This window comes from Methanomethylovorans sp. PtaU1.Bin093 (assembly GCF_002067275.1).
Taxonomy (GTDB): domain Archaea; phylum Halobacteriota; class Methanosarcinia; order Methanosarcinales; family Methanosarcinaceae; genus Methanomethylovorans.
Genome location: NZ_MVQX01000030.1, coordinates 1 through 52,932, shown reverse-complemented (window position 1 = coordinate 52,932; position 52,932 = coordinate 1). Strand labels below are relative to the sequence as shown.

The following is a 52,932-nucleotide window of genomic DNA, read 5'->3' as shown; positions in this document are numbered from 1 at the left end:
TGTTCTATGTTCAGAGCAAGTATCTCCCCAATACGTCCGCCTGTATCGTATAATAATGCGATTAACGCGGCATCGCGGGGATGAGGACAGGCTTTGAGCATTTTATCGAGTTCAGCTCTTGTTATAAGTTCATCATGTTCTTTCGTTTCCTCTTTCGGGATTGCTTTAACCCTTATGGTATCCCGTAGCCTTGTCCTGTCTTCAAGGGTGCCTGGTCCACATAACTCGCAATACTTCCGCATAGCCATCTTTAGGCTAAAAAGCGTATGCTTCTGCTCTTTCTTATCTGGTCCTGCTCCATACTTCCTAGTGATTGCGAAAACAATTTCTTCAACTGAGTCTACAGTCAGGTTCCTGAAATCAATGTCCGGCGATACCGTTCTCGCGGTTGTGATTATCCTATTCAGGTTGTGAAGATATGTATCCCTACTTGCTGGAGACAACTGTTCATTACTGAGCTTGATATAGAATTTTCTGAAAATATCAGAATCGGAGCCTCTGTCGGCAATCCAAGTGTCAAAGTTTTTTATTGCCATGTTCTATAGTATGGCCTAAGTTAAGATAAACATTTCTATGCTTTTTTTCTATAGTAATATCACATTATTTTCATACTCGTCTACCTCTTGTTGAAGCAAGACTATTTATCACTATGCGGGTAATTTTTATGAGTGATCCTGCATCAGATAAATTATCAAAGAGCATTACTACTAATATCTAAAAAAATATAATTTAGCCATATATAAACCTACGAACTAAACAATATAATCTTACACTTAAGTTTTTTTGTAGGATATATCTATAAAGGTGAACAATATATTAATTATAGATATATTTCTTAAAACGGAACGTGATCTCATGGTAGTTACACTTGGAGGGAACTTACTTCTTTACTTCCTAATAGTTTCAACGATTTCATTGTTATATCTTTTAATTATGGAACATAAGAAAAGAGAAGAATTAGAAAAAAAGATCCGACAGCTGAAAGAGTCCTTCACACATAAGGTAGATATATCGGATGTGGATTTTGAACAATTCAACACACTTCCAAATACCGACATACCTCCGCAAATAAAAAAGGAATTTGTTTCACTGTGTGACTATAGTAGATTTGCAACTATCCTTGATTGTGAACTCTCTGCAGCATACCACCTTAACTGTGGTATTGGATTTTACTGTGCAGGTTCACTTGAGGAAGCATCTCTTGAGTTCGATGAAGCATTAAAGATAGATTCTAACTATGCTAATGCATGGAATAACAAGGCTTTCACATTAGCTGAGATAAGTAACTATGCAGATGCATTAGAGAACTATTGTAAAGCACTGCAACTTGATCCCACACTTGCCCAGGCATGGAACGGGCAAGGAAAAGCTCTGTTGCAGCTCGGAAAATACTGGGACGCACTGGAAGCATTTGAGAAGGCCACTGAGATCAAGACTTCAATGGTCGATGCGTGGGAAGGCAAAGGCAAGGCCTGCATCAAAGTGGGTAAATATACTGAAGCACTGGAAGCTTTCGATAAAACACTTGAACTAAAACCAGATTTTGCACAGGCATGGTATGGCAAAGGTTTGGCTCATGAAACTCTTGGAAGTAACGAAGAGGCACTTGCAGAATATGACAAAGCACTTAAACTGGAGCCGCAGAATGCTGAAGCCTGGTACAGTAAGGCTACTGTTCTGTGGAAGTTGGGAAGGTTCCAGAAAGCTCTAGAAGCATTTGACAGGGCACTGGAGATACGTCCGGAAGATGCCAGGATATGGAATGATAAAGGAGCACTTTTCAATGAGCTTGGAATGTACGAGGAGGCTATTGAAGCTTTCACAAATGTGACAGATATAGAGCCGGATAATGCCAAGATCTGGTTCAATAAAGGAACCTTGCTGGAAAAGCTTGGAAGGAACGAAGAAGCTCTGCAAAGCCACATAAGGGCAACAGAGATCGAACCGAAGCTTACAGAGGCCTGGTATGAAAAAGGCAAGGTCTATGAAACTCTTGGACAGCAACAAAGTGCACTTGAAGCATTTACAAGGGCAACTGATCTTCAACCTGATAATGCTCAGGCTTGGTATAGCAGAGGCATACTCCTTCAAAAACTGGAAAGAGCGGAAGAGGCACTGGAAAGCTATGAAAAGGCACTGGACCATGAACCCGACATTACAGGAGCCTGGTATGGAAAAGCTGTTATCCTTGCTGAGCTTGGAAAACATGAAAAGGCACTTGCAGCATTTAAAAAGGTTACAGACTTAGACCCGGAAAATTTGCAAGCGTGGTATAACAGGGGCAAGATACTTGCGGAATCCGGGAAATACCTGGAAGCACTGGCAGCCTTGGAGAACGCAAGCTCAAATGATGACAACAAGGCAGGAATATGGTATTATAAGGGTATTGCTTACGAGGGCCTGGAAAAAAATGAAAAGGCATTGGAAGCATTTGCAAACACAACAGAACTTGAACCTGATAATGCACAGGCATGGTATAGATTGGGCAATGTTCATGAAAGGTTTGGAAAATGTGAAGAAGCACTGCATGATTATGAGAGATCTTTAAAGATCAATGCCAACCTTTTTGATGTCTGGGGAAGCAAAGGAAGAGCACTTTTAAAGCTAGGACAATATAGTGATTCACTTGATGCTTTTGAAAGAACTTTGGATCTAGACCCACAGCATGCAGATATCTGGTACAGCAAAGGAGAAGCACTTTCGAAGCTTGAAAGACATGAAGATGCACTTGAAGCATTTACAGAGGCTTCAAAGTTAGATCCAGAGAATGTACAGGCCTGGTACTACAAAGGAAAGATGCTTACAGAGCTTGGAAAGAATCAGGATGCAATAGAGGCTTTCGAGAAAGTTGTAAGGATAAGACCACAACACTCAGAAGCATGGTACAGCATGGGATTGATACGTATCAGTACTGGTAAACAGCATAAAGCTCTGGATTGTTTTTTAAAGGTCTTGGAGATCGATCCAAAAATTGGCCCGGCATGGTATAATAAGGGTGTCATCCTTGGAGATCAGGGCGATCATGAAGAAGCACTTATAGCTCTCAGAAAAGCCTCTGAACTTGAACCCGGAAATGCACAGTTCTTTAACAGGCTGGGAATGACACTTGCAGAACTTGGACAATATGAAGAGGCATTGCACAACTACCAGAAAGCTCTTGAAATTGACCCTGAGCTACCAAGAGGCTTATTCAATCAGGCTGTTGTATTTGCAGGAATGGGTAAATATGAAGAAGCAGTGGCAAGTTATCAGAAAATGGTGGTAAGTGAACCAGAATTTGCTCAGGCATGGTCTAACATGGGAAGTGCTTTTGCAGAGCTTGGAAGATACACAGAGGCTATGGGCAGTTACGATAAAGCATTGGAACTTAGACCAAATTGTGCAGAAGCGTGGTATAACAGGGCAACCACTCTATCCAAACTTGAGAAATATGATGACGCTTTGGAAAACTACCAAAGGGCATTGGATCTTGAACCAGAGATGGCAGATGCCTGGTGTGGAAAGGGGATAATTTATGAAAAGCTTGAAAGATATCAGCAGGCTCTTGAAGCATTTGAAAGAGCAAAAAGCCTTAAGCCCTCCTTTGCTGAAGCATGGAAAGGGACTGGTAGTACCCTTATAAAACTACAGAGATATGATGATGCTCTGAAAGCTCTGGAAAAGGCTTTAAAGATAAAGCCAGATTTCTCAGAGGCCTGGAATGGCAAATGTATGGCCCTCAACCATCTTGGAAATTACCAGAAGGCATTGGAAGCATTTGAAAAAGCTGTAGAGCTACACCCTGACTACGCAGATGCATGGAATAGCAGGGGTATGGTACTTTCAAATATGGGTAAATATGAAGAAGCTCTGAATTCTTACAAGAAGGCACTAGACCTTAAGCCTAACCATCCGGATACACTGTACAATATGGGTATGGTATTGAATAAGCTGGGTAAATACGGGGAATCTTTGGAGCATCACCAGAAAGCACTGGAACTCAAACCAGATTTTGCAGAAGCATGGCGTGAAAAAGGTGTTGCCCTTGAGAATATGGGCAAGCATGAAAAGAGTCTTGAAGCGCTGGAAAAATCGCTTGCTTTGAAACCTGATCTTGCTAAAACATGGCGCGATAAAGGAGTTACTCTTGCACATCTTGGAAAGTCTATTGAAGCTTTGGAAGCATTCGAAAAAGCTACAGAAATAAAACCCGATTATCCTGAAGCATGGAACAGCATTGGCATTTTGCTTGCTAACCTTGGAAGGCTCCAGGAGAGTCTTGAAGCTCTGGATAAGACCATCAAACTTAAGCCGGACAATCCGAGATCATGGAACACTAAAGGGGTAGTACTTTCAAGTCTTGGCAGGCACGAGGAAGCCATAAAGAACTTTGAGAAGGCGCTGGAATTAAAACCTGATTTCTTTGAAGCATGGTACAACAAAGGTATCGACCTGGGTAACCTTGGGAATTTCCAGGAATCTTTGGAGGCTTTTGACAAGGTGACCATGCTTAAAGGTGATCATGCAGAAGCATGGAACAGCAAGGGTGCTGCTCTTGCAAATCTTGGAAAGTTCGACGAAGCACTGGAAAATTACCAGAAAGCAATAGAACTGCAACCAAACTTTGCAGAAGTGTGGTACAATAAGGCATGTGCATATTCCCGTACTGGTAGGAATAAAGAAGCTATCAGGTCTCTTAAATATGCTGTCGAACTGGAAAAGTCCTACCTAGAATATGCGCTGAATGATAGTGATTTCGAAAATATAAGGAAGGAACCAGAATTCATGAAGATAATCGAAGACTAGATAGTTTTAACTTAAGTGTTAATTTCACTTCGCATCTTAATAGATCAAGCGAAGTGAATGCATAGCACTTAATTATTTTAACGTCCCGACCGAGATTTGAACTCGGGTCTAAGGCTCCGCAGGCCTCAAGGATATCCACTACCCTATCGGGACAACTGGTTTCATGTCTAATGTACTATTTAGATAAAAGTTTGTTGGTGGATTATTATCAAGTGAGATCAATAGTAAGTTGCAATTAAAAAAAGTTAAATCCTGACAAGCGAATTTAATGGATTATGTCGATGACCATAGGACTTGCAGGAAAACCCAACTCAGGAAAATCCACCTTTTTCAAAGCTTCCACTCTCGCAGATGTGGAAATAGCTAATTACCCATTTACAACCATCCACCCCAACAAAGGTGTCACATATGTAAGGGTCAAATGCCCTTGCATAGAGAAAGATCACAGATGTGGCAACTGTGTGGATGGTATACGCTATGTGCCTATTGAACTCATAGATGTTGCAGGCCTTGTACCCGATGCGCATATGGGCAAGGGTCTTGGAAACACTTTTCTTGATGATCTCAGGCAGGCTCAGGCCATCATACACGTAATAGATGCAGCAGGCTGTACAGATATAGAAGGAAATCCTGTCGATATCGGATGTCATGATCCTGTTGAAGACGTGCAGTTCCTCAACCATGAGATCACCATGTGGATGGTAGGTATACTCAAACGTAATTGGCAGAAATTATCCCGTAAGATGCAGGGAGAGAACCTGAAGATCGAAAGAGTACTGGCAGAACAGCTGGCAGGTACAGGAGTTGAGGAATCACAGGTAATTGAAGCACTTTTGATGACAAGACTTGATCATAACATTACCAAATGGACAGACAAAGAAATAATCGACCTGTGCGATAAGATAAGGGTGATCAGCAAGCCTATGATAATTGCAGCCAACAAAGCTGATATTGCACCTGCTCAGAACTTAGAGAAACTAAAAGCTGTTGGAGGGATCGTAGTGCCTACAAGCGCCGCTGCAGAACTTGCCCTTAGGTCTGCCTCAAAAGCAGGAGCTATCAATTACGACCTTGGAGACAAAGATTTTTCTATAATTTCCCAGGATCTCAGTCCTGCCCAACAGAAGGCACTTGAGAGCATACGAAATTTTCTGCATAAAATGCACAATACAGGCATTCAGGAATGCATCAACAAAGCCGTATTCGAACTGCTTGATCTGATAGTTGTATATCCTGTGGAAGATGAAGGTAAATGGACAGACAAACATGGAAAAATGCTGCCGGATGCATTCCTTATGAAAAGAGGGTCTAATGCCCATCAGCTTGCATACAAGGTACATTCGGATATAGGCGATAGGTTCCTGTATGCGGTGGATGCAAAGACGAAGATGAGACTGGGAGAAAAACATGAGCTTGAAAATGGTTCAGTGGTGAAGATCGTTTCGACAGCAAAATAACAGAAAAAGAAAATTATAAAAAAAGCTGGGTATATGAAATATAGGAGCATATTAAGTTCAGTGTATGAAAAGTATCTCCTCAGAGATCTTTCTCGCAACAATTACTCCATTCCTGAAAATCTCACCCTGGTAATATCAGAGAGTGATCTGCTTTACAAGAAGGGGATGGACAAGTTAGCAACATATATTCACTGGTGTCTGGAACTGCACATCAAGGTTATAAGTATATATGTGGATGTGCTGGACACTGAAGAGAAACTTCGGTCAGCAATGATGGCAAGTTTGCTGGACCCTCTTAGTTTGCTGATGGAGCAGCTTCCCAAAGAGATAGGGTTTGAGATATATAATGCTACGGGTGAATCTGTTAAGACAAGAAGCGGTCCGAAGCTTATGGTATATATGGCGATCGATTTTGGTGGACGCAGCGAGATCACAAAGGCTGTAAGGACCATACTTGAAGACGTAAAAATGAAAAAGATCTCTCCTGAACAAATTGACGAAAAGACCATAGAATCTCATCTCATGTTGAAACATGAACCTGACCTTGTTATAAGGGCCGGAGGCAAGCATCTGTCGGATTTCATGATATGGCAGTCTGTGTATTCAGAGCTGTTCTTCACGGATGTTAACTGGATAGGTTTCAGAAAAATAGATCTGCTAAGGATCCTCCGGGATTTCAGAAAAAGACAGAGAAGGTATGGAAAATGAATCATATCTTGAGATACATTCTCACAGCATTGTCCTCAAGATAATAGCCAGGAACTATTTCTTTTTCCTTGAAGCCATGTGCTTGGTAGAATTTCTGTCCTTCCAGGTTCTTTTCCCTGACCTCAAGAGTTATACACCCATATCCATAGCATCGGGCAATAGATATACAGGCTTTTAATAAAAATGAGCCAATGCCATATCTTCGGTGCTCCGGGTGCACTGCAATGCTGAGCAAATGAGCATTGTCCATAAATGTTCCAAGGATGGCATACCCCAGTATATTTTTTTTGTCTTCATATACGATAAAACCAGGATTTCCCAGATTTGCCCTGAAAAGAAAATCTGGCCAAGGTACCGGAAATGACATATCTTCTATAATAACTACTCCGGCTATGTCTTTTTCTTGTGCCTCACGTATAAGGTGCATCCTCGGTCTTTATGAGCAGTACAATATTTATACCTGGCATAAGAAGTGTTTGTGATGTATGGGGTAATAGTATGTACTAAATGCCGGATGCATGCACAGATCATAGAAGTTGGTACTTCCAGGACAGTGCAATGCCAGAGATGTGGTGCCAGGCTGGAGGTAAGAAAGCTACAATTGACCAGCACCTCTGAAAACCTTGACGAGGTTGTCAAGGCCCGTACTTTGATGCAGGCAAAGATACAGGCAAATGGACCTGTACACACGATCCATTCACAGAGTTTTCAGTGTAATATATCTCAGAACAACGATCCAACAGGCGGGATTTGTTTCGCTGCACCAAATAAGGGTCAGAAAGCTCGTAACAAAGACATTTCCAAGATCATACTTGAGGCTATTTCAGCCGGAGGGGAACTGGGCATAGACGAACTGGAAGAGAAATGTAAAGTATTGGATATTGATAGAAATGATCTCGAGAAAACAATTGCCAGGTTACTGGAAGCCGGCGATATATATTTTCCTGTAAAAGGGAAAGTAAAAAAAGTCTGATCTCACAACTTGTGCAGCACATCCTTAATTATACAAAAGCTTATTTAAAAAGAACACTTATATAAGATGCCCAAACGATGGACTTCTGAAAATACAGAACACTTTTGATCGGTTAGAACATGGCGGACATAACCCTCGATATAGTTGAGCTTTTGCTTACCACCCATATATTCAACAAATATTCGGAACTGGAAATAAGTGACCTTCCAAAAAATGTGAGGAAAAACTACTGGAACAGGGAAAAAAGAACAGTTCCCAGACCACTATCCGTTTCTAATTCGGATATCGAAAAACTCTTTGAGATAAAGGAACTCAAGGGAGAGATAAGGTCACTGCCTTTTATAGATGCAAATGAACGCGATTTTCGCATTCGCCTTACAGCGTTCGAGGTAGCTGCTGAATGGTTTGAAAAAAGGGAGGGGGCTCTTGAAAAGATTGCGCATAATCCCTGTCTGGCATATTACTATGAGAAAAAGAAGTTAGAAGGTGCAAATTACGCTGATGCCCGCAGCAAGATAAGACCTAAGGAAGTTGACAGGGAATGGATCGAGTCTCTGATAAATGCCATTGCTGCTGAGGAAGGGGGCGATGACATGCTTAAACTTGTCCACATTAAGGCCCCTGAAGATATTGTTCAGCCTTTGAAGGACCTTGTACTCACAAAGGAACAGGAATCTGAGGTCGAGAAGATCGTTAAGGCCATTCAATATAGGGATTATCTGAACAAGATTGGCCTGTACGACATCGGAAAGATCCTCATGGTGGGCCCACCGGGTACTGGCAAGACAAGTGTTGCAAGGGCAATGTCCGAACGTCTTGCAATTCCTTTTGTTGAGGTCAAGCTCTCCATGATCACTGATCAGTATCTCGGAGAAACTGCAAAGAACATAGACAGAGTGTTCGCTCTTGCTAAAAGGTTGAACCCTTGCATCCTTTTTATTGATGAATTTGATTTTGTTGCCAAGACAAGAACCTCTGATGAACATGCAGCTTTGAAGAGAGCTGTGAATACTTTGCTCAAAGCAATTGATGACATAAGTCTCACAAGGGACGGAGTATTGCTCATGGCAGCCACGAACCATCCAAGGATGCTGGATTCTGCAGCCTGGAGAAGATTTGATGAGATCATGAACTTCCCGTTGCCAGACGAGGAAATGAGAATACGTATCCTTGATATAATCACAAAACCCATCCCTGGTGTATTTGATAACTCTGAGATTGCAGCTCTCACCGAAGGATACAGCGGATCCGATCTGAGGATGGTCATAAGGGAAAGTGTGCTCACCGCCCTTATAGAGGAAAGGACTGAGCTAACACAGCAGGATATGCTCAATGCAGTTGATGCGTTCAATGAAAGGGCCGTTATGAAAACAGATGAATATTCCGATCAGGTCTAATACGCATGAAGATCACTCTTCTGGGAACAGGTGATGCTCCAGGCACTCCTGTAATAGGATGCACATGTCCAGCCTGTACTGATGCTCAAAACGGTGGGCGCAGCAGGAGAACAAGATCTTCTATCCTCGTTGAGTCGGAAAAAGGAAAGGTGCTTGTGGATACAGGTCCGGACCTACGTTCTCAGCTGCTTGGTAATAGTGTCCGGCATGTTGATGGTGTGATATGGACGCATACGCATTATGATCATTTTGCAGGTTTTGCTGAGTTCCACAGAGTACAGTACAATGTGGATGTATATGGAATAAAAGAGACTCTGGATTACATATTGGAATATCTGCACTACATGCACCCCCGACGTCACGAAGTGAAAATGTACACTCCTTTTTTGCTGATAGGCCTGGAATTCACACTCTTCGAAGTGATGCATCCGCCAGCTAAAAGACCTGTCGGGGTAATAATAAAAGAAGGTCAGAAAAAAGTGGTTATCACAGGAGATACACAACGCAACATCTCTGCCAGGAGCCTTGAGCTAATAGTTAACCCTGATATTCTCATCGCCGATGCAATAGTACCGCCAACTGTAGAAGTAAAAAAACATATGAATTCTGAAGAGGCACTAGACCTTGCCAGAGAGATTAGAGCAAAAAAAGTTGTTTTTACTCACCTGAGCCACTATTTTGCACCACATGAGATAGCCTCCAGAGAATTACCTCTGGGATTCGATGGAATGGAAATAAACATATAGTCATGTCAGAAACATTGAACTATGTCTGTGGCTTTTTTCCCTTCGCTCCGGCTTCGATCTCTTCACGCAGTTTTCTTAATCTTCTTCTTTTTTTGAGGTAATCTGCGATCACTATCAAAGCAAGAGAACTCAATATCACTCCGGCAACAAGTAGATGGCCTGGTGCCGAATCCTTGTAGAACTTCACTGCTATGAGCTTTATTGTATTGGGAGGTGTTTGGACCTCAGTCTTGAACAGGGTCTCGAACATGCCTACTACAGAACTTTTCTCTGTACCCATATTATACCATACCAGATTCATCCGCCCTTTGTTATCATAATATATGTCTTGTGGGTCTGGTCTTGCCCTGCCTACTAATGAATTTCCTGTAGTATAACCTTCTGGCAGTACTATACGAACTACTGATGGTGCCTGAGAAATGTGGAGGAAATTCTGGCCGGTGGGCACAGCCATTGTATATGCCACATAACCTCTTATGGGTTCACTGAAGTTGAGGTAGATATGTTTCTGTCCCTTTATCACTTTTTCAGAGATCGTATAGTTTAAAGATGATACTTTTTGCTCTGTTGAATAGTTCTGAAAAATATCGATAGAAGAACTGGTATTATTAGCATAATCAGCTATGACCACTATGTTTGACAGTATTTCAGCATCCGTTCTTGTGATGTCCTCCAGAGGCATGATATCCAATAATGACTCATTATCGATCATGTTTACAACTTTTGCACTGGAATTTGTAGACAGATAGAAAGTGCTTGTCCTTGCAAAACTGCCATTGAGCTGACTTCCGTTGAGAAACACGTCAAACTCATACATCGAGGAATCAGGTGGCTCGGATACTTTTTCCAAAGGCACCAATTCGTCTATGCATCCTGATAGGGTAACTACTGCCAGGAAGCAGGCAATGAGCAGGATATATCTATTCATCGTATACCAAATATCATATTATTAATTCAATATATCGCTTTCAACAATTTATCATACGATCAGTTTTTTCTTCATGAGATTCATGGACAATACAAAAAAAAGCAACGATGCCATAAATATCCATAACAGGCTTGAGAGCAGGGACAATTCTAAAGAACCATAAGCAAGGGACCGTATGACCCTCACGATATGGGTGAGTGGTAAGAAGGCAAAGGCAAAGTATTGTATGGGTTCAGGCAGCACTTCCAGAGGAAAGAATGTTCCGCTGAACAGGAACATTGGAGTGATGAACAACAAGGCCGGGTATTCAAGAACCATAATGTTTGGTGTCAATGCCGTAAAGCACATGCCTATACAGGCAAAGAGCAAGCCTGCTAAAAACGCAAAGGGAATAATTAGCAGAGCATACTTCAGATCTATCAACCCAAAAGCTGCGATCACAGGTACCATCACCAAGGCATTTATAGCACTACGAGTGGCTCCCCAGAACAATTCTCCAGCGATCACATCCTCAATAATGAGAGGAGTAGCTATAATGGCATCGAACGTCTTTTGGTAATACATTCTTACATAAGAACTATAGGTACACTCGAAGAAAGAAGCGTACATCACAGACACTGCTATAAGGGCGGGAGCTATAAATTGTGCATAGGACACGCCACCGATGTCATCTACGAATGTTCCTAGCCCGAATCCCATGGCCAGCAGGTATAGTATGGGTTCGAGAAAAGGTGGCAGGAAATTAAGTTTAATGTTCTTCATGAAAACATCCTTGTTCCTTAGCCAGACCTTTAAGAGCCTTCTGTCAAGTTCCGGGATCTGGAAGTATTGCAAATAGGACATAATTACTCCCTAAGTTTTCTGCCTGTGAGTTTAAGGAACACGTCTTCAAGTGTGGCTTTTCTGGTGGTGATCTTATCCAGAGAGCACTCCATGCTGAGCTGGTCCGTAATATGCATGGGGTCATTTGTATATATCACTATGATATCTCCCATTATCTCATAGCTTGATCCACTTTTTTGTAGGCATTCCACAACTTCAGGGTGGTTATCAACTTCCACCACACCAGTGCCAATATGATCCTTTATTATCTGCCCAGGCTCACCCTCTACGACTATTTCCCCATGATCCATTAATATAAGCCTGTCACATAATTTTTCCGCTTCATCCAGATAATGGGTTGTAAGCACAATGGTAACACCTCTTTTTTTGAGAGACCGCAATTTATCCCATATAAGATGCCTGGCCTGGGGATCAAGGCCTACAGTAGGTTCATCAAGCACTATAAGCCGAGGGTTGTTCAGGAGGGCCCGTGCAAGCACAAGACGGCGTTTCATGCCCCCTGAAAGGGATTCTGACATGACGTTCTTTTTGTCCACAAGCTGCACGAAATCAAGAAGTTCTGCTATACGTTTATCTGCTTCTTTAGAAGGGATGTCAAAATATCGGGAATAGTTCCTGAGATTCTCGTACACAGTAAAATCAGGGTCCAGATTGTTCTCCTGGGGAACAACACCCATGTCTTTTTTAATTTCACGTGGATGCGCAGATGCATCCATCCCAAAGACCTCAAGCTTACCAGATGTTTTAGGTGAAACGCACTGAACCATTTTCATAGTGGTGGTCTTTCCTGCGCCGTTAGGACCAAGGAAGCCGAACATTTCCCCTTCTTCCACATAAAAACTTACGCCATCAACTGCCGTGAGTTCACCGTATCTCTTTACAAGACCCTCTGCTTTGATAATAAGATTTCTGGTCACCACATTGATATAAGGCGAGAAATGGGTTCTTATGCTTTTCGATGGGTTGATACATTACGAAAAGTTTATGTCAGAAGCTTTCCTCCTTATCATAGGGAGATTATATGGCACAGCTACAGAACATAATACGGACAGCGCAAGAAAAAAGGTCTTTTCAGACCCTGCTTAAAGCCGCAGAGGTGCTGGGACTGATAGAGAAATACAGCAATACAGGTCCTTTTACTGTATTCGCACCAGTGGAATCGGCTTTCGAGGTGATACCTGAAGAGGTCATAGAGGAAGCCTTTGCTGACATTCCATATTTGACGGGGATCATAGACTATCATATCGTTGAAGGCAAATACATGTTGAAGGATCTCCAGAACATTGATTCCCTCAGGACCATAGGTGGGAAAGAACTGAGAATTAAACACAATGGTGGTATTGTGGTCGATACTGCCAACATAACAGAGCCGGATATTGAATGCAGCAATGGTGTCATCCATGCTATAAGTGAGATCCTCGTACCCTGAAGCCTATCAACTGAATATGTTCTTCAGGTCCTCTGTACAAAGTTTGACGTCAAATTCCTTCAGTCTGAAGAATTTTTTTGCACGCAGATCGTTCTCTTCAAGCCGCAGATCGCTTTCCACAAAACCTGCTTTTTCAAGGCGTTTGAGATGAAGGTCCACTACCTGCCTCGAGAGGTTCAGATCTTTGGCAAGCTCATAGATGTATCTCTCCTTTTCGGAAAGCATGTATAATAATTGTATTCTTACCGGATGGGCGAGGGCCTCGCCGATGTGTACTATTTGTTCAAGCGATCGGGTCATCTGCAGACCATCTCTGAGCCAGCTATTGTGCTGTTCTAATAGTGAAAGAATATACCGTAGTGCATTCTAAAAATTAGATCTCGTTCAGTTTGTTCCTTATTTCCTCCACGACCTTTTTGATCTCTTCCACATCCTTTTCCACTTTTACAAGCCTCTCATTGTTACCTGAGCCTGCAAAATTGGACTTGCTAAGCAGTATGACCACTACTCCTACAATGAGAAGTATGACCAATAACTGGATAATGAAACCAAAGATGCCGCCATACATACTACCATAATATCCCATCATACCGTCAATTTCACCCCATATATGTGTTCTTAAAGAAGCTACTTTTTAATAATTGAACAGATGGCTTTCTTCGGATTTAAAGAGCACTTCATATTGTTAAAAAATGGGTATGGATTTAATATCTCCACATACCCATCATGCCATGTCCCCTGACCTGCCTGTATTGCCCGGGAGCATACTGTGAAGCAAAGAAATCAGGAATAACTTCACCTGTATATGCATCGATACGTCCTTGCCTGGCAGTGTCATCTACAGTATAATAGACTACCCACCATCGACCCATTTGGTAAATGTCATTTTCTGTAACATCCTCTGAGATCTGCTCCTTGGCTATCATAAGAGCTTCTTCTGCGGTCTTTACTGTAAGTTCCTGACCTACATAAGCAGCGCAGTAACCCGGACCATATCCATTGCCTCCTGTGCCCCAGTTGCAAAAAGCTCCAGCATAACCTGAAGCACGCTGCACAAGAGGAGTCTCGGCGCTTACCATGACAGTTGCAGCCAACCCTGTAAGGAGTGCTATTGCAAGTATTGCTATTGTTTTGCGTTTCATAATAATACCTCTGTAAGTTAATTTAGATATATGTAGTGGTTATACTACATATAGTGTTTTTCTAAGATATATACTTGTTGATGGCATTCACACTTGCGCATTGAAACGCCACAAAAAGGCAGTAGATATTGTGCAATGACAGTAAAAACACTAATTCGACAGGTCTCCTGGAAATGGAGGGGTTCTACAGAAACTTATTTTCATAGTTCTAAGTGCAAAGAAAAATCAACATCATCTAACTAATTTGGTCTGCTAAACCAAATAAACTACCTATAATTTGGTCTACTAGGCCAAATAGGAAAAAATCCAATCTTTAGTGATGACACAAAGATGAATTGCAGAAAATGATTGCCAAACCTATTTGAAAATGGCTACTGCGAAAAAAGAGGTGTAAGGATTCACCTCTTCGATCTGTTTTACTATCTTTATTCCTCATCTTCCACGAACATCCGCGCCAGCAAGCCCAGATGGTCCTCGTGGAATGGGTCGAGTTCTTTGCGTTGCAGCACCTCGAACTCCACTCCAAAGTCGCTTTCCAGCTTTTTGACCTCGTCCTTGAATATCTTCTTGGGACTGGCTACAGTGTCGATGCTGCGGGATTTGATGGAAAGCATCAGATGACCATTATCTTCTAAGAAATATTTGGAATTGAGAGCGGCTATCTCAGCCTGGTTGGGCTGGGCTACGTCCTGGAAGATAACATCCACCGTTTCCACGATATGAGCATAGGAACGGGGCTTGTTGGCATCCGCAAGTATGGGGATGATGTTGGGGCGCTGGTCGCACAGCTTGATAAGGTCGCGCATGGTGCGCGGGGAGAACTCCACAGCATACACCAGGCCATCGGTCAGGATATCCGAGACGTGGCTCACTGTCGTACCTGATGCAGCCCCCAGGTACAGTACGTGGGAATCATATTCGATGGGAATGTCAAAGCCTTTGAGCACCATAGCACCAAGCTTACTTCTGTGGGGGTCCCACTGGCGGTATTCCACGCCATCCACGTCCATAAGCCTCTCACCGTACACGCTATGGCCGGGATAGAGGTTATGCGTGGCCAGTATCTTCCTGTCGTCAGTGACCACCTCAAAGATACCGTCCGACAACTGTTCAATGCTCATGCAGGTCTGCCTCCCGATCTGTCAACTGTGTTCTTGCTGCCTTTGTTCATGCCACCCTTTTTCTGACCACCGCGCTTTTTGACTGGCCTGCCGCCTGCCCTGCCCGGACCCGGCTGGGTGACCTTCGTGGACTGTTTCTTAGGAGGCTCAGGATGAGCTTTCCTGATGGATTCTACTTTACGCTCAAGTTTTTCCTTGATCGAAGGGTCAAGTTTCCCGCCATAGGCATCCATGCGCACCGCCAGACTGATCTTTGATGCCAGTGCCCTGGCCATCTTGCCCCTTTGCCACCACGGTGAACCCTTGATGAGAGGATGGTTGAAGATCACACCATGTTTTGGGGACGGGGCGCGGGACCTCAGGTGCTTGAACAGGGCATTGCTGGCACCTATGACCTGCACGGTGCTTGAGGGAAAGGCCGCAAGCTTCTCCAGTCCTCCGGCAAGGCTGATAAGCCTCGCACCAAGGGGCGCACCTGCTATGTTTGTAAGATTGGGAGCCACTGCACCCATATTATTCATAATGTACCGTTCAAGACGTTTGCGGGCATCGTATATCCCGCACAGGCTGGCCGCAAAGTTGCGTAAAAGGTCCTCGTCCACCAGCGACAGTTCCGCACCCATGGAACTGCTGGCCCTTACGAACATATCATGGTCCTCTGGCACATTTTCACGGGAGCCGAACCTGGCCACGAACCTCGCCATGGGCTCTGCCGTAAGCTCAAGTTCCGGGAAATATATGCCATACCACTCAGTAAGCCTTTCAGAAAGCTCATTTGCTGCCTTATCAATGTCATCCATGGCCTCCACTGCCTGGATGATGCGCTTGTCATCGGTATCTGTCATGGATATCTGACGCTTGGCTGCCCTTATGCACACTTCCCGAAGCAGCACGTCATAATCCTCTTCAAGTTCAACAAAACCACAACCAATAGCCAGTTCCCTCAGATCCAGGCCATGTGCGGGCAACTCCTCATTTCCTACTGCAAGCAACATGTGCTCAGCAAGCATTTCTGGATCTTTTTCCACTAGGCAGCATTTCTCAGCGTTCCCATCTTCAGAAATGACCAGTGTGCCGAACCATGTAACTGCCTTCAAATCATTCCTCCCAAATAGAAGCACCGGTATTGTTGGCTCTGGTAATAATCACTTTGCCCCCGATGGTGCTGTCCAGGAAAGCCTGTGCATCTTCTTTCAGATAAGTTGCATCCTCTGGATTGTCAGTGAAAGCGTACACAACAGGCCCGAAAGAGCTCATGCCTGCCCCATAAGCACCACTGTCCTGCAAAAGCTCTATCAGGTCCCTGACGGCCTGATGCTGTAACCGTATTTCCCTCTGCTTGAAACCCAGGGTCTGCAGACGGTTGGTGGCCTGGCCAAAACCCTCAATGTCCTTTTCCACGATGGCAGGCATCATTTTCATGAGCACTATATGGGCTACTGCCTGCACCTCATGCAACGGGATAGGACATTCCTTCCTGAATATATCCACTTCCTGAGCATCATGAGCCCCTATGTGCATGTCCTCACCCGGCAAAGCCAGCACAATTTCCCAATCCGGAAAGTCCTCCCTGAAAAGCACGGGTCCCGGAGGTGTTTTACTTGCTGAGGACGGTGAGAAAGAACCCTTGTCTGAGAACTTATGCCCGCCATCAACTATGAAACCGCCTTTTTCAAAAGACGCGACCCCAATACCAGAAGTTCCACCACGCTCCACAGCAATGGCCATGTCCCGCACACTAAGACCCAGTCCATACAGCCTGTTCACCGCAGCTGCGACTGAAAGTGCTGCCTGGGTCCCGGAACCGCAGCCCACATGAGGAGGCATATCTTCTTCGATGGTCACCCTCACACCCTGACCCTCTGGAAGCAGGACCCTGGCTGCTGCCTTCATGCGCTGTGCAAGCAAAGAATGCCCAATGATCTCTATATCATCAGCGATCTCCGCTGAGATCATCACGTGGGGATGATCAATAGATATCCCTACTCCACCGTCCACTCTGCCAAGCTCGGCATTCATGTCTATAAGACCCATGTGAATTCTGGAAGGGGACTTTACTCTGATCATTCAGGTCTTAATCATCACTGCATGTTATTAAACTTTGACACTTGGGTCTCGATACAGCCCATATAAAGTGTTCATCTGTAGGTACGTACCAGTAACCAGCCCGTTCTGAGCACACCCCGATCAAGTGCAAAACGCAGGAATGTGGGAATGAACCTGTAGATACGCACCCTCACATCAGCCATCAATTCGAGGTCCAGCACTTTATCGTCGAACCTGGGTTCCAGAAAATAAGAAAAGGTCTGCCAGTAATGATGCAGGGACCCAAATGCTCCAAAAAGAAAACCGCACAATACTCCTGTATCTGCAGGATCCGGAAACCCAAAAGCGACATCACATCTGCCGCATCTCAATCTGAGATTACGAATTGTGCCTTGGAAAAGCCTTAAAAGAGGTTTCTTAACATCATAGAATATCTTAATAAGATCCTTAGCCTTCAGTTCTTTTTTCTTCTTTTCGGTTTTTGATTCTTTTGTGATATTGTCCTTAGAAACTTTGTCCGCATCCTTTACAGTGCCAGGTTCTGAGTTTTCCATTTTTTCCTTTTTACCAGCACCCTTCTTTTCCTTTGAAACAGAACCTCTGGACTCATCCGGATAGAATACCTTGGAATAGGACAGAAATAGCCATTTGACCACTATCCTTCCGGAAATGTCCCGATCCTTTTTCTTCAGGTCCACTATCAGATCTATAGCACAGAAAAGTACAAGCAACGCCAGCAATATGATCACGAGCGCTGCTACCTGTACAACCTGTATTGCAGTTAACATAGTATGCCCGAACAAAGAAAGGATGCCAAAGTACAGGGATCAATAGATATATGATTCTGTGATCTCTATCTGGTTTACTGTTCTTCTACCTCGATTTCAACAGATCCTTCACTTTCATCAGCTGCATCTGAATCATTGTTGTCTTTTCCCTTGTCCTTTTTTCCCTTCATGGTCTTGATCTTCTCGATCAGACCCGGAACTGATTCAAGAAGGACACCAATATCAGATTTTCCGGAAATAGACATCAAACGGGTTTCTTCCTTGGATATGACTATAAAAGCCACAGGCTCTATCTTTGCGCCTGCTGCGCCGCCACCACCAAAACCTTCTTCATTGTCTTTGCTCTTACCCTCTCCACCGCCTGTACCGAAACCAAAGGACACTTTGGTCACAGGAATGATTGTCGTATCACCAATTGTTACGGCATCTCCAACCACTGTCTTGGTGCTTACAAGTCTTTCAAGTTCAGTGGAAACTTCTTTCATCAGGTCTTCAAGTCCCATTGTATACACTCCTGTAAATTTTGAAAATTACGTTTTATAAGTTTATGACCCATACATGATATAAATTATCCTGAGATCTTCGTTATGAATTATCCTGGAAGAAGTTCATCAAGGAGAACTTCACTTTTTCCGGTTGAACATCTACAAACTCCTCCCTCTCATCAGGAGGAAAGATCTCAAAAACAGCGAACTTTCCATATCTTTGACGCGAATCTGTGAGGAAGCGTCCGTCAAGCAATATCCTCACTCCATGATCCATAGGAGAACGCACGACCCTGCCCATGGCCTGTCGTATCTTACGGATCGTAGGTATCTGCACCGCATAGTCCCATCCGGCTCCGGCCCCGTAGGAATGGTCATAAGCTGACTCCACGGCATTCATCCTGTCATTGAGGGCCGGATAACCGACACCTACGATAATAACAGTTCTGCCCCTGCCATCCCGGAAATCCACCCCTTCGCTCAACGTACCCCAGAGATATGAGAAAAGCACACCTTTTCCTCCTTTCTCCCCAAGTTCAAAGAAAGCTTCTCTCACTTCATGGGAAGACACCCCGGCCTCATCCAGGAACACAGGCACGTTCAGTTTGTCACCAAGTTTTGAATAGTATCTTCTGGCTTCAGCTGCACTCTGGAAAAAGATGATTACATTGCCTCTCGAATTTTCGATGGAATCTACCAGTACTTGCTCCACAGCCTCCAGAGCATGAGGGTCGTCCCTGCTTCTTGCAAATAAAGGAGGAACATCTACAGCTATGGTAAGACGTCTTTCAGGGGGAAATGATGTCATGTATGAAAGCTCGCACGTTTCCCGCTTTATACCCAGGGTAGCCTTCACCATATCAAAGGGCCTCAGTGTGGCGGACATAAGAATGACTGAGAACACAGAAGCAAAAAGGGGTTCTGTTACATTGCTGGGAATACAGGTGAAGAGCTCCAGACGCCCATAGATCTGATCGTTTGGGTCCCTGCGCACATTCATGATGGGATAGTATCTATAATCGTTAGACAGTACGAGATAAGAGGATAGGAAATCTGCAGCATGGCGAATATGTGACCTTTTCAGTACTTTACTTAAGCCTTTCTTATATTGTTCTTTGTACTCCTCGTCAAGTGTTTGTCCGAACTCACTTGCCTCGGAGAGCACAAGCTGTATGGCAGCCTCATCCTTAAAACCAAGTTCCAGGGCCTGCCTCATGAACCTGCCCCTTATCAAGTCATTACGCTCATAGGGATCACTGATGCGCATATCATACCAGAGCCGGCCCACCCTTTCCCTTTCACCGAACTTGAACCTGTTGTTGTATGTTTCCCTTATGATTTCATTTAATATTTTGAACAATTCAACTGCACGGCTTTCAGGCATCTGGTCCTGATCGGCTTCTATCTCTGAGATGGCTTTTTCAATGGTATGCTCGGTGATGGTCATTGATGAATGTGAACGTGCTGCAGATTCCAGGTTATGTGCTTCGTCAAAGATCACTATAACATCCTGGGGCTCCTTATCCAGCCAGGTAAGCAATGTTGCAAATATCTCGGCACTCAGTACATGGTGAAAATTACAAATAATGAGATCTGCATACTTTAATTCCCTTTTCAACAGTTCATAGCCACACATACCTCTTTTTGTGGCGTACTCGTTAATCTCCTCAGGAGTGCGCACATCAGCGAAAAGCCACTGCCTGAACACCTCACTTTCAAAGCGCAGTACCTCATAAAGATCATTGCATGCCCTCTCCCTTATACCACGAGCCTTTTGTTCACCTGCCTCTATTTCGTTGAACAATGCATCTCTTAAAGCTATGAGCGCCGGATCCTTGGAGCGTTTGTAGTTTTCTGATGCAGACTTAAGCTCCTTTTTCTTCAGATCAAGTTCCTTTTCCAGTTCTATCAGCTCAAAGGTATTGTCCCTTTTGATCCGGCATTCCTCATAGTCTACTTCATGGGGGCACATGGCAGCCTTACCCTTTACCACCGCCACCTTGACATCATTTCCCTGCTTTATCTCCCTTGCCTCGTTGATGAACTGCACCATCTGCTGGTGGACGTTAGTTGCAATGATCACAGTTTTCTGCAGCTGCTTACCTACATTGAGTGCAGGGGCAAGAGAACTGAGGGTCTTGCCAGTACCGCATGCTCCCTCGAAAAGTATGATCTCCTTTCTTAGAAGTGCAGAATATATCTTTTCCATAGCATCCTGTTGGTTAGGATAACAGTGTTCCTTGGGGAAATAGCGTAAGTATCCTCTCTGTCCGCTCATCGCACTACCTTATACCTTTCTGTACTAATAATTTGGGTTATCTCTTCTTTGCAGCCATGACTTTTGCATCACAGCTTGAGATCAGCCTGTTGGATGGACTTTCTATGATCTTCACGATAATTTCTGTTCCCTTCTTCAAACCGAAGTTGTTTGAAGTATTGGTGATGCTTCCGACTTGCACACTTACAGTTGAATTGTGACCCAGACCATCGTCACCGTTAAGAACGATCACTTCTCCTGCAGACCAATAACCATCTGCTATACAGGAGTTCCTTTTGGCGTAATGTGTTTCTTTTCCTGTGGAACATAGATCAAGGTATGTTACCTGCACATCTCCATTGACAATTCTTCCTCCATGCGCCACCACCCCGGTATAACTGCTACCCTGTCCAATAATAACTATCCTTATGTTTTCAAGGGGTAGGGGATCACCTCCATTATGTGCCAGTGTTATGAGATTTTCCTTGTATCTGACCTCATTCGGTATGCCGCCCTCTATTAATTCTAGTTCCACATCTGCTGTTAACCCCTTTTTTAAAGGGTTAGGTACTCCGGCAAGTGAGACAGCAGTGATTCCTATAAGCAACATTGTAATAGCCAGCATCAGCAAAGTCCCTACTACAGGACTTATTCCCTGGTCTGTGAACCGGACTTGCATAAAGTAGGGAAAAGATCGTTTTTGGCCCATACCTCGAATTACAGAATACTAAATATATAAATTATTCTAAAATAGTTAAACACTAACTGTTACTACGTCGAAGGTATTGTTCTTAATATTTTAGGGTTCTTTTGAACTAACATTCAAATGGAGGATTTATTGAGGCTATTTCTAACTGTAAGCAGTCAATAATACCTCCCCCATAAAAAGTACATCTTAATAATTGATTAATTACGCAAATCAGGACCTATTTAACTCTAATACACAAATAAAGTATTAAGAATCCTTTAATGGCCACCTATTGATATACAGGCTATTGTTACTGTTTTTTTAAACATCCAAGTCAAAATAAATAAAGGATGAATATACCACTAAAAGAGAAATAAGACAATATTTGAGAGTAAAATGAAAATTAACCTTGTTTTGTGATGTACATTTGAAGGGAGAATATGGATTGGTACTAAGATAGAGAAAATAAGTTATATTAATCCTAAAAATGAGTTCTACTTTCAAAGGGCCCTAAATATTTACCGAAATAGATTTCGAAAAGTGCATCTCTGCTTAATTTCAAGATATAATTAGAAATAACTGGGAGTTGCTTGAACTTTAAAAGGAACATCAATACAAAAATAAAAGCATAAGGTTGAATAAAGCAACCTCTCATTTAAAAAGATTCGTTATAACAATTCTCTCTATTTGATCCTGATCATCCCCTTTGGTCTGACCACAAGTAGTGCATCATCACTTATGCTCTGGTTATTCCATAAATGAGCTGTAACATAAGCGTTCCCCGCAGTAGCACTTGAGAAATTCAATTTATCTGCACCACTCACATCATACATGACAATAGGATTCTCGTAATTATTGAAGAAACCAAGATTAGTATAAATGATCACAGTAGCTACGGCAGGGTCACCGGTCTTGGCATCCTTTACAGACAGTTCCAGCTCAGAGGGCTCATTTATTAAAAGCATGGATTTATCAGCGATCAAAGAGATACTTATTGGAGAGGATGTTATGCCTCCTGAGTTACCTGAAATAAAACCACCTGCTCCAGCTGGCACGGATACTGTAACATTCGTACCGTTCAGGTCAATATAGTTAATATTGGACTGTGGCATGATGAGAGGAACATAACCTGAACCTTGTAAGATCATCTGATACCAGATTCCCCATTTTTCACCTGGACTTAGGTTCGGAAGCTGCCATGTAAGGACTGACCTGTCATTCAGAGTTGTAATAACTGGTTCTGCATTACCTTGCTTTGGAGGTTTGGGAATAACAAAAGAACTTCTGTTACCTACTGTATTGTTACTGCTTCCAGAAATGTATGTGGCCTTTGCCAATGTGTATGGTGTTCTATAATTACGAGGTATGTGAATATTCAAAACTGGCCCATTAGCTGCAAAGTCTGTGATCTGGTCGGCAATACCCTTGAAAATATTCTCCAGGACACTGGAATTTGGTGCAAAATAATACTCTCCACCTGTAAGACCTGCGATCTCAGAAAGCACAGGATCTACATCAGACTCATTATTCCCAAATCCAACCGTATAGATCACAGTGTTCTTCTCCTTAGCTTTTAGAGCCTCCAGCATAAGAGAATGATAACCTGCATTATCAATACCGTCGGTCATGATAACTATTGTTGAATTGCCGTCTATAGGGTAAAGTTCTTCGTTAGCCTCGCAGAGTCCTTCATCTATGGCGGTCAGCCCATCAGCTGTCATGGTATCAATAGCATTGTTCAGATGTGAAAGCGAATCATTTTGAAGAGTAGATATAACACTTGCTCTCCATTCTGTCCATGTGACTGGTGTACTCTCTATTGAAGAATCCTGAACAGTGAAATCAAGATCAAAACACTCATAGGAATATGATGAACTTGTTTCCACTTCAGATGCAATGCTCCATCTGGTTCCATCCCATTTTTGTATGTTAATATCACTGGCACCATCGGAGGTCATGAGGAACATCTCATTTGACAGAGGATCAGGTGTCAATTGTACCCACCTGGTATAACCACTGCCCTGAAGGTCAAATGCTGATGCCTCAGAGCTCCATGCACCGTCCCATATCCTGTATTTGGGAACTGTACTTGGATCTCCCCACACAACCATACCTCTGCCACTTTGCTGTTCAAAGGCAACATCCACACTCCTTCTGCTATATTCAGATACGGATGTTTCAACTCTCATACGTGAAGACCACGTAACACCATTCCAGACAGCTACATAGACATCAGAAGCTGAATCCTCCATAGCCATGATAATATTATTGGAATTGGGATCTGCTGCCATTTTTATCCAGTAAACGCCACTTGAGCCATAGGAGTACAAAGTATTTTCACTGCTCCATGAGTTGCCGTTCCAGATACGATACTTCACTGTGTCAGTGGTTCCATCTGCCCAGACTACAAATGCACGGCCTGTTTGCTGCTCATAGATAACATCAAAGCACTGGTATTCGTAACTCTCTGCATTGTTAGTTATTGATATACCATTACCCCAGCTGTTTCCGTTCCATACCTGAGCCCGCATGTCCAGAGTATCATCTAGCGTTACAAGTATCATCTCGTCTGAAAGCGGATCAGAAGCCATTTTTACCCAACCCACATCTTCAGCACCTGCTGTGATGGCATTTGCAGCACCTGCAGAAGACCATGAAGCTCCGTTCCACGTTCTGTACCTTGGAATGCCATCATCGATATTCATATCCATATATGCTATCAAAGCATCTCCAGATGCCTGTTCATATGCAATATCAAAACCTCTTCTTTCTGCAGAGTCGGCATTCGCTGAAAATTCCCTAACTGATCCCCAGGCAGTACCGTCCCATACCTGTACATTGATATCTCTCTGGTCGTCTAATGTTCCCATGATCATTTCTGGTTTATTTGGTGAAGGTGCAGTTACGATAAAGTTCGGTCTGCCACCAACATAATTTGCCGATTGCTCATCAGACCACTTCTGTTCATTCCATTTCCTATATTTAGGTGTTCCACCTCCTCCGGTACTGTCATAATACGTGGCTATCACAGTCCTGAGATCTTTACTTGATACAGAAACATCAAATGCCGTATCGTTCTGAGTTCCGGAATATTTGCTCACCTCAATATGGTATGTATTCCCAGCGTAAAGAGGAGAGCTTACGCTGCAGAAATGTGTGGTACTGTTCGATGAAGCCAGCAGGTCAATGCCCTCATAAAGAGCCAGGCCAAGTTTGCTGCTATCATTCCAGCTCAAATTGAAATAATAGTTAGCATCATCATCCACAGTGAAATAGCCCACCCAAGTACTGTCGTTTCTTACGTAGCTTGCCTGAGAGCCATTATTTGTTACGGAATCGAAACTGTAGAGCACCAGACCGGCATTGTCTCCTCTGCTTTCATCAAAACTTGATATAAAAGAGTGAGATGCTATCTTTGTTGCACTTTTTTTGTCGATGTATGTCCTGATCCTGAAATTTTCTGTGCCAGTACCGGAACCTTGTACACGGACAGTCCAGTTACCTGTGAGAACGGAATCTGCATCGTAATCAGGGTAAGTATATGACAATGGAGATGTCCATATGTATTCGGAAGATGTGGCGGTGGAATTGGGATAATAGCCTATGGTATTGTAACCCATGCCATGTCTAGTACCATCTGGAGCAATAAGCTCCAGATCTAGATCTTTAATATTATTGGTCCAATCAAGCTGGACCTTCAGATCATTGATGGTCCTGTTTACTGAGAATGTATCGGTGAATACACTGCTACCAGTTACACTACCTTGTGCTGTATAGTCATAAGGAGTGAAACCCTCAGTGCCGTATTCAATATCAGTGATGTCATAATCACATATATCCTGAGCTATTGAATCATATACCTTTTTCAGATCAGAGCTTGTTGGTGCATTGTAATATCTGCCATCTGTTTCAAATGCTATCTTTTGCAATAACGGCTCATCAAGGTTTGTTCCAAGGCCTATCGTATAAACTGTTATACCGTTCACTTTTGATAATGAAATAGCATTAGTACACTCCTGGTCGGAACCAGCATTACACACACCATCTGTGAGAAGCACTATGACCTTTCTTGTATCGGCTCTGCCGGTTACGAGGAGATTGTTAGCTGCAGCCATCGCATCACCTATGGCTGTCATTCCACTGGGGTTCAATGCAGTTATTGCAGTTTTGAGACTAGTCTTATTGTCATAGGAATTCATCAAAGTCAGGGGTCTGTCGGTCGAAGCAGAACTTGAAAATGAGACAAGTCCAACGTTTGAGTTGGACACCAGATTATCCAGGAAATCTTTTGCAGCATTTTTTACATTTGTCATTGGTTGGGGTGGATTTAATCCGTCGTCTCTCATACTGCCTGAACGGTCGAGAACAAGCACCACATCCATTGGTGTACCTGCATAATAGTCCGGGTCCATACTACCCGAACGGTCCAACACAAGTACGGCATTTGCAGCCGGTCTTGTGATCTGAAGATCACCTTCGATGGATACAACAGTAGTAACATTGACAATATCACCGGATTTCAGAGATTCAGGTTCCACATTGATGGATGTACTTAGAAAAGGTACGTCTTTGACTGTGATTGGAATGAACGAGGTCACATTACCTGATGTGGCAACAATAGTAGTATTTCCTGGAACATTACTACAGAAGAACTGCAAAGTCACTTTACCAATATCATTGGTAGTTGCGTTTATGGTCGTGGCATTGACACCACTCATCGAAAGGTTACCCAGTGTAGCGTTAGTACTGCTGACAGTAATGTTTATTCCGGGCAAGGCATGTCCCCATTGATCTATTGCAACCACTTTGATCTGGCTTTCATGATTGCCGTTCAAACCCCTTGCAAGCAGAGTTTCGTGTGAAGCGTAGATATTAAGAGTTAAGTTAGAACCTGGTATAAACTCCAATATTGTGGAATTAGTGATATTAGTATAGCCGCTGGCATTTCTGTAGATAGCATTGATACTGACATTTTCTACGAAAGGAGTAGGGCCTACCTGAGTGCTTGCTTTTCCCTGTTGATTTAGAGGAACTATTGTAGAACTGTTGCCACTATAGAAAACAACCTGTTCTTTGATCGGGAACCCTTTAGGAATAATTGGATTGAGGAACTGATCAGCAGCCTGAGCTGTAAGCCTGTATATATCTTCGTTGTTAGCATAAGCAGATGTAGGGGAAGTGGTAAGGAAAAGATTGTCGACCACATCTGCAAGCCCTGTTATTGTGACATAACCACCCACAGAAGTATTGTCAACTGTAATGCTGATGATGTTCTCGCCTGCTCTTTTATCTGTTCTGAATGAAGTGAAAGCAAGCCCATCAATTCCAGTAATGTAAGTAAGGTTACTGAAAAGAAGGGAATTATATTCATTTGGACTGTTATATGGGGTCTGTGCTGGGGGTGTTGCATTAAATAGGACAACGGAATTATTTACAGGATTGTCAAAAGTATCATAAACGCGTACAGTAATGCTCGAAGTAGTGTTGACAGTATATTCATCATTATACCATAAACCTATCCTAGAGGGTGCAGCTGGCTGAACTTCAATATCCTTTGAGATACTTACACCCCCACACGATGCAAAAATGTTGATATTACCTGCAATAGTAGAATTTATTTTCAAAGTTATGTTTTTGTCATCTGTTACTGAATTTCTGAGGATAATATCGGTACTGTTGGCCTCTATATGAGTCAATGTATGAGATGTTCTCATAATCCCAGTTTCATGGATAACATTGCCGAAAACATCTTCAAGAGTGATGTTCAAGGTAAGGGTAGCAGTGTCATTGACGTTCCCGAACTGATCCAGCATGCAGATTGTAATATTGTTAATGTTGCCTGCAGTGACCGGGTTACTTGATTCGGTTATCATTATACTTTGGGGACTCAGAGGAGAAAAAGTTATGTTCGTAATAGCAGAAGCACTTCCTACGCTTGCATTAACTGTTGCAATGCCCGACTCTGTTGTTGTAAGAAATATCCGACCATACCCGGATGCATTGGTTAATGTTGAGGCTGAGTTCAGGTTGCCAAGACCCGTTATGAAATTCACAAGCACATTGTTCAAAGGTGTGGAGTTATCTGTGACCTTGACTGTTACACTCACATTATCTCCTGCACTGTTCTGGACATGTAAAGGGTACAACTCTATGGTTAAAGCCATGGCAGACATACTTAATGAAAGAAGCATCAGGAATAGGATCATTAATCTTGTTTGAGCTCGCATTGCAAAACCTCAGGCACATTAACATTTCGGCAACATTGGGTATTTTCAATTAACAATACACTCAAGTTTCCTCATGAACATGTATATAAATGAAATGAACATTAAATTCTTATTTTTATTGTTATTAAATTTTGTAATGCCTGCAGTCAAAAAAAATCTAATAAGTTTAGAGTATATACTGTTCGAAAAATAAGTTTTCAGAACAATAAATGCTTTAGGTTCATAGGATGACCCACATGGACCGTGAAATCAAAATCATCTTTACAGACGGTTGTAGATAACGATCATCCATGAATCCTCAGGTGAGTGAAGCTGAAAGATCATTCCTCGTCACATGCAGGTATGTAATAGCCCCAGGCATGCCTTCATAATACAATGTCAGGCTTGACTCATCATAGTCCACAGGGTCAGACTTTCCCGGACTGTTCAGGCTGAACTTCACAGTCCCATCCATTGTGATGAGCTTCATGTAATGCTGGGTGATGTTGTATAACGAAGTCTGATCCCCACTATGGAAATCTACATTTGGTGGCAGGCTGATGGCACTTGTATCATTCCATGAAAAGTCTTTAGCTCTATCATACTTCATTTTAAAGTTCTTATCCAGCAAATCCACGATGGCTTGCTGATCCTGCTTGGTACCTGTTACAGGGAAAATATTGACACCATCCCATTTTTCGATATATGAAGCTGCTGCAGTATCCTGATATGTCACAGTAAGCTGAAGCTGGTTCGCTCCTCCTTTCTTTGCCAAGGAATATATCAGGGTCTTAGTGCCCGATGTCGCAGATATCTGGTAATTCGTAGGATTCAGGCCCTGGGAAGCCCTGGCGCCAAGATCAAAAGAGAAATTGTACATAGGCGCAGAACGGGAAACATTAAGTGCTCCTACCTTAAAGTTGTGGGTAAGCACCGATTTGCCCATAGGCGGCATGACCTCAAGTTCCACCACTGCTGTGCTGTTGGGTCCATCCACAGTGGCGCTTGTATATGCAAGCGTGTTAGCGTAGTCAGCCCACGCATTATAAAAATCACTTTTAATGTATATGAGAACCTTATCGGACTTGACAGGATTGGTCATCCTGTTGTCTGTGATAGGGTCTGGATATAAAACTGTGGGCATGTTATTGGAACCCACCGTTATCCCTACATCAGTATCCCCACTGATACTTGTGTTTCCATTGATGCACATTATTGGCAAAGTCAGTGTCTCACCATTATAGTTGAACTCGGGAGGCGAGATCATAACAGCTTTCCCTGTAGGATATTTTGACCAGACACCTCCACCTTCGTATGCTACTACACGGTCATCGTTCTTGAAGATGATACTGCCCATGGAAGCATTGAACATAGTGAAGTTCGTTTCGGTCTCAAAACCTTCCCAGGATCCCCATTTATAGCGTTGCTGGCTGAAACTATCATACCAGGGAGCATCAATGTCAGCCAAAACCACCTTTATCTCACTGTTACTGTATGACTCGCTTTCTCCCTTGACTTCCAGCGTGCCTCCCATGAGAGATAGAGATGTGGTCTGTATAGGCGACTCTCCCAGAGCTACCTTGCTAGCCCTTGAGTCAAATACCGTGAAAGCCTGTTCTGCTTTCTGTGCTTTTGCCATATCCTGCATATCGTTGATAGTAGGTGTACCGTATAGAAGGATAGCACCTACAGAAAGAGTAGTGAGCATAAGGATGATCACTACCCCCACCACTGAAGATTCGGCTTTTTGACACTTGATGACCACGTTTTTCCCTGTCATATTATCTCCTTTCATTGAATTGTAACCCTCATGGGTGAGGAAACTATTACCACGTCTATGTTGTCCGGGAGGTATTGCTTCGATGCAGACACAGTACCATTTAACACATCGTATTCAGTTACTTGCATACCCATTGTTTCATTTAGAAATCGTCCCCAACCATCGTAATATTCACTTCCAATGGTGATGTTGACCATTGATACATTCTCATACCTGTGCACAGAAGGCAGTCCTCCATCGCATACAACCCTGACAAGCCCTGTTCCTGAAACACTTGAAGAACCGGACAGCATAACCACAGGTATCATTAATAGATCCTCAGCAACTGCAAAATTGGGCTTCGAGATCATCACCACTTTTTCCCTTTCATACTTTGCCCAGGCCCCGGTGTTCTCATATCCGATAGATCGCTCTTTGTAACGATTTTCTATTACTCTCAACTGTCTGTCAAAAGACTTTGTATCAACTACGTGGGTGGAAGAATTCCATACCTTCATCTCCACAATGATGGAACTGGTACCTGAAACAGCTGCAGTGCTTTCATGCAGCTTTATTTCCACTGACTGAGAAGGTGAGCTGCCGAACGCAACCTTGTTGATATTTGATGTCAGTACAGTAAAGCTTTGCTTTATGTTCTCTGTATGTTGCGCTTCCTGCATATGTTCCACCAAAGGAAAACCGGCAGTACCTATGATAGCTATGGCAAGTAGCATGATGCCCATGGTTATACTGAAATCAACCACTTCTGAAACAGCTTCTTCAGCATCCTTTAAACTTTTTTGGGTATCTTTGAGGGCCATGTCACCTGACCTCCAGAGTCCTGTACACAGGATCATATACAATATAGTGTCTTCCAGCTTCACTGAAGATGGTACTTTCAATGACCCTCATGTTTTTAGTACTGTAGGGTACCATTACCTTAGTTTCGGCCTTGTCTCTGGATCGCAGCAATATCTCATGGCTGCTGTTAACTATGCTTACAGAATAATGTTCTCCTGCTATCCGATCAGGAAGATCGAGATCATATTCCAGCACCCCGATGTATGCTCCTGAATTGTCCATAACAGCTACAAGAGAATCTATGCTGGAGATCTGCATCGAAATGTCATTTCCATGGATCTCGAACTCACTTCTCATAACAGTCTGTTCTGCCCTGTCCATAAGCATGTAGAAAGCAGTAAGTACGGTGACAAGTGCCACAACACTGATAACAAAAGTAAGGATGAAACCAATAGAAATAGAAACAGCAGCCTCATCTTTAAGGAGTTTCATTTTCTGCCTCCGGGAACAGGGATAGGATATGAAATGAATATTTCTTTATCAGAAGATACTACAGTAATATTAGCAATCACTACTGCATGCCTTGAGATAGTAAACGGCTGACCATCAACAAGATTTCCTGAAATAGTGAATATACCTTCACCTGCTGTGCCATTGACGACATTTATCTGATACTCGTGGGAAGATGTAAGATCATTGAAACGGAAATTAAAGTAGCTGGTCCCGTTCGTCCCATCACGGATGTTGTTCCCTGTGATATTCAGATAAGTGTATCCTGAAGAAGTTGCAGTATCCAGTGTGGAATTGGTGTCCATAACACTCACGTGCACATTGCCTCCAGAATTGTGGATGTCCATAGCCCAGAGCATGTTGCTACCCATTTCGACAGCTTCAATGCGCAAACAACCCGAATTATTAGAAAGAGTACTGGCATCTGGTATTTCCATTATGAAAGCATCTGTCAGGTTCACATTCCTTACCAATGTCCAGTTAGCCACACCATCTGCCATGCCATTCTTTGAAAAATGGGCATTTATAAGCGTACTATTTTCTATGTTCAGGCTTGTTCCAGAAAAAGCGAACATCTTAACTAATTGATCTTCGTATGATGAAAGAAAATTTTCGAATACGTTGCTATCAAAAGTACCGGATTTTTTTGCACTTATATAGGCATCCTCATAAGCATGTGAAGTTAGGGCAAGCACATTTCCCATCTCAGAAGAACTGGTCTCAGTGCTGGAATCAGAGGCCATGTTGCTTGCATATATGACATTATTGAGCATAACAGTGAATACAACGATGCCCACACCTATAGCAAAGCCAGCGATGAGTAATATCTGTGCTGAATCATCATCCAGTCTCATTATGTTTTCTCCTTGATCACATTCTCCAGAGGGTAAGCTTCACATCCACTATGTTATAGAAATCAGAAGATGGATCCGAGTCAGGTATACCAGTGTTCGCCATAAAGGAGATCGGATCAGATAAATCGAAGTCGGAAAGCAATACTTTCCTGGAAACAGAAACTGCGTTGTCGGAAGGATCACCATTGTAGATATAAGCTTTCCCCTGGGGTAGTCCAGAGCGGTCGATGTATATAAATAAAACATTATGTGCTATCCCTCGGGGTACAGCTATCTCTTTAAGTATCCTCGAAGTGGAACTGTTCAAAAGATTAGAGTTCTTAGTATTGACTGAACAATATGCTGTACCGTTCCAGGAAAATTCCTGGCCGTTCCATGAGATAATGTCCTGCTTAAGAGATGAGGCATGTGCAGAAGAGGTATGGTCCAGCACATTAAGCATGTCCTGCCCTATTGTTTGCATCTGGGCTTCAATGTGGGCATTTGCCGTAGAGGATGTAAGTGGAGTAAGAGACGTGGCCTGCACAGTGAACACAATTACTGAAACCATTATCATAGTGGCAGTGACTGCTTCCAGTGTGTGTATCTGCCCTAAAGAATCTTTTTTCAGATTAAAGTTGATACTCACTCTAGTCATCTCACCACACCCTGAATGACATTATGGCAGTATGTGTGTTACCGCTACTGTCCTCTACTAAAACTATTCTTTTAGTCTGTCCTATGCTTCCCACATCCGGAAGACGTTTCCCGGCATATGAGACAACTTTTGTGCCATTCTCCAGGGAAACGTTAAGATCATAGATGAAAAACGTACCACTGATCCCAAGCGAGTTTTGAGTGCTTGTGTAATTTGTATCCAATTGTGTGAAGAAATCATCCATGAGACTACTGTTAACCATGTTGGGCGTCTGTGGATCACCCGCACTTATCTGATCTTCTACCACAGTTTTTGCTACTCTATCTGCTATAATGGTCACCTCATCCGAACTTGATTCAAATGGTGTGAAAAGTCCTGTGGCATACTGGAACACAAATACGAGAGCTAGCAGGAATATCGTAATACCTACCAGATAATCCAATGTTATCTGCCCACTTTCATTCATTTGATAGAATATATTTTTGTAAATATATAAATATAACATTCTCACTATTTCGCTCCAGTATACAGAGTCTACATTTCGCAATATTAAAATGTTGTAGAGGCATAGTATGACACAGATGGACCGAGAGATCAAAATAATCCATACTGCAGACACTCATATAGGATACCGGCAATACCACAGTGATGTACGCAGAAAGGATTTCCTGCAGGCATTTTCAACGGTTATCGATGATGCAATTAAAATGAAAGTAGATGCTGTGGTACATGCAGGTGACCTTTTCGATTCAAGGACCCCTTCCCTGGAAGATATCCTGGACACAATGAAATTGTTCTCCCGGCTCAAAGGAGCAGATATACCTCTTCTGGCCATTGTAGGCAATCATGAAAGCAAGCAGAGTACACAGTGGCTTGACCTTTTTGAAAGCATGGGACTTGCAATAAGATTAGGGACTATTCCTTATACGATCGAAGACGTGGCCTTTTTTGGGATTGACAGTGTTCCCCGGTCCAAGATACCACTGTTCGATTTTTCGGTCTTTGAAGAGCCTCTGGACTCTTCATATAATGTACTTGTAATGCATCAGCTCATGAGTCCCATTACTATTGGTGAGTGGGACTGTGCTTCAGTGATAGGATCTATGCCCTTCCATGTGGACGTGATGCTACTGGGAGATTATCACAAGTATGAGAAGACCACTGTAGGAGATACGTGGGTAACATACTGTGGCAGCACTGAACGCAATAGTCTTGCAGAAAAAGAGGATCGTTCGTACAACATAATTACGATGTCTGGAAATGGTATCGATATCAGCAGACGGACTATTCGTACACGGGAATTCTTGAGGATACCAGTGACGATAAGGGATCCTGCGAAGATATACGAGGACATATTGTCTGCCGTGAAAGAACATGAAGTGGAAGGAAAAGTGGTGTTCGTAGAGATAATCGGCGATGATGACAGTGTGTCGATCTCCTATGCTGAGATAGAAGAGATGCTACTTTCACGTAATGTACTCGTTCCGGGGGTGAGGGACCTGAGGAAAGTCACTGAAGATCTTCTTGGACAATCTGTCCCCATTTCCTTCTATGATCCGGACGAGGCGATAAAAGACGAGATCAAAAAAATGAATCTTTCAGAGGGGGGCCTGCTAATGGACGAGATCGTCAGAGACCTATCCCTTCCCAAAACAAAGGTTAGCGATGAGGCAGAAAACCGTCTTAGTACTCTTCTGGAGATAATGGACTTTTCAAAACCAATACCATTAGCATGTGTTCAAGAAAAAATATCGCTACTAGTGTCTGAAACAGAGAACGAGGCAACTCATTCTTTACCCCCTGAAATAACTATAATAGAGACTGAAAGATCTGAGATCAACAGTGCCGAGGGCAAGGTCCCTGAACCAGAAAAAGAGCCAGATATAGTTGCAACAGAAACAGAGAACGAAAAGCATCCAGAAAAGAAACAAAAGGCATCTGCTCATGCAAAACCAAAACAGTACAATCTGGGTGATTACCTTTGATGCTTAAATACCTGAAAGTGGAGAATATCCGCAGTTACCAAGACCTTGATATTCATTTTAAAAATGGGGTTACTGTTATTTCAGGGGTCAATGGCAGTGGTAAGTCCAGCCTGCTGGAAGCTTGCTTCACAGGCCTTTTTGGAAGCAGGACATTGACAAAAGATTTCACTATCACCGATATTGTGCGAAAGGGAGCCACAAAGGCATCTATTTTATTGGAATTTGAGCAGAACGGTAACGTTTACTCTATGGAACAGGTATTTCGTAATGATCCTGAATCTGGGAGAGCTTCCAATACCCGTTCAGTGCTGAAGGTCAACGGGCAGATATTCACAGACCAGGCAAAACGCACTTACGATAGCATTCTTTCGCTCCTTAGAATGGATGAAGAAGCTTTCAGGAACTGCGTGTACATAAGGCAGGGCGAGATAGATGTACTTATTAATGCAAAACCTGCTGACAGGCAGAAGATGATAGATGACCTTCTGCAGATCGGAAAGCTTGAAGATTACAGAGAACGTGCCGGAAGTGCCAGGATAGGAGTGGGAAGGCATCAGCGGGATACAGAAAGGCAGATAAAGGAAGTAAAGAACGAAACAGCAGAGATCGAAAGTAAGGACCCTGTTGGCAGCTTGAACCGCTTGCTGACCGAAGCCTCACAGATCAAGGAACATCATGCTGATGTCATTAAAAAAAGAGATAAAGCAAGGTCAGGCATCGATGAGTTGCGTTCAAAGCTTGGAGAATATGAACAACTTACACTTCAAAAAAAGTCGATCAGCGCCCAGATACTGGCTTGTAATAGCAAGAAAACAGAAGCATTTGAGAGTATTAGCAACAGTACTTCTTCAATCCAATCTCTACGCTCACGTATAAATGAACTCGAACAAAGTGTTTTCAGTATCAAGGCACAAATGGAATGGGATGGAGAAGTAGAGCAAATGCTTGTGCATGCTGAAAAGCAGGAGCTTGTAGAACGAAAAAAGCTGAACGATGCCGAGCAAAAAAAAGCCTTGCATGCGCAAAACATTGAAAATGCACATAGGACTTTACAGCAGCTTTCCAGCCAGATAAAAGATATGGATCTCTCTCTTAAAAGCAACCTGAAGAAGAAGGAAGATGTGGCTGCACAAATTGAAAAATTAAAAGTTTCACTTGAAGATGCACAAGCGGAAAAATTACACATGGCAGGAGAAATAGAGTCCCTTGGTTTTACTCCTAAGAAATTATCAGGACTTGAAGACATAATAGAACTCGTACAAACCCAACAAAAGAGTTTGCACGGAGACAAAATGAAATTGTTCGCCCGAAAAGAGGAGATCAACAAGCGCATAAAGAAAAGTAAACAACTTATGGACCAAGGCAAGTGCCCCACCTGTGGCCAGGATCTGCATGGTTCTGCAATGCATGAAACGATCCGATCTGATGAGGAACAGTTGGCTTCTTTGGAAAATGAACTGGCTGCCATCACTAAGAAAGAAGAGGAATTTGGCCTGAAGATGGAACAACTAAAGCAGGTAAAAGCAGTTTCCAAGAAGATGGAGGATTGTGATAATCGTATCAGGTCGTCTAATGAGATAATAGATATGTCTGAGAAAATGCTTCAAGACCATGCTTCGAGAATAGATGATGACAGCAAGAGATCAAATGAAGCTGTTTCCCATAAACAAGAAATAGAAGCAACAGTTGCACAACTGAAGGAACAGGAACAGTTGCTGCTGGAATCGGTATCTGTTTCTTTTAAAAAGCATGCTGAAGCTCTGGAAAAGCTCGATCTTGCAAAAAAAGCACAACAAAAGTTTATAGAAAGTGGATCTAAGTTAAAGGATATAGAGAAGCTGGAAGAGAGGATACACAGTGAACAGGAAAAGATTGGACTGCTGGAACAGCAGATCAAGGATGGAAAACAACGGTTATCAGAGATCGACAAAAGGATGGGAGGGATAGATGCAGGATCACTTAGATCTTTGTTGCAGCAGTATGAAGAAGCTCTCGGGAATATCGAAGACGATATCAGGAAGCTGGAAGAGAGAAAGACTGAAGTGATGAAGCAAACAGGAATGGCAGAAAAGGAAATAGAAAGGCTTTCCCGCCTGCAACAGGAGTTGCGCTCCCTTCAGCACAGATCAGATTTTCTTGCTGCAGTGTACAGGGATGCAGAAGAACTTGAGAGTATGTACATGCGCATCAGAGCAGAGCTTCGCTCCCGCAATGTAGGTGCTCTTGATGCTCTTATAAATGAGATATTCGGATTCATGTATTCGAACAACGCATATTCTCATGTGCAGCTCGATCCTGATTACAACCTGACAATCTTCGGAAAGGATGGCACTCCTCTGGAACCAAAGTTACTTAGTGGTGGAGAAAGAGCGATCTTCAATCTGGTATTGCGATGTGCCATCTACAGATTATTGTCCATGGCAATGAACGGGCCCGCACAGGGTTCAACCCTGCCTCCTTTGATAATGGATGAACCGACTGTATTCCTTGACAGGGGACATGTGCAACAGCTCATCAGGCTCATAGACCGCATGAGAGATTTCGGCGTGGTCCAGATAATTATTGTTTCACATGATGAAGCACTTATAGATTCTGCAGATCACTTGTTCTATGTGGAAAAAGATCCGATCACAAATACTTCCTCAATAACAGCGCGCTAAGCGAGAGTATTTATAAGCATATTTATATAAAATGAACCATAAGTTATATTATACTTTTGTCATATAATTCGCCACAGAAGGGATAGAATGGTCTTGCGAGGTATCACATGAATGGTGAGAATAGGGATTTCATCATTGAAAGGCTTGAAAGGCAACTAAGGGAAAAAGAAACGGAGATAGATGAGATCAAAAGGTCTCTCAGGGACTCCATCCTGACAGAGCTTCGTAGTGAATTCAAAAATGATCTTGATATCAATAATCGCCTTTCAAGAGTTGAGAACAGGATCCAGGAACTGGCCAATAATCTCAATGGTGCTATGGATGAATTGTTAGATCAGAAATCATTGATCCGCTCATTTAAAAAGTCGGCACTTGAAAGGAGAGAACAGGATAGTTCAACATCGGTGCAACCTTCTGCCCCTGCTGCTATAAGAGAAACAACAGTAGCAAGAGAGACAGAGACGAGGTTATTAAGGGATGAAAAAAAGAAGACTGTGCCACAACCTGAAGTTCCCAGGCCCCCTCAGTCACCTGCGAAACCTCCATCCTTTTCTATCAGGCCCAATGACCTGCCGCGGGGACCGATCGGACAGACAGCATCAATGAACCAGCGCTTTTACATAAGGGATGCACAACCAGAACCTGCCCCAATGAAAAAACCTGAAGCTGAAGAAAAAAAGACTGAATATATCATAGCAGAAAGTGATGATGCACGCAGTTTCAGAAGGAAAGAGAAGAACATTCCCCCAGCTACCAGTGGTGAGTTCATCGTTGCCAGAGATAATGTTTCCAGGAAGAGGTCAGAGACGGACTACGAAAGCGTAGAGACACGTGATGATGAAGATGCGGTCGTAACTGTCACCCGCAGGAAATGACCACCTTTCAGAGAAAGGATTTAAACACAGAGGATCCACGTGTACATAAAGGAAATCGAGTTCATTAACTTCAAGTCCTTCGGGAAAAAAGTGAAGATACCGTTCTATGATGATTTCACCACGATATCAGGCCCAAATGGCAGTGGTAAATCCAATATAATTGACGGCATACTTTTTGTGCTGGGCCTTTCCAGTTCACGCACTCTTAGGGCTGAGAAGCTTACAGACCTTATATATAATGGTGATAAGGCCAAAAAACCTGATTTCGCACAGGTGACCATCAAATTCGATAACACAGACAGAGAGATGCCTGTGGATACTGATGAAGTTGCCATCACCAGAAAAATAAGGGAAACTGATACCGGATATTACAGTTATTTCTACTTCAATGGCAAAGCTGTGAGCCTTGCAGATGTGCATAATTATCTTGCAAAGGCCAGGGTGACACCTGAAGGCTATAATGTAGTAATGCAGGGTGACGTAACCCGCATAATCACCATGACTCCCGTTGAAAGACGCAAGATCATCGATGAGATAGCAGGAGTTGCCGAGTTCGACAACAAAAAGGAAAGAGCTCTCAGCGAGCTTGAGATCGTTCGGGAAAGGGTTGAAAGGGTCGACATCATACTTGAGGAAGTTGCTGCTCAGCTCGAAAAACTTAAAGGGGAAAGAGACCAGGCACTCAAATACCAGGCATTGAAAGAAGAAAAAATAAAATTTGAGGGCTTCATGCTCCTTGCAAGGCTCAAGGATGCTAAGAAGGAGCTTGTATCAATTGATGCTGACATGGGATCACGCAGATCTTCCATGAAAGAGCTGGAAACCACCCTTGAAGAAAGACGCCTGCGGATGGAAGAACTGGAAAAGTCACTTGAAGAGCTCACTCTCCAGATACAGCGCATGGGAGAAGATGAGCAGATCCAGATAAAGAAAGATATAGAATCTACGCGCGGTGAGATCTCACGGTGTAAGGACAGTATAGAGCTTGCAGACAGGGAACTGGAAGATGTGGATTCCAGAAGGAGGAAAGCCTTTGTAGAGATAGATGAGATCAAAGGCAAGGTATCTGACCTGGATGCAAAAATAAACGAAGAAAAAGCACGTCTTGAAGGTATCAGGGCAGAACATTCGGAAAAGCGGACTCAGAGGATGATACTGCAGAGCCGGATATCCGATGTGGATGCAAAGTTTGCCAAGACACGGGATGAACTTACACAGCTTAAGAACGGTCTTGAGAACACTAGAAATGAGAAAAATGAGCTCATGCGCCAGGAAGACAGGCTATTGGATGCCCTGAGGCGCAAATCGGCTGAGGTAAGGGATATTGAGAGCGAGATGGAGGATGCCCGTTCAAAGGCTGCTTCTTCAGACAGTGATATCGGTTCTGTGAAATATGATATTGAGAAGCTCAATGAGAAAATAAGTTCGCTCACAAAGGATATAGACGACCTTGAAAGCAACCGCTCCCAGCTCAAAGGAGTGGTAAAAGATATCGAAGAATCACTGCGTAAATACCAGGATGACTATGCCCGTATCGAGGCCAGGGTAAGAGCCGCCGAGGACCACAGCAAATATTCTAAAGCTGTAGACATGATAATCAATGAAAGGAAGCATCATGGGCTCCCCGGAATATATGGTACCATCGCTGAGCTTGGAAGTGTGGACCAGAAATATGCAACTGCCCTTGGCATAGCTGCCGGCGGAAAGATGCAGGCAGTAGTAGTGGACACTGATGAAGATGCTGCCAGAGCTATAGACTTCCTCAAACGCAGACAGGCTGGCAGGGCTACGTTCCTTCCTCTTAACAAAATGGAAGAGCGAAGACCTTACAAAGATCTCAGCGACAGGAATGGGGTCATCGGCTATGCGATAGACCTTGTGGACTTCGAACCGAGGTTCGAGTCTGCCTTCTGGTATGTTTTCAGGGACACTCTTGTGGTAGATACATTACAGAATGCCCGCAGGCTTATGGGTGGTCTGAGAATGGTAACTCTGGAGGGGGAGCTAATAGAGAAGAGCGGTGCTATGGTCGGAGGTTCGGCGCAGAGTTCCGGACTGTCCTTCGCCGCCTCAGAAAAAGATAAACTGATCAAAGTCGCAGAGAAGATCACTGAATTCGATTCAAGACGCAGTGCAGCTATCAAAAAACTGGATGCTGTGGAAGGCCATATTGCTTATGTGAACAGGGAGATAAATGAGCATGACAAAGAGATCTCCCGTAAAGAAATGCAGCTAGAGGAGATCGCTAACAGAGGAGAGCGTCTGGCGCAGGTGCTGGCAGCAAAGAATGCTGAACTTGCCGAGATCGAAGAAACTCGCAAGCAACTGAGAACAGAGATGGAGGCTGTAACTGCTCAGAAAAAAGAAAAGGATGAACATGCTGGTTCACTTGAAGAGAAGATCTCTGAACTGGAAGGTGAGCTTGCAGGGTCTGAGGTGCCTGAACTGAACAGACAGGCAGAGAGCATTGATGAAGAGATGAGGCGTCTGGAAGGGCGTACCCGTGACATTGAAGCACAGATCAATGCCCTTAACCTTGACAGGGAATATGCTACTGGCAGGATAGAGGAGAACAGAGAGATCATAAAGTCCCTGGATGAAAAGAAAACAAATCACAAGCAACGTGTGGATGAGCTTGCATTAAAGATCAAGGAACTTGAGGTAGTGCTCACCCAGAAGCAGGCTCGTGAATCAGAGCTTGTTAATGAGCTAAAGGACATGCAACAGCAGCGTCTTGGTATGCAGAACGAGTATGGTCTTTCCAGGAAACAGTTCGAGTCCTCAAGGACAAGGTTCGAGGAAGGTAACAGACAACTGATGGCTATGGAAGCCACTCAGGCGGCTCTTGTGGAACAGATAACAGAAATGACAGCAGAAATGACACAAAGAGGCATCGAGGAAACAGATGATGTTCCAGGCTCCGAGGCTGTACGTACCAGGATAGCCTCCATTGAGAAGGCAATGGAACGTCTGGAGCCTGTCAACATGAGGGCTATAGATGAGTTCAATGAAGTAGAGGCAAGGCTGGAAGATCTCAGGTCAAGAAGGGACACTTTGTTCAATGAAAGGGAACAGATCTTGGAGAGGATCAAGCAATATGAAGTCCTTAAAAAAGGTGCCTTTATGGAAACATATAACGGGATAAATACTGCTTTCCACGAGATATTCAATGAACTTTCAGATGGTATTGGAGAACTTGTGCTGGACGATCCTGAGGATCCTTTTAGCGGCGGTCTTACTTTGAGGGCCCAACCCAAAGAAAAAACCTTGCAACGCCTTGAAGCTATGTCAGGCGGTGAGAAGAGCCTTACTGCATTGTCATTTGTGTTCGCTATTCAGAAATACAGGCCAGCACCATTCTATGCTTTTGATGAGATCGATATGTTCCTGGATGGAGCCAATGCTGCCAGAGTGGCTGAAAGGGTCAGAAAGTCTGTGGAAAATGCCCAGTTCATTGTTGTTTCCCTGAGAAAACCAATGATAGAAGCAGCTTCAAGAACTATAGGTGTTGCAATGCAGGAGAACAACATTACAAGCATAACGGGTGTGAAGTTCAGATGAGTAGTATTATAGAGGAAATTGAGACAATAACTGTAGTCGAACCTCTTTCAGAAAGCTATACTTTGCTGCCAGGGACCATAGACCCTGAATTCCTGGAAACACTGCGCACTCTGGGAGTCGATGAGAACCTGCTTGAGTTTTCTGATGATGTAATGAACGAGCCCGTAGAGATATTGGTAAATCTCGCCAAAAATGGAGAGATCGATCCATGGGATATTGATATTGTCAGTGTTACCGACAAATTCCTGGCACGTATAGAAGACATACAGATGATGGACCTGCGCATCTCAGGGAGGACACTGCTTTATGCTTCCATACTCTTGCGTATGAAGTCTAACTGGGTAGATATGGATGAACCGGAAGAACCTGATATATTCGACGACAGCATGGACTTCTTTGAAGTTGATGATTATCCGGTACCGAAGCTGCCTGTGAGAAGGATTGCCACAAGACCTGTGACGCTGCAGGAACTTATAGCTGAACTGAAGAAAGCTGAAAGAGTGGAACACAGGAAAAAGGAAAAGAAACTGCTCCGCAAACTTGAAGAAAGGGTTGCTGTAACCACTGATGAGGTTCTGGGCATAGCCCATGAAGAAGATATCCTAGGACGCGTTTCCAGACTTTACCATGTGCTTGATCCTGTTTTTGAAGAACACGGATCTGTTGTGTTCTCAGAATTGATGGGTGAAGAAAGGTCAGAGAATATAATGACCTATGTTTCCCTGCTTTTCCTTGCTACTGAGAAGAAAATATGGCTTCAGCAGGATGAGCTGTTTGGAGAGCTTTTCATCTATCCCTCACATATTTCTGATGATAGTCCCAGCGAGGTTATGACAGGGAATGAATGAGAAGGAAACTATTGAAGCAGCACTTTTTGCTGCCGGTGGGGCACTGGATGCCCAGACCCTGGGAAAGATCATAGGCAAGCCTGCAAACAAAGCTGTTGCAGTAGTTGGAACACTCATGAAAGAATACTCAGCGAGGGAATCCGGCATAGAGATAATAGACCTGGGACAGCGTTATGTTATGCAGGTAAAACCCATGTTCACAGACCTTGTAAGACCAGTAGCTCCCAAGGAACTGAGCGCACCTATGTTGCGCACCCTTGCAATGATAGCATATCATCAGCCTGTTGTGCAATCTGACCTGGTGGATATGAGGGGGAACACAGTGTATGATCACATAAGAGAACTTACAGACCGTGGGCTTATCATGTCCGTGCCTTACGGCAGAACAAAAAAGCTGCAGACCACTCCACTTTTTGCTGATTATTTCGGACTGAGTTCCAATGAGCCTGAAGCCATAAGGCAGAAAATAGTTGAACTTTCCCGCCAGCAGAGCGGTGACAAGGGACTCAATAAATGGCTTGGATGCAAGGTTGTGGCATTCACCCCTATGTACCAATCCCTGGCAATATTGTGTGACATAGAGGATTATAAAGTGATCAATGCCTATGATCCCACAGAGGAAGAGATAGAAGAACTTGCAGATGTTTCTAAACTTGTGATATCCCGAGGATATCTGGAAAAAGTGAGTAGGTACTATGACGGCGAGATCATCGAGGTCGGTTCAACTACTTTCGATGATCTTATTGAAGCAGTTAAAGCTCTGGAAAATGTAGGTAATCAACAGAAAGTGGAACTTACTCTCTTAAATTTGCGGGAACTTAAGGAAAGGTATGTTTCAAAGGCGCTTCTGATAGATAAGAAAGTTAAACCAGCAACTGATATGGTAGCCAGGATCATTAATGATCTGAGGCTAGGGGTATCTGCAGAAGGCGTTGTGATCGCTCCTGATTATGGACTGTCGAGCAATGATGTGCAAGTAAGCGAAGGAGCTGACATACTTGTCCCAACTCACGGAAGCGTGGAGGCAGACCTTATAGAAAGGGTTTGCAGAAAATACGATGCTATCATAGATGGATTGAAAGCCCTGGAAAAAGAATCTTCTGATTGATCTCATTTATTCAATAGATGGAGTGCTATGTTGATCTGAAACGGCATCAATTCATGAATGGGAAAAAAGGGAGACCGTTTTTAGTTTCCCCTTCCTGGCTAGTTTTCATAATTTTGCCTTCCCCTGAATTAAAAACAGGTTATTCTGCTTTGTGAAACGCATTAAATATCATCTTACAAGAACTTAATTTTTATTTTTTACACCCGGTGAGTTTAAATACGTATATAAATATCAAGCTATTAGTTTATATAAGGAATTACGGATATAAACCATGCTTAAATGCTGAGGATTTTCAATGACCGAATATAATATTAAGATCGAGAATGTGGTTGCCTCTACAAAACTTGCCGATGAGTTTGATCTGACAAAGATCGAGGCAGAATTCGAAGGTGCTGAATACAACAAACAGAAATTCCCTGGCCTGGTATACCGGGTCTCTGAACCCAAAGCTGCATTCCTGGTCTTTACTTCCGGAAAGGTTGTGTGTACCGGCGCAAAGAACGTGGCTGATGTCCATACAGTAATAAGCAACATGGCCAAAAAGCTCAATGAGATCGGTATAAAGACCATAAAAGAACCAGAGATCACCGTACAGAATATAGTAGCATCCGCAGATCTTCACGCTGTGCTTAACCTTAATGCAATCGCTATAGGGCTTGGTCTTGAGAACATAGAATACGAACCTGAGCAATTCCCCGGACTTGTATATCGTATAGATAAACCAAAAGTAGTTGTTCTTATTTTCAGTTCAGGAAAGCTTGTGGTAACTGGCGGGAAAACACCTGAGAACTGTGGGGAAGGCGTTGAAGTAGTGAAACAGCAGCTTGATAGTATGGGACTTCTCTAAAGGGTAGCATCTTGCAGGAAAAAGACGTCTGTATACTTATTCCTACACTTAACGAAGGAGCCACGATAGCTCAGCTAATAAGGGATTTCAGATCTGAAGGATTCAATGACATAATTGTCATAGACGGACATAGTACCGACAAGACCCGGGAACTTGCAGAAGCTGAAGGTGCCCGAGTCGTCCTACAGAAGGGAAAAGGTAAAGGTCAGGCTGTCCAGGAGGCCTTTGAAACACTGGACAATGAATATCTCGTAATGCTGGATGGGGATGGCACTTATCTTGCGTCTGATGCGCATGCAATGCTGGCCCCTCTGTTAGATGGCCGTGCAGAGCATGTGATAGGGAACAGGCTGAACAACTTCGAAAAAGGAGCTTTCCCGGGTCTTAATCTGATAGGCAACAAACTCATTAATCGCTTGTTCAGTATGGCATACCGGCAAAATCTAACTGATATATTGACCGGATACCGAGCTTTCACCAGGGGTGTTTACAAGTCTTTTGCCCTGAAAGAAACAGGATTTGAAGTTGAATCCGAAATGACCATACAGAGCATTAAACTTGAACATGCCATAGAGGTAGTGCCAATAACTTATCTTTCCCGCAAGTCCGATGCTGCAACCAAGCTCAATCCTCTTAAAGATGGTTTCAGGATAGGTAAAACGATATACCTGTTAGCCAGGTTTCACAATCCTATGTTCTATTTTGGCATGATCGGAACTATTTTTATTCTTTCAGGCCTTGTAACAGGCACTTACGTGGTCGATCAATGGTTCAAAGGTATCACCCGTATACCTATGACCGTTCTTACAGCTTTGCTGATCATGTCTGGTTTTCAGATGTTCGTTTTGGGTATGCTAAGTGATCTTATGGTTTCAATGCATATGGAGATCATGCGTGTGCTGCGACAAAAGGACAAGTCAGGCAAGCAATGATGTTCATTCAACGGATTTTTTTCTTTCCAAAAGGTCATTTTTACTTGATTACACATCCAATCAACTTGATTTGTTTTTTATGTTGTCCTAATTTTACTTGCATATCGTAACAGTACACGAACTTACAAGTTTAAAATACTTTACAGATACCGAAAATAAGCAAGTTGATCCAGATAGAGGATTTTGTGTAGATCCAAGTAAAGTCAGCTTGATTTAAACAAAAGTTAATTTTTTAAAAAGTCTTATATAAGAGCTGTACTTTGTAGGATATAGTAACCATCGAGGTATCGATCATGACAATAGTAACAGATGCAAAGAACGGAAAGATCACAGAAGAGATGAAGATCGTAGCCAAGAACGAAGGCAAAGATCCTGAGTTCATAAGAAGGGGAATTGCTGCAGGCAGAATAGTAATCCCCATGACCCCCTACAGGAACATTAAGCTGTGTGGTATTGGTGAAGGTCTCAGGACCAAGGTAAATGCATCCATAGGTGCATCATCAGACATTATAGATGAGGAAATGGAAGTAAAGAAAGCAAAGGCAGCAGAAGCAGCTGGTGCTGACACACTGATGGAGCTCGGTACTGGCGGCGACTTCCTTAAAATGAGAAAGCTTGTGTGTGACGCAATTTCCCTTTCAGTAGGTTCAGTGCCACTCTATCAGGCATTCATCACAGCAGCAAAGAGGGACGGTTCCATTGTCCACATGACAGAGGACGACCTGTGGTATGCAACCGAGGAACAGGCAAAGCTCGGTACAAACTTCATGGCAATACACACCGGTATCAATAACATTGTCCTTGATAGGTTGAAGGCACACGGCAGATATGGTGGTCTCTGCTCCCGTGGCGGTGCATTCATGAGCACATGGATGCTCCACAACCAGAAGGAAAATCCACTTTACAAAGACTTCGATTACCTTTGTGAGATCCTCAAAGAACATGAGGTCACATTGTCCACAGGCAACGGAATGCGTGCAGGTGCAGTTCACGATGCAACCGACAGGGCACAGGTCCAGGAACTCATCATCAACTCCGAATGCGCAGATAAAGCACATGACAAATACGATCTGCAGGTCATAGTCGAAGGTCCAGGCCACGTACCACTTGACCAGGTAGAAATGAATGTCAAGCTCATGAAGGCAATGAGCAATGGAAAGCCATTCTACATGCTCGGTCCACTCGTATCTGACATCGGTGCAGGCCGGGATCATATAGTAACAGCAATCGGTGCAGCAACATCCGCAGCAGCTGGCTGTGACTTCCTCTGTTATGTCACACCTGCAGAGCACCTTGCACTTCCAAACCTCCAGGATGTTATTGAGGGTGTCAAGACCTCAAAGATCGCAGCTCACGTCGGTGACATGGTTAAGTATCCGGAAACCGCCCGTGAAGTTGATCTTGCAATGGGCAGAACACGTGCAAAACTCGACTGGGAGGGAATGTACAAGCTGGCGCTCGATCCAGAGCTTGCAAGGAGCATCAGGAACAGCAGAGCACCTGGCGATGAAGATGCATGTACCATGTGTGGTGACTTCTGCGCACTGAAGATCGTTAACAAGAACTACGACCTCTGCAAGTAATGCCTTGGCATTACTTCTTGCCATTCTTTTTTCATATTCTTTACCTCTTTTAATTTTTTTCTGTAGAGATCAAACATATCTTTACGACTGGTTTTATGTACTGTGTTGCAAATGTTCTGATGGGAATAGCTGATATAATGGGAGAAGACTACTACACATACACAACAAAATTATTTCGTAGATTGTCTTATATTTATGATTTCATAGGAATTATTCTCTCGGGAACTAGGACTAAAGTTGCAGCTTTTACCAATGCAAAGAAAGGTTCCAAAATACTAGATGTGGCTACAGGTACCGGAAAACAAGCCTTTTCATTTGCAAAAATGGGTTATGAAGTTATTGGTATCGATCTTTCCGAACCTATGTTAAGACTGGCTGTCAGGAACAACAGGTACAATAATGCAAATTTCGTTCTTGCCGATGCGGCAAAACTTCCATTTAAGGACGAGTATTTCGATATTTGTTGCATGTCACTGGCTTTACATGAAATGCCTTTAAATATAAGAGAAGAAGTTTTACAGGAGATTTTCAGGGTTACCAGGAGTAATGGCACTATAATGATCATGGATTATGCTCGTTCGCCCAAAAACATGCTGGGAAGGTATTTTGTACGTTATATTGCCAAATCATTCGAAAGTAAATATTACCCTGAATTCATACATTCTGATCTTGACCCCTTGCTTGAAAGAAAAGGAATAAAAGTGACTGCAGAAATGTCTGTTACATACGGCATATTCAAGATATTCAAATGTAACAGGAGTTAAAATTTGTATAGATGGGATCCAGGTGATCATACAGCTCAATCTTCAAACCAGCAGCATTGGGCTCAAGAGCTTATTCAGAAGCTTGCTCTTAAGGGAAATTAAAGGGTCTTGGACATAGGGGATGTGGGGAGGGTAAGGTCACAGCTCAGATCACAAGCCATGTACCCCCAGGTTATGTTGAGGGCATTGATGGTTCAGAGGATATAAGAGAGTTGCATTTCAACCGGGAATTTGATATAGTCTTTTCAAACGCGGCCCTTCATTGGATAGTTGGTCATCGCTTAGTTATTAAGGGATTTTTTTGTTTGTAACTCCAAGCTTAGTAGATGAAAAAACATGGAGAATGGGTCGAGTAGAGATTATATAAATTAGGTATTGCAACCATTGTAATACAACTGCTTAACTAATCCAATCCTTTTCAGAAGCACCAGATTTATATAATTATACTAATATATAGGGCCTTAGAGGGTATCACAATTGTATCTTCCAGATTAAGTATAGTCATCATCAAATTCTGGGGAGGACAGCCGTCTTCCCCGGGAAGATACCCTCGATCTTCCAATTTCTAATGAATTTTTCATTAATATGATTTTCAAAGATCATAACTTACCTGATTATAATATTTCTTCAACTAAGGGCTCTAAGCCATATTTCCTGAAATTTTTTACCACTTCGTCCGTTGGATCGCGACGTCGATAGAAAAGATGTGATTTACATGTACAATCACTGCATCCAAAACCTTGAACACCTCTTGACTGCAAAGCACCTGCAAGAATGCATTCAAGCTGTTCAAAAGTCACTGCATATACGGTACAGACCAGTTCAAAATGCTCATCAAGATTTATATGATCTACATGCCATCTTGCTTTCTTCCCTCCTTCCTTAGAAAGCATCACATGTCTATACAATCTTTTCAGACCACCAGTACCCTGGGCAGAACCCACATAAATGTGATAACCGGCTTCAAAACTGATATCTTTAAGGCTTCCAACCCTTACATTACATTGCAGGTTCCTGAAGATCAGACAATAGATACCTTTGTCCTTAGCCGCTTCGATCATACGCATACACGTAGATGCATAAAATTAAATCATTTCCCGTAGAATCTTTACTGATGATCATGACCAAAGAGATACAAGAAGCAAAGGATGTAAAGGGTTTTAAGCCAAGGTCTGTGGTCTATGCCACCCAGATCGATGAAGAGTTCGGGGAAGCTCTTGCAGGATACTATAAAGCTGTATGGAAGGAGCGTGAAAATGGGCTGAACATGAAGCAAAAGCATCTTTTGGTTTTTACTATAGCATGCTCCAGACTCAACATAGAAAGTGCGCTTAAGATACTGGAAAGACTTAAAAGATTTGAGGCAACTTCGCAGGAGATAAAAGATGCTATGATGATCGCAGCCTGGACCGGTGGTATACAGAATTTCACTGATTTTAGTCCAAAGATACTCAAAGAAATGGAAAGATTGGGTTTCTGAGACCCTTTCCTTTTAATGCTTTAGATAGGAGGTAAGATCCCCAACCCTAATAAAGCTATGAACACTAAATGTACCAACAGGATAAGCGGAAAACCATATTTGAACTGTAGATGCTGTGTTTTATGTCTAAATAATTTCATTCCCAGGAAACCTCCCAGACTTCCACCTGCAATTACCCATGTGAACAGCGTTTTTTCAGGTATCCTGTATTTTTGATCTCTGGCTTTTTTTTTGTCCAGACCCATAAGGGCGAATGAGATTGTGTTCACAAATACAATGTATGCCCACAAAGAATATTTAAGAAGATCCTCAGTTTGCATAGAACGACATAAAGTATACTAATATATTAAGTTTATTATGATAAAGCTATTAGTTACTATAAAGAATAAAAGAAAAATAATGTAGGATCATCTTCCAAGGTCCCACATATTCAGCCTCCCGTCAGCTGTGGCAGCAACAAGATAGCGTCCATCAGCTGTGAAGGCCATACTGTATACTGTTTTAACCATAAGAGGTATATTTGACACAATTTGTCCTGAAGCGAAATCATACAGAACAATATCGTAGTCCATGCCAACTGCAACTGTCTTACCATTGGAAGATATGGCAAGAGGAAAATGACCAGTTCCCTCAAGTTCTATGGAACGCTTCTCTGTAAGATCTTTCAATGACCAGATACGCAGCTTTCGATCATATCCGGAACTAATGAGATACTTTCCTTCCGGGGTCAAAATCATGGAGAGCAGGGCAATATCATGACCCAATAGTGTCTGCTCAAGTTTCCCTTCAGGCAAAGACCACACATATATATCGCCACCTATGCCTCCACTTAGAAGTTTTTTGCCGTCAGGAATAAAAAGAACACAGGAAATGTTGTCTGGACTGCCTTCCATGATCAAAAGTTGTTCACACCCAGGCAAACCCCATAAACGTACAGTTCCATCATAAGAACCTGAAGCGAGTTGTTTCCCGTCTGGAGAAATACATACAGATGATACAGTATTAGTATGTCCTGTAAGAACTTTCAGAGGAAGGATTTCAGGATAAGACCAAAGTCTGATAGTATGATCAGATGAACCTGTGGCTATAATACCACGATTATGGGAAATCGAGATACTGTTCACACTTTTATTATGGCCTTTAAACTCTGTTATCAGTTCCCAAGATGGCACTGACCAGAGCTTCACAAAACCATCCGTACCAGCGGATAATATCGTCTTCCCGCTTTCAAGGAAACATACTTTATTAATGTGACCGCTATGAGCACGGAATCTGAAGTAATCACTTTTCATATTCTCCCCCGGAGCTAAAAAACATTCTGAGATCATACTTCTTCCTTGAAATCCAACGAGATGGAATTCATACAAAATCGTTCACCTGTAGGTGCAGGTCCATCATCAAAAACATGCCCAAGATGGCTACCACATCTGCTGCAAAGAACTTCTGTTCGCCGCATGGAGTAACTATTATCCGGCTTGCTGACCACTCTGTCTTCAGATATCGGAGCCCAGAAACTTGGCCAGCCAGTGCCGGAATCGAATTTTGTATTTGAATCAAAAAGTTCCTGCCCACAAGCAGCACACAGATAGACACCTTTCTTTTTATTTTGGTAGTACTTCCCAGTAAAAGCAGGTTCAGTTCCCTTTTCCCGTAACACATGATACTGTTGAGGAGTTAAGATCTTTTTCCAGTCTTCGTCTGATTTTCTTTCATATGATGGCATATAATTCCCTCTCCCGTTCAAAAATATAAAGTAAAAATTACTGATGTAACTTCCCTTATAAGGGTTGAGAATTCTAAATTAAATAGTTTGCGCAATCAGAACAAAAACAGAAAGTGACAACAGTTCCAGAGAACTCTTATTACATAATTATTGCACTGTAAATATAAATAGTATAATAAATATAAATAGTATCATGCCAGATTAGATGGTAGGGAATCATCCATCGGATCAGGGGTGATAATGTGGCATGCTCTGCTGCAATGTGCATGGATAACAAAGAACACGCTTCTAGTGTGATCAATCATATGGGGTTATCAGAAAAATATACCTGTGCCCTCATTAGCTGGACGGAGAAATATCTTGACATAGGAAATCTTGAAAAGATTATCTGGGGAGAGACCGTCTCATCCGAAAACCCTTTTCGCAGTGTGCAGGTAGCGGCGGAAAAAGATCTGGAATTCACCGTACTGCTTGCATCAAAAAGAGATCGCAGCAGCACTGATGTATATTTCCTTGAAGGAAATCTGCTACTGCTTTTCAATATTACTCTGCAGAGTCTGAAAGAAAGCAGTGTATCTTATGCATTGTAAAAATTTCACATAGACTCGGGCGCATCGATGCCCAGGGTCTCTAATGAAATTGCCAATGTAATGCGTGCACAGTCCACGAGTCCAAGCCTTGTAGCTCTCAGTTTTTCGTCATCGATATTTATCACGGGCACGAAACGATAGAACTGATTGAAAGATTCTGCAAGCTCTCTGGCATATATGGCTAAAGTATGTGGTTTTAATTCCTTTGCACACTGCTCTACGATGCTGTCAAAGGCAGCCATCTTCTTTATCAACTCTACTTCAGTATCCTCCACAAGTAGTGAAGGCTCCATATCAAAGACCTCGTTCCAGACACCTTCTTCCTGAGCCTTCTTCAGTATACTGCATGCTCTGGCATGCGAGTATTGGATAAAGGGTGCACCTTGTTTTTCGAAGTCTAGGGCCTCTTTCCAGTTGAACACCGTGGATTTCTCAGGCGACACTCTGATAACATCATATCTTACGGCACCGATACCTACCATTCTGGACACTTTCTGTTTGAAATCCTCAGGCATCTCAGGTCTGCGCATGTCAACTTCCACAAAAGCCTGTTCTTCCACCTGGTCCAGCAGTTCATCTGCAGAAATGAATTTGCCTCTGCGGGTACTCATGGAGCCTTCAGGCAAAGAAACGAACTCGAATATGACAACTTCTGGTTCCGGCTTTCCGAGAAGGTTGAGAGTTGCCTTTAACTGACCTGAAATGAGTTTGTGATCAGCTCCAAGTATATCGATCATGCGATCAGCTCTTTCACCTTTCCACTCATGGTATGCCAGATCCCTTGTAGTGTATAAAGAAGTACCATCTGATCTCTGTATCACCAGTTTTTTCTCAAAACCGTAATCCTCCAGATCCAACATAAGGGCTCCATCATCGACCTTTGTACGACCTGTGGCTTTGATCTCCTCAATTATCCTTGTAACAGCACCGGACCTTACAAAAGTAGATTCGTAAGGGAAACTATCATGGTGTATGTTCATGCGCAAAAGAGTTTCTTTGATGCCATCAAGTGCCAGCAATACAGCTTCGCTGAAGCTTTTTATTGTCGCTTCATCCCCTCTTTCCACAAGCTGCATAAGCCTGTCTATTTCTGCTACCTTTTCAGGGTATTCTCCAAGCTCAGCGTTGGCCTTGATGTAAACATCTGCTATGGAATGATCTGATTTTTTTGATGTATCAAAATCAAAATGTGAAAGCGCCCAGGAAACAATAGCTATCTGACGCCCCATATCGTTCACATAGTACTGGGTTTCAACATTATAACCGGCTTTCCTGAGAATGCGTACCAGAGTGTCACCAATGACCGAGTTCCTGATATGACCCACATGCAATGGTCCATTGGGATTTGCAGAAGTGTGTTCAAGAAGGATATTACCTTTACAGAAGCCGCCTCCAAATGATGAGCCTTCACTTCTT

46 protein-coding genes, 1 tRNA gene and 1 pseudogene are annotated in these 52,932 nt (G+C 43.0%); 20 read left to right on the top strand and 28 right to left on the bottom strand.

All coding sequences use genetic code 11. From position 1 onward, the window contains the following. A pseudogene (locus A4E24_RS03150) lies at positions 1-536 on the bottom strand (hypothetical protein); the annotation flags it as partial. A 397-nt stretch (positions 537-933) separates the two neighbouring features. Between A4E24_RS03150 and A4E24_RS03145 the strand changes: the two are divergent. Next, positions 934-4,785, top strand: coding sequence for a tetratricopeptide repeat protein (locus A4E24_RS03145; protein ID WP_292351582.1), 3,852 nt, complete (start codon positions 934-936; stop codon positions 4,783-4,785). 81 nt (positions 4,786-4,866) lie between these two features. Here the strand turns inward: A4E24_RS03145 and A4E24_RS03140 are convergent. Beyond that, a tRNA-Arg gene (locus tag A4E24_RS03140) sits at positions 4,867-4,938 on the bottom strand. A 122-nt stretch (positions 4,939-5,060) separates the two neighbouring features. On the opposite strand from A4E24_RS03140, the gene A4E24_RS03135 reads away from it, so the two are divergent. Together A4E24_RS03135 and A4E24_RS03130 are read left to right on the top strand one after the other, a co-directional pair. Beyond that, positions 5,061-6,242: a redox-regulated ATPase YchF gene (locus A4E24_RS03135; RefSeq protein WP_292351580.1), complete on the top strand. Its 1,182-nt coding sequence runs from the start codon at positions 5,061-5,063 to the stop codon at positions 6,240-6,242. A gap of 60 nt (positions 6,243-6,302) precedes the next feature. Next, complete coding sequence (locus tag A4E24_RS03130; RefSeq protein WP_292351578.1) at positions 6,303-6,950, top strand: undecaprenyl diphosphate synthase family protein; 648 nt, start codon at positions 6,303-6,305, stop codon at positions 6,948-6,950. A gap of 1 nt (position 6,951) precedes the next feature. Here the strand turns inward: A4E24_RS03130 and rimI are convergent, their stop codons facing one another. Continuing rightward, positions 6,952-7,377: a ribosomal protein S18-alanine N-acetyltransferase gene (gene rimI / locus A4E24_RS03125; RefSeq protein ID WP_292351576.1), complete on the bottom strand. Its 426-nt coding sequence runs from the start codon at positions 7,375-7,377 to the stop codon at positions 6,952-6,954. A gap of 54 nt (positions 7,378-7,431) precedes the next feature. On the opposite strand from rimI, the gene A4E24_RS03120 reads away from it, so the two are divergent. The 3 genes from A4E24_RS03120 to A4E24_RS03110 all read left to right on the top strand — a co-directional run bounded on the left by A4E24_RS03120 (position 7,432) and on the right by A4E24_RS03110 (position 10,066). Next, the gene (locus A4E24_RS03120) at positions 7,432-7,923 is read left to right on the top strand and encodes a DUF5817 domain-containing protein (protein WP_292351574.1); all 492 of its coding nucleotides are present in this window, start codon (positions 7,432-7,434) and stop codon (positions 7,921-7,923) included. A gap of 119 nt (positions 7,924-8,042) precedes the next feature. Continuing rightward, positions 8,043-9,320 carry an ATP-binding protein gene (locus A4E24_RS03115; protein WP_292351572.1) on the top strand — a complete coding sequence of 426 codons (1,278 nt, stop codon included), beginning with the start codon at positions 8,043-8,045 and terminating at the stop codon, positions 9,318-9,320. Positions 9,321-9,325: 5 nt separating this feature from the next. Beyond that, entirely contained in the window at positions 9,326-10,066 is a 741-nt protein-coding gene (locus A4E24_RS03110) for an MBL fold metallo-hydrolase (protein ID WP_292351570.1), read from the top strand. A 19-nt stretch (positions 10,067-10,085) separates the two neighbouring features. Here A4E24_RS03110 and A4E24_RS03105 read toward each other — a convergent pair whose 3' ends face one another. Genes A4E24_RS03105 through A4E24_RS03095 form a run of 3 tightly spaced genes read right to left on the bottom strand, consistent with a single transcriptional unit; the run spans position 10,086 to position 12,754 of the window. Further along, positions 10,086-10,994 (bottom strand): DUF5803 family protein, encoded by a 909-nt coding sequence (locus A4E24_RS03105; RefSeq protein WP_292351568.1) that lies wholly within the window; start codon positions 10,992-10,994, stop codon positions 10,086-10,088. Positions 10,995-11,045: 51 nt separating this feature from the next. Next, positions 11,046-11,837 carry an ABC transporter permease gene (locus A4E24_RS03100; RefSeq protein WP_292351566.1) on the bottom strand — a complete coding sequence of 264 codons (792 nt, stop codon included), beginning with the start codon at positions 11,835-11,837 and terminating at the stop codon, positions 11,046-11,048. 2 nt (positions 11,838-11,839) lie between these two features. After that, on the bottom strand, positions 11,840-12,754 hold the full coding sequence (locus tag A4E24_RS03095) for an ABC transporter ATP-binding protein (protein ID WP_292351565.1): 915 nt from the start codon (positions 12,752-12,754) through the stop codon (positions 11,840-11,842). A 104-nt stretch (positions 12,755-12,858) separates the two neighbouring features. Between A4E24_RS03095 and A4E24_RS03090 the strand changes: the two genes are divergently transcribed. Beyond that, positions 12,859-13,266 (top strand): fasciclin domain-containing protein, encoded by a 408-nt coding sequence (locus tag A4E24_RS03090; protein ID WP_292351564.1) that lies wholly within the window; start codon positions 12,859-12,861, stop codon positions 13,264-13,266. 6 nt (positions 13,267-13,272) lie between these two features. Here the strand turns inward: A4E24_RS03090 and A4E24_RS03085 are convergent, their stop codons facing one another. The 11 genes from A4E24_RS03085 to A4E24_RS03035 form a co-directional block, all read right to left on the bottom strand. Beyond that, entirely contained in the window at positions 13,273-13,566 is a 294-nt protein-coding gene (locus A4E24_RS03085; RefSeq protein WP_292351562.1) for a transcriptional regulator, read from the bottom strand. Between the two features lie 73 nt (positions 13,567-13,639). Further along, the gene (locus tag A4E24_RS03080; RefSeq protein ID WP_342765388.1) at positions 13,640-13,855 is read right to left on the bottom strand and encodes a hypothetical protein; all 216 of its coding nucleotides are present in this window, start codon (positions 13,853-13,855) and stop codon (positions 13,640-13,642) included. A 115-nt stretch (positions 13,856-13,970) separates the two neighbouring features. Continuing rightward, a complete protein-coding gene (locus tag A4E24_RS03075) occupies positions 13,971-14,408 on the bottom strand; it encodes a PepSY domain-containing protein (protein WP_292351561.1) in 438 nt (145 codons plus the stop codon). Between the two features lie 425 nt (positions 14,409-14,833). Next, positions 14,834-15,529 carry a fibrillarin-like rRNA/tRNA 2'-O-methyltransferase gene (locus A4E24_RS03070; protein ID WP_292351560.1) on the bottom strand — a complete coding sequence of 232 codons (696 nt, stop codon included), beginning with the start codon at positions 15,527-15,529 and terminating at the stop codon, positions 14,834-14,836. Further along, a complete protein-coding gene (locus tag A4E24_RS03065; protein WP_292351558.1) occupies positions 15,526-16,626 on the bottom strand; it encodes an NOP5/NOP56 family protein in 1,101 nt (366 codons plus the stop codon). The genes A4E24_RS03070 and A4E24_RS03065 overlap by 4 nt, the downstream gene beginning before the upstream one ends. 1 nt (position 16,627) lies before the next feature. Next, positions 16,628-17,596, bottom strand: coding sequence for a beta-ribofuranosylaminobenzene 5'-phosphate synthase (locus A4E24_RS03060; protein ID WP_292351556.1), 969 nt, complete (start codon positions 17,594-17,596; stop codon positions 16,628-16,630). A 71-nt stretch (positions 17,597-17,667) separates the two neighbouring features. Beyond that, on the bottom strand, positions 17,668-18,363 hold the full coding sequence (locus A4E24_RS03055; protein WP_292351554.1) for a DUF2953 domain-containing protein: 696 nt from the start codon (positions 18,361-18,363) through the stop codon (positions 17,668-17,670). A 74-nt stretch (positions 18,364-18,437) separates the two neighbouring features. Next, the gene (locus A4E24_RS03050) at positions 18,438-18,866 is read right to left on the bottom strand and encodes a GerW family sporulation protein (protein ID WP_292351552.1); all 429 of its coding nucleotides are present in this window, start codon (positions 18,864-18,866) and stop codon (positions 18,438-18,440) included. A gap of 82 nt (positions 18,867-18,948) precedes the next feature. After that, positions 18,949-21,126, bottom strand: a complete 2,178-nt coding sequence (locus A4E24_RS03045; protein ID WP_292351550.1) for an ATP-dependent DNA helicase — start codon at positions 21,124-21,126, stop codon at positions 18,949-18,951. A gap of 37 nt (positions 21,127-21,163) precedes the next feature. Next, positions 21,164-21,814, bottom strand: coding sequence for a type IV pilin N-terminal domain-containing protein (locus A4E24_RS03040; RefSeq protein ID WP_292351548.1), 651 nt, complete (start codon positions 21,812-21,814; stop codon positions 21,164-21,166). 662 nt (positions 21,815-22,476) lie between these two features. Then, positions 22,477-27,666: a VWA domain-containing protein gene (locus tag A4E24_RS03035; protein ID WP_292351547.1), complete on the bottom strand. Its 5,190-nt coding sequence runs from the start codon at positions 27,664-27,666 to the stop codon at positions 22,477-22,479. 31 nt (positions 27,667-27,697) lie between these two features. Between A4E24_RS03035 and A4E24_RS03030 the strand changes: the two genes are divergently transcribed. After that, positions 27,698-28,012, top strand: coding sequence for a hypothetical protein (locus A4E24_RS03030; RefSeq protein ID WP_292351545.1), 315 nt, complete (start codon positions 27,698-27,700; stop codon positions 28,010-28,012). 306 nt (positions 28,013-28,318) lie between these two features. Here the strand turns inward: A4E24_RS03030 and A4E24_RS03025 are convergent, their stop codons facing one another. Genes A4E24_RS03025 through A4E24_RS03000 form a run of 6 tightly spaced genes read right to left on the bottom strand, consistent with a single transcriptional unit; the run spans position 28,319 to position 33,026 of the window. Continuing rightward, the gene (locus tag A4E24_RS03025) at positions 28,319-29,779 is read right to left on the bottom strand and encodes a hypothetical protein (RefSeq protein ID WP_292351543.1); all 1,461 of its coding nucleotides are present in this window, start codon (positions 29,777-29,779) and stop codon (positions 28,319-28,321) included. Between the two features lie 11 nt (positions 29,780-29,790). Continuing rightward, a complete protein-coding gene (locus A4E24_RS03020; RefSeq protein WP_292351541.1) occupies positions 29,791-30,579 on the bottom strand; it encodes a hypothetical protein in 789 nt (262 codons plus the stop codon). 1 nt (position 30,580) lies between these two features. Beyond that, complete coding sequence (locus A4E24_RS03015) at positions 30,581-31,051, bottom strand: hypothetical protein (RefSeq protein WP_292351539.1); 471 nt, start codon at positions 31,049-31,051, stop codon at positions 30,581-30,583. Beyond that, complete coding sequence (locus tag A4E24_RS03010; protein ID WP_292351538.1) at positions 31,048-31,923, bottom strand: hypothetical protein; 876 nt, start codon at positions 31,921-31,923, stop codon at positions 31,048-31,050. Before A4E24_RS03010 ends, A4E24_RS03015 begins: the two co-directional genes overlap by 4 nt. 16 nt (positions 31,924-31,939) lie before the next feature. Then, positions 31,940-32,560: a hypothetical protein gene (locus tag A4E24_RS03005; protein WP_292351536.1), complete on the bottom strand. Its 621-nt coding sequence runs from the start codon at positions 32,558-32,560 to the stop codon at positions 31,940-31,942. A gap of 1 nt (position 32,561) precedes the next feature. Next, complete coding sequence (locus A4E24_RS03000; RefSeq protein WP_292351534.1) at positions 32,562-33,026, bottom strand: hypothetical protein; 465 nt, start codon at positions 33,024-33,026, stop codon at positions 32,562-32,564. Positions 33,027-33,132: 106 nt separating this feature from the next. Here A4E24_RS03000 and A4E24_RS02995 point away from each other — a divergent pair, with 106 nt between their 5' ends. From A4E24_RS02995 to A4E24_RS02950, 10 genes are all read left to right on the top strand, one after another. Beyond that, entirely contained in the window at positions 33,133-34,545 is a 1,413-nt protein-coding gene (locus tag A4E24_RS02995; protein WP_292351533.1) for an exonuclease SbcCD subunit D, read from the top strand. Continuing rightward, positions 34,545-37,205 carry an AAA family ATPase gene (locus A4E24_RS02990; RefSeq protein ID WP_292351586.1) on the top strand — a complete coding sequence of 887 codons (2,661 nt, stop codon included), beginning with the start codon at positions 34,545-34,547 and terminating at the stop codon, positions 37,203-37,205. The genes A4E24_RS02995 and A4E24_RS02990 overlap by 1 nt, the downstream gene beginning before the upstream one ends. Before the next feature lie 107 nt (positions 37,206-37,312). Continuing rightward, positions 37,313-38,080 carry a hypothetical protein gene (locus A4E24_RS02985; RefSeq protein WP_292351531.1) on the top strand — a complete coding sequence of 256 codons (768 nt, stop codon included), beginning with the start codon at positions 37,313-37,315 and terminating at the stop codon, positions 38,078-38,080. Positions 38,081-38,119: 39 nt separating this feature from the next. Then, entirely contained in the window at positions 38,120-41,641 is a 3,522-nt protein-coding gene (gene smc / locus A4E24_RS02980) for a chromosome segregation protein SMC (protein ID WP_292351530.1), read from the top strand. Next, the gene (locus A4E24_RS02975; RefSeq protein WP_292351528.1) at positions 41,638-42,489 is read left to right on the top strand and encodes a ScpA family protein; all 852 of its coding nucleotides are present in this window, start codon (positions 41,638-41,640) and stop codon (positions 42,487-42,489) included. Before smc ends, A4E24_RS02975 begins: the two co-directional genes overlap by 4 nt. Beyond that, a complete protein-coding gene (gene scpB / locus A4E24_RS02970) occupies positions 42,482-43,597 on the top strand; it encodes an SMC-Scp complex subunit ScpB (RefSeq protein ID WP_292351526.1) in 1,116 nt (371 codons plus the stop codon). Before A4E24_RS02975 ends, scpB begins: the two co-directional genes overlap by 8 nt. A gap of 295 nt (positions 43,598-43,892) precedes the next feature. Beyond that, positions 43,893-44,444 carry a TATA-box-binding protein gene (locus tag A4E24_RS02965; protein WP_292351525.1) on the top strand — a complete coding sequence of 184 codons (552 nt, stop codon included), beginning with the start codon at positions 43,893-43,895 and terminating at the stop codon, positions 44,442-44,444. 11 nt (positions 44,445-44,455) lie between these two features. Next, a complete protein-coding gene (gene aglJ / locus A4E24_RS02960; RefSeq protein ID WP_292351523.1) occupies positions 44,456-45,376 on the top strand; it encodes an S-layer glycoprotein N-glycosyltransferase AglJ in 921 nt (306 codons plus the stop codon). 293 nt (positions 45,377-45,669) lie between these two features. After that, a complete protein-coding gene (gene thiC / locus A4E24_RS02955; RefSeq protein WP_292351521.1) occupies positions 45,670-46,959 on the top strand; it encodes a phosphomethylpyrimidine synthase ThiC in 1,290 nt (429 codons plus the stop codon). Positions 46,960-47,078: 119 nt separating this feature from the next. After that, a complete protein-coding gene (locus tag A4E24_RS02950; protein WP_292351519.1) occupies positions 47,079-47,723 on the top strand; it encodes a class I SAM-dependent methyltransferase in 645 nt (214 codons plus the stop codon). A gap of 614 nt (positions 47,724-48,337) precedes the next feature. Here the strand turns inward: A4E24_RS02950 and A4E24_RS02945 are convergent. Next, positions 48,338-48,784 carry a DUF123 domain-containing protein gene (locus tag A4E24_RS02945; protein WP_292351517.1) on the bottom strand — a complete coding sequence of 149 codons (447 nt, stop codon included), beginning with the start codon at positions 48,782-48,784 and terminating at the stop codon, positions 48,338-48,340. A gap of 59 nt (positions 48,785-48,843) precedes the next feature. Between A4E24_RS02945 and A4E24_RS02940 the strand changes: the two genes are divergently transcribed. After that, entirely contained in the window at positions 48,844-49,203 is a 360-nt protein-coding gene (locus A4E24_RS02940; RefSeq protein ID WP_292351584.1) for a carboxymuconolactone decarboxylase family protein, read from the top strand. Positions 49,204-49,223: 20 nt separating this feature from the next. Here A4E24_RS02940 and A4E24_RS02935 read toward each other — a convergent pair whose 3' ends face one another. From A4E24_RS02935 to msrB, 3 genes are all read right to left on the bottom strand, one after another. Then, positions 49,224-49,523: a DUF1294 domain-containing protein gene (locus tag A4E24_RS02935; protein ID WP_292351515.1), complete on the bottom strand. Its 300-nt coding sequence runs from the start codon at positions 49,521-49,523 to the stop codon at positions 49,224-49,226. 87 nt (positions 49,524-49,610) lie between these two features. Beyond that, positions 49,611-50,495 carry a WD40 repeat domain-containing protein gene (locus A4E24_RS02930; RefSeq protein WP_292351514.1) on the bottom strand — a complete coding sequence of 295 codons (885 nt, stop codon included), beginning with the start codon at positions 50,493-50,495 and terminating at the stop codon, positions 49,611-49,613. Between the two features lie 32 nt (positions 50,496-50,527). Continuing rightward, positions 50,528-50,926, bottom strand: coding sequence for a peptide-methionine (R)-S-oxide reductase MsrB (gene msrB, locus A4E24_RS02925; protein ID WP_292351512.1), 399 nt, complete (start codon positions 50,924-50,926; stop codon positions 50,528-50,530). Positions 50,927-51,168: 242 nt separating this feature from the next. Here msrB and A4E24_RS02920 point away from each other — a divergent pair, with 242 nt between their 5' ends. Continuing rightward, the gene (locus A4E24_RS02920) at positions 51,169-51,516 is read left to right on the top strand and encodes a hypothetical protein (protein WP_292351510.1); all 348 of its coding nucleotides are present in this window, start codon (positions 51,169-51,171) and stop codon (positions 51,514-51,516) included. Positions 51,517-51,521: 5 nt separating this feature from the next. Here A4E24_RS02920 and argS read toward each other — a convergent pair. Further along, the coding region (gene argS / locus A4E24_RS02915) for an arginine--tRNA ligase (protein ID WP_292351509.1) at positions 51,522-52,932 on the bottom strand (1,411 nt) is incomplete at its 5' end.

Coding starts and splice junctions, on each gene's coding strand:
- A4E24_RS03005 (WP_292351536.1), bottom strand. CDS start 32,560: ATGACTAGAGTGAGTATCAACTTTAATCTGAAAAAAGATTCTTTAGGG.
- A4E24_RS03030 (WP_292351545.1), top strand. CDS start 27,698: ATGTTCGTAATAGCAGAAGCACTTCCTACGCTTGCATTAACTGTTGCA.
- A4E24_RS03045 (WP_292351550.1), bottom strand. CDS start 21,126: ATGAGCGGACAGAGAGGATACTTACGCTATTTCCCCAAGGAACACTGT.
- A4E24_RS03110 (WP_292351570.1), top strand. CDS start 9,326: ATGAAGATCACTCTTCTGGGAACAGGTGATGCTCCAGGCACTCCTGTA.
- scpB (WP_292351526.1), top strand. CDS start 42,482: ATGAATGAGAAGGAAACTATTGAAGCAGCACTTTTTGCTGCCGGTGGG.
- A4E24_RS03145 (WP_292351582.1), top strand. CDS start 934: ATGGAACATAAGAAAAGAGAAGAATTAGAAAAAAAGATCCGACAGCTG.
- A4E24_RS03075 (WP_292351561.1), bottom strand. CDS start 14,408: ATGAAACGCAAAACAATAGCAATACTTGCAATAGCACTCCTTACAGGG.
- A4E24_RS02995 (WP_292351533.1), top strand. CDS start 33,133: ATGACACAGATGGACCGAGAGATCAAAATAATCCATACTGCAGACACT.
- A4E24_RS02930 (WP_292351514.1), bottom strand. CDS start 50,495: ATGAAAAGTGATTACTTCAGATTCCGTGCTCATAGCGGTCACATTAAT.
- A4E24_RS02985 (WP_292351531.1), top strand. CDS start 37,313: ATGAATGGTGAGAATAGGGATTTCATCATTGAAAGGCTTGAAAGGCAA.
- A4E24_RS03000 (WP_292351534.1), bottom strand. CDS start 33,026: ATGAATGAAAGTGGGCAGATAACATTGGATTATCTGGTAGGTATTACG.
- A4E24_RS02990 (WP_292351586.1), top strand. CDS start 34,545: ATGCTTAAATACCTGAAAGTGGAGAATATCCGCAGTTACCAAGACCTT.
- A4E24_RS03035 (WP_292351547.1), bottom strand. CDS start 27,666: ATGATAACCGAATCAAGTAACCCGGTCACTGCAGGCAACATTAACAAT.
- A4E24_RS03020 (WP_292351541.1), bottom strand. CDS start 30,579: ATGGCCCTCAAAGATACCCAAAAAAGTTTAAAGGATGCTGAAGAAGCT.
- A4E24_RS02965 (WP_292351525.1), top strand. CDS start 43,893: ATGACCGAATATAATATTAAGATCGAGAATGTGGTTGCCTCTACAAAA.
- A4E24_RS03080 (WP_342765388.1), bottom strand. CDS start 13,855: ATGATGGGATATTATGGTAGTATGTATGGCGGCATCTTTGGTTTCATT.
- rimI (WP_292351576.1), bottom strand. CDS start 7,377: ATGCACCTTATACGTGAGGCACAAGAAAAAGACATAGCCGGAGTAGTT.
- A4E24_RS02945 (WP_292351517.1), bottom strand. CDS start 48,784: ATGATCGAAGCGGCTAAGGACAAAGGTATCTATTGTCTGATCTTCAGG.
- A4E24_RS03040 (WP_292351548.1), bottom strand. CDS start 21,814: ATGGGCCAAAAACGATCTTTTCCCTACTTTATGCAAGTCCGGTTCACA.
- A4E24_RS03070 (WP_292351560.1), bottom strand. CDS start 15,529: ATGAGCATTGAACAGTTGTCGGACGGTATCTTTGAGGTGGTCACTGAC.
- A4E24_RS03085 (WP_292351562.1), bottom strand. CDS start 13,566: ATGACCCGATCGCTTGAACAAATAGTACACATCGGCGAGGCCCTCGCC.
- A4E24_RS03135 (WP_292351580.1), top strand. CDS start 5,061: ATGTCGATGACCATAGGACTTGCAGGAAAACCCAACTCAGGAAAATCC.
- A4E24_RS02950 (WP_292351519.1), top strand. CDS start 47,079: ATGGGAATAGCTGATATAATGGGAGAAGACTACTACACATACACAACA.
- thiC (WP_292351521.1), top strand. CDS start 45,670: ATGACAATAGTAACAGATGCAAAGAACGGAAAGATCACAGAAGAGATG.
- A4E24_RS02975 (WP_292351528.1), top strand. CDS start 41,638: ATGAGTAGTATTATAGAGGAAATTGAGACAATAACTGTAGTCGAACCT.
- A4E24_RS03105 (WP_292351568.1), bottom strand. CDS start 10,994: ATGAATAGATATATCCTGCTCATTGCCTGCTTCCTGGCAGTAGTTACC.
- msrB (WP_292351512.1), bottom strand. CDS start 50,926: ATGCCATCATATGAAAGAAAATCAGACGAAGACTGGAAAAAGATCTTA.
- A4E24_RS03025 (WP_292351543.1), bottom strand. CDS start 29,779: ATGACAGGGAAAAACGTGGTCATCAAGTGTCAAAAAGCCGAATCTTCA.
- A4E24_RS03100 (WP_292351566.1), bottom strand. CDS start 11,837: ATGTCCTATTTGCAATACTTCCAGATCCCGGAACTTGACAGAAGGCTC.
- A4E24_RS02935 (WP_292351515.1), bottom strand. CDS start 49,523: ATGCAAACTGAGGATCTTCTTAAATATTCTTTGTGGGCATACATTGTA.
- A4E24_RS03090 (WP_292351564.1), top strand. CDS start 12,859: ATGGCACAGCTACAGAACATAATACGGACAGCGCAAGAAAAAAGGTCT.
- A4E24_RS03120 (WP_292351574.1), top strand. CDS start 7,432: ATGTATGGGGTAATAGTATGTACTAAATGCCGGATGCATGCACAGATC.
- A4E24_RS03010 (WP_292351538.1), bottom strand. CDS start 31,923: ATGAGACTGGATGATGATTCAGCACAGATATTACTCATCGCTGGCTTT.
- A4E24_RS03050 (WP_292351552.1), bottom strand. CDS start 18,866: ATGGGACTTGAAGACCTGATGAAAGAAGTTTCCACTGAACTTGAAAGA.
- A4E24_RS03015 (WP_292351539.1), bottom strand. CDS start 31,051: ATGAAACTCCTTAAAGATGAGGCTGCTGTTTCTATTTCTATTGGTTTC.
- A4E24_RS03060 (WP_292351556.1), bottom strand. CDS start 17,596: ATGATCAGAGTAAAGTCCCCTTCCAGAATTCACATGGGTCTTATAGAC.
- A4E24_RS03055 (WP_292351554.1), bottom strand. CDS start 18,363: ATGTTAACTGCAATACAGGTTGTACAGGTAGCAGCGCTCGTGATCATA.
- A4E24_RS03115 (WP_292351572.1), top strand. CDS start 8,043: ATGGCGGACATAACCCTCGATATAGTTGAGCTTTTGCTTACCACCCAT.
- A4E24_RS02940 (WP_292351584.1), top strand. CDS start 48,844: ATGACCAAAGAGATACAAGAAGCAAAGGATGTAAAGGGTTTTAAGCCA.